Origin of the sequence: Bradyrhizobium sp. CCBAU 53415 (assembly GCF_028128735.1) — a bacterium.
Classification (GTDB): Bacteria; Pseudomonadota; Alphaproteobacteria; order Rhizobiales; family Xanthobacteraceae; genus Bradyrhizobium.
In genome coordinates, this window is sequence record NZ_LBJF01000026.1 from 1 (window position 1) to 57,671 (window position 57,671).

33 protein-coding genes and 1 pseudogene (1 of these 34 running past the window's edge) are annotated in these 57,671 nt (G+C 59.0%); 14 read left to right on the top strand and 20 right to left on the bottom strand.

All coding sequences use genetic code 11. The annotated features are described in order from the left end of the window. Window positions 1–242 precede the first annotated feature (242 nt). Window positions 243–1,016 (bottom strand): hypothetical protein, encoded by a 774-nt coding sequence (locus XH87_RS24050; RefSeq protein ID WP_271589169.1) that lies wholly within the window; start codon window positions 1,014–1,016, stop codon window positions 243–245. 262 nt (window positions 1,017–1,278) lie between these two features. Then, a complete protein-coding gene (plsY, locus tag XH87_RS24055; RefSeq protein WP_271589170.1) occupies window positions 1,279–1,959 on the bottom strand; it encodes a glycerol-3-phosphate 1-O-acyltransferase PlsY in 681 nt (226 codons plus the stop codon). A gap of 172 nt (window positions 1,960–2,131) precedes the next feature. Between plsY and XH87_RS24060 the strand changes: the two genes are divergently transcribed. Further along, window positions 2,132–3,217, top strand: a complete 1,086-nt coding sequence (locus tag XH87_RS24060; protein ID WP_271589171.1) for a methyltransferase — start codon at window positions 2,132–2,134, stop codon at window positions 3,215–3,217. Window positions 3,218–3,416: 199 nt separating this feature from the next. Here XH87_RS24060 and XH87_RS24065 read toward each other — a convergent pair whose 3' ends face one another. Further along, window positions 3,417–3,800 (bottom strand): cupin domain-containing protein, encoded by a 384-nt coding sequence (locus tag XH87_RS24065; protein ID WP_271589172.1) that lies wholly within the window; start codon window positions 3,798–3,800, stop codon window positions 3,417–3,419. A 380-nt stretch (window positions 3,801–4,180) separates the two neighbouring features. Beyond that, window positions 4,181–5,785 carry a winged helix-turn-helix domain-containing tetratricopeptide repeat protein gene (locus XH87_RS24070; RefSeq protein ID WP_271589173.1) on the bottom strand — a complete coding sequence of 535 codons (1,605 nt, stop codon included), beginning with the start codon at window positions 5,783–5,785 and terminating at the stop codon, window positions 4,181–4,183. A 270-nt stretch (window positions 5,786–6,055) separates the two neighbouring features. Between XH87_RS24070 and XH87_RS24075 the strand changes: the two genes are divergently transcribed. Both XH87_RS24075 and XH87_RS24080 read left to right on the top strand, forming a co-directional pair. Then, window positions 6,056–7,069, top strand: a complete 1,014-nt coding sequence (locus tag XH87_RS24075) for a methyltransferase (RefSeq protein WP_271589174.1) — start codon at window positions 6,056–6,058, stop codon at window positions 7,067–7,069. An 83-nt stretch (window positions 7,070–7,152) separates the two neighbouring features. Further along, window positions 7,153–8,532: an MFS transporter gene (locus XH87_RS24080; RefSeq protein ID WP_271589175.1), complete on the top strand. Its 1,380-nt coding sequence runs from the start codon at window positions 7,153–7,155 to the stop codon at window positions 8,530–8,532. A 472-nt stretch (window positions 8,533–9,004) separates the two neighbouring features. On the opposite strand, the gene XH87_RS24085 is transcribed toward XH87_RS24080, so the two are convergent. The 10 genes and pseudogenes from XH87_RS24085 to XH87_RS24125 all read right to left on the bottom strand — a co-directional run bounded on the left by XH87_RS24085 (window position 9,005) and on the right by XH87_RS24125 (window position 35,647). Continuing rightward, window positions 9,005–9,736 carry a hypothetical protein gene (locus XH87_RS24085; protein ID WP_271589176.1) on the bottom strand — a complete coding sequence of 244 codons (732 nt, stop codon included), beginning with the start codon at window positions 9,734–9,736 and terminating at the stop codon, window positions 9,005–9,007. Window positions 9,737–9,834: 98 nt separating this feature from the next. Continuing rightward, complete coding sequence (locus XH87_RS24090; protein WP_271589177.1) at window positions 9,835–10,149, bottom strand: hypothetical protein; 315 nt, start codon at window positions 10,147–10,149, stop codon at window positions 9,835–9,837. A gap of 401 nt (window positions 10,150–10,550) precedes the next feature. Beyond that, a complete protein-coding gene (locus tag XH87_RS24095; protein ID WP_271589178.1) occupies window positions 10,551–11,225 on the bottom strand; it encodes a class I SAM-dependent methyltransferase in 675 nt (224 codons plus the stop codon). Between the two features lie 516 nt (window positions 11,226–11,741). Then, window positions 11,742–11,905, bottom strand: a pseudogene (locus XH87_RS24100) (helix-turn-helix domain-containing protein); the annotation flags it as partial. A gap of 262 nt (window positions 11,906–12,167) precedes the next feature. After that, window positions 12,168–12,434: a hypothetical protein gene (locus tag XH87_RS24105; RefSeq protein WP_271589179.1), complete on the bottom strand. Its 267-nt coding sequence runs from the start codon at window positions 12,432–12,434 to the stop codon at window positions 12,168–12,170. 29 nt (window positions 12,435–12,463) lie between these two features. Next, window positions 12,464–22,699, bottom strand: a complete 10,236-nt coding sequence (locus tag XH87_RS24110; protein ID WP_271589180.1) for a neuraminidase-like domain-containing protein — start codon at window positions 22,697–22,699, stop codon at window positions 12,464–12,466. Window positions 22,700–22,744: 45 nt separating this feature from the next. Continuing rightward, entirely contained in the window at window positions 22,745–30,757 is an 8,013-nt protein-coding gene (locus XH87_RS24115) for a SpvB/TcaC N-terminal domain-containing protein (protein ID WP_271589181.1), read from the bottom strand. A 593-nt stretch (window positions 30,758–31,350) separates the two neighbouring features. Next, complete coding sequence (locus XH87_RS24120; RefSeq protein WP_271589182.1) at window positions 31,351–32,760, bottom strand: DUF2130 domain-containing protein; 1,410 nt, start codon at window positions 32,758–32,760, stop codon at window positions 31,351–31,353. Window positions 32,761–33,968: 1,208 nt separating this feature from the next. Next, the gene (locus XH87_RS36845) at window positions 33,969–34,430 is read right to left on the bottom strand and encodes a very short patch repair endonuclease (RefSeq protein WP_442868300.1); all 462 of its coding nucleotides are present in this window, start codon (window positions 34,428–34,430) and stop codon (window positions 33,969–33,971) included. Further along, window positions 34,427–35,647 carry a DNA cytosine methyltransferase gene (locus XH87_RS24125; protein ID WP_271589183.1) on the bottom strand — a complete coding sequence of 407 codons (1,221 nt, stop codon included), beginning with the start codon at window positions 35,645–35,647 and terminating at the stop codon, window positions 34,427–34,429. Before XH87_RS24125 ends, XH87_RS36845 begins: the two co-directional genes overlap by 4 nt. Window positions 35,648–37,158: 1,511 nt before the next feature. On the opposite strand from XH87_RS24125, the gene XH87_RS24130 reads away from it, so the two are divergent. From XH87_RS24130 to XH87_RS24150, 5 genes are all read left to right on the top strand, one after another. After that, a complete protein-coding gene (locus XH87_RS24130; protein WP_271589184.1) occupies window positions 37,159–38,508 on the top strand; it encodes a hypothetical protein in 1,350 nt (449 codons plus the stop codon). Window positions 38,509–38,513: 5 nt separating this feature from the next. Continuing rightward, entirely contained in the window at window positions 38,514–40,541 is a 2,028-nt protein-coding gene (locus tag XH87_RS24135; protein WP_271589185.1) for a hypothetical protein, read from the top strand. Between the two features lie 16 nt (window positions 40,542–40,557). Continuing rightward, window positions 40,558–46,446 carry a DEAD/DEAH box helicase gene (locus XH87_RS24140; RefSeq protein WP_271589186.1) on the top strand — a complete coding sequence of 1,963 codons (5,889 nt, stop codon included), beginning with the start codon at window positions 40,558–40,560 and terminating at the stop codon, window positions 46,444–46,446. 126 nt (window positions 46,447–46,572) lie between these two features. Then, a complete protein-coding gene (locus XH87_RS24145) occupies window positions 46,573–47,022 on the top strand; it encodes a DUF262 domain-containing protein (RefSeq protein ID WP_271589187.1) in 450 nt (149 codons plus the stop codon). Continuing rightward, window positions 46,950–47,411: a DUF262 domain-containing protein gene (locus XH87_RS24150; RefSeq protein WP_271589188.1), complete on the top strand. Its 462-nt coding sequence runs from the start codon at window positions 46,950–46,952 to the stop codon at window positions 47,409–47,411. Before XH87_RS24145 ends, XH87_RS24150 begins: the two co-directional genes overlap by 73 nt. A 471-nt stretch (window positions 47,412–47,882) precedes the next feature. Here XH87_RS24150 and XH87_RS24155 read toward each other — a convergent pair whose 3' ends face one another. From XH87_RS24155 to XH87_RS24165, 3 genes are all read right to left on the bottom strand, one after another. After that, window positions 47,883–48,245: a hypothetical protein gene (locus tag XH87_RS24155; protein ID WP_271589189.1), complete on the bottom strand. Its 363-nt coding sequence runs from the start codon at window positions 48,243–48,245 to the stop codon at window positions 47,883–47,885. 221 nt (window positions 48,246–48,466) lie between these two features. After that, window positions 48,467–48,937: a hypothetical protein gene (locus XH87_RS24160; protein WP_271589190.1), complete on the bottom strand. Its 471-nt coding sequence runs from the start codon at window positions 48,935–48,937 to the stop codon at window positions 48,467–48,469. A 119-nt stretch (window positions 48,938–49,056) separates the two neighbouring features. After that, on the bottom strand, window positions 49,057–51,033 hold the full coding sequence (locus XH87_RS24165; protein WP_271589191.1) for an ATP-dependent helicase: 1,977 nt from the start codon (window positions 51,031–51,033) through the stop codon (window positions 49,057–49,059). Between the two features lie 358 nt (window positions 51,034–51,391). Between XH87_RS24165 and XH87_RS24170 the strand changes: the two genes are divergently transcribed. The 6 genes from XH87_RS24170 to XH87_RS24195 all read left to right on the top strand — a co-directional run bounded on the left by XH87_RS24170 (window position 51,392) and on the right by XH87_RS24195 (window position 55,449). Further along, on the top strand, window positions 51,392–51,967 hold the full coding sequence (locus XH87_RS24170) for a tyrosine-type recombinase/integrase (protein WP_271589740.1): 576 nt from the start codon (window positions 51,392–51,394) through the stop codon (window positions 51,965–51,967). 131 nt (window positions 51,968–52,098) lie between these two features. Next, window positions 52,099–53,037 carry a hypothetical protein gene (locus tag XH87_RS24175; RefSeq protein WP_271589192.1) on the top strand — a complete coding sequence of 313 codons (939 nt, stop codon included), beginning with the start codon at window positions 52,099–52,101 and terminating at the stop codon, window positions 53,035–53,037. Window positions 53,038–53,523: 486 nt separating this feature from the next. Further along, window positions 53,524–53,850, top strand: coding sequence for a hypothetical protein (locus XH87_RS24180; RefSeq protein WP_271589193.1), 327 nt, complete (start codon window positions 53,524–53,526; stop codon window positions 53,848–53,850). A gap of 120 nt (window positions 53,851–53,970) precedes the next feature. Then, on the top strand, window positions 53,971–54,306 hold the full coding sequence (locus XH87_RS24185) for a DUF3768 domain-containing protein (RefSeq protein WP_271589194.1): 336 nt from the start codon (window positions 53,971–53,973) through the stop codon (window positions 54,304–54,306). Window positions 54,307–54,343: 37 nt separating this feature from the next. After that, the gene (locus XH87_RS24190) at window positions 54,344–54,976 is read left to right on the top strand and encodes a DUF4339 domain-containing protein (RefSeq protein ID WP_271589195.1); all 633 of its coding nucleotides are present in this window, start codon (window positions 54,344–54,346) and stop codon (window positions 54,974–54,976) included. Window positions 54,977–55,107: 131 nt separating this feature from the next. After that, complete coding sequence (locus XH87_RS24195) at window positions 55,108–55,449, top strand: hypothetical protein (RefSeq protein WP_271589196.1); 342 nt, start codon at window positions 55,108–55,110, stop codon at window positions 55,447–55,449. Window positions 55,450–55,816: 367 nt separating this feature from the next. Here the strand turns inward: XH87_RS24195 and XH87_RS24200 are convergent, their stop codons facing one another. From XH87_RS24200 to XH87_RS24210, 3 genes are all read right to left on the bottom strand, one after another. Continuing rightward, the gene (locus tag XH87_RS24200) at window positions 55,817–56,632 is read right to left on the bottom strand and encodes a DUF5131 family protein (RefSeq protein ID WP_271589197.1); all 816 of its coding nucleotides are present in this window, start codon (window positions 56,630–56,632) and stop codon (window positions 55,817–55,819) included. 261 nt (window positions 56,633–56,893) lie between these two features. Next, window positions 56,894–57,349, bottom strand: coding sequence for a hypothetical protein (locus tag XH87_RS24205; RefSeq protein WP_271589198.1), 456 nt, complete (start codon window positions 57,347–57,349; stop codon window positions 56,894–56,896). A gap of 296 nt (window positions 57,350–57,645) precedes the next feature. After that, a protein-coding gene (locus tag XH87_RS24210; protein WP_271589199.1) for a hypothetical protein crosses the window boundary here: on the bottom strand, window positions 57,646–57,671 show its 3' end. 571 nt of this gene lie beyond the right edge of the window; only the last 26 of its 597 coding nucleotides appear in the window; its start codon lies off the right edge, out of view; its stop codon occupies window positions 57,646–57,648.

Genomic DNA, 57,671 nt, shown 5'->3' on the forward strand with positions numbered 1-57,671 from the left:
GCTCATTTGCTTGCAAATTAATGAGCAAATCATCTCATGCCCGACCGCAATCCGGGAAGGCGGCCTCGGCCGGAGGCTTACCTTCGGACCGGATTGGGATTGCAACCCAATGCCCAAAGGTGACCCGATCTGCACCAAGAAGATGAGCCGTTAAAACTCCTCGGAACATTGCCGAATACATTAGCCGCTCCAACGCGCAGCTTCCGCTTCGGGCCATCAGCGGACTTCACACGTTCGTCGCCTTATGGGCGGCCCTTCGGCATTCTGAACGCGTCATAAGTAAGCTTTCGCGCCGGGTTATTGCCTGTCGGCGGCTGATGAGAAGGGTTAGGGAAAAGGGGTTCAGTATGCGGGCTCGATTTCAACCAAGCTAACCTCGCGTCGATCCCGGTCGTAATCGGATCGTCGGTGATCTCGACGGTAACTTTCTTTAGAGTCACGCCTGGACCGAAGCTTGCAGCTAAGTCATGCGGGTCAACCAATGCGACGCTAGTCGGCACGTTGGGGTCGCCAAATCGAGCCAGGACCGGCAGATCCTTGAGGGGTAGCTCTGCCTTCGGCTTAAGTCGATTAACGTCGTCGAGATAGGCGGCATATTCCGCATTTGACGAAGCGTTTGGCGCAACCTTCCCACGGAATTGTTCTCGTGGGAATACCATTAGATTAGCGTTATAGCCGCCGCTGCCAACCCACCCCGGACTGTCGAGCCAGCTTGGCTTTACCAGCGTAGCAAAGAGAAGACCTCGTTGCCCTAAATCTACAAAGGCCGCTTCTCCGACGAAGTTGGTCCAAAGGGCCCAACCTTGAGCCCTCGTCAGACCACCGGGGAAGCTGATCGTTTCTTGCGTGACACTAGAGCCCGAGCGCTCACCGTCTGGAGTATCGACTACGATTGTGAGCCGTGAACGAACGACGCGCGGCCGCGTCGTACTGCCATCTAGGATGAACCAGCCGAGCGCCAAAATCGGCAATGAGAGGAGCACAAAGGCCGAATACGCTTTTGCTCGCGACGTCATCGATCCGCTCGCTTCCAATGCGCAAGCCTAAAAGCGAGAGCTAGGTTGTAATGGATACTACTGTCAACCGAGAATGCACCATGTACTCAATTTTGAATAAACAAGCGAGACGTCGGCTTCGGGTCAAAGGCTGCCCTCGGCGGTTTCGGCAATGGTTTCTGCTCAGCCCTTTGAAGCGGACCCTGCCAGCCTAAGAGGCGAAGTCAATCATGGGCCAACAGGCGGTCCATAGTTGATATCGAAGCAGCGGAAAGCACATGCGCTAAAGTTGCGCTTGTGCATCCGAGGCACTTCGACCCAGGCGCGGCTCCGTCCTCGCGAACAGCCGTTGAATGTTGGCGCGATGGCGAACGATCACGTAGACAGCGCCTGCGATCACCAGCAATCGATAGGGCGACGGGTGCTCTAGCACGCAGACGAGGACGATTGCGGTCAAGGCCGCGAGGATCGAGCCAAGAGAAACAATCCGAACCATAGCCACCACAATGCCAAAGACCGCTGCGGCCCCCAATCCGACCGGCCATGACATCGCCAACAAGACGCCAAGCCCGGTCGCAGCAGATTTGCCGCCCGTAAAGTTCAGCCAGATCGAACGGCCATGCCCCAACATTACGGCAATTCCGGCCGCGCAAACTGCCCATGGCAGCCAAGTTTGCAACTCAAGCGCGGTCGGCGGTGTGGAGGATAACTCTGTCGAGAGCCAGGGACAGAACGAGCGGGCAACGATGATGGCCGCCGCGCCCTTCAGCATATCGACGATGAGCACCACCAGAGCAGGCCATTTTCCAAGGGTCCGCAAGACATTCGTGGCGCCGGTAGATCTGGAGCCATGCTTTCGAATATCGATGCCCCTGAGGAGCTTCCCCGCCAGATAGCCCGTGGGCATCGAGCCGAGAAGATAGGCGACCACCAATCCAACCGAGCCGGCAATCCAGAACGCCATGGGTTTTATTTCCAATTTCGGGCAATCAATGTTTTGTCGCCGGCTTCGTTTGACCGCTATGGGTCAACCTGAGACCTAGAACCGGCGGCTCGCTACGTCTGGTTCACCGCCAGCTGCGGACCTCCAACCGGCAACCCAGAATGGCAGCAACGGGCCTGAAGCGGACATACTTGTGGGTATCAGCTTCATCGGGCAATATTCCGTTCGTCTTATTTTGGGATTTGAACCAATGGCCTCGTCGTCTTCCGCGCAGGCGCTGCCCCCTCACATCCAACTCATACAGATGGGCAGCGCCTATTGGATTTCACGCGTGGTATTCGATGCTGCCAAGCTGGGGCTTGCCGATCAACTCTCCAATGGACCAAAGAACGCAATTGAATTAGCTCACGTCACGCGCACCCATGCCCCCTCATTGCATCGGCTCATGCGTACGCTGGCGAGTCTAGGGGTATTGACAGAAACCGATAACCAGCGCTTTGCGCTGACGCCCCTCGGTGAAGCGCTCAAGACCGATGCGCCCGGTTCTGCTCAGGCAGCAATTCTTCTGCATGGCAGCGAATGGCACAGTGCGGCATTCCAGCAGATGCTGCATTCCATCGAGACTGGCGAGACAGCAATGGAGAAAGTCTCGGGCCTGCCGCTGTTTGACTATCTGAGCAAAAATCCAAGCGACGCGTCTTTGTTCAACAAAATGATCACTGGCGTACATGCCGGCGAGCCGGCGGCGGTCGCAGCGGGCTACGATTTTTCGACCTGCAAAACCGTCGTCGACGTCGGCGGAGGCACCGGCAGCGTCCTCGCTGCCATCCTCGCCCAACACCCCGGACCTCGCGGGGTGCTGTTCGACAGTCCGCACGTTGTTGCGGAAGCACCTCCGCTGCTCAAGGCCAAAGCGGTGACGGAACGTGTCGCCATTGAGTCCGGCAACTTTTTCCACGCCGTTCCGTCGGGAGGCGATTGCTACATTCTCTCGCACATTCTACACGACTGGAACGACGAACAGTGCGTCACGATTCTTGACAACTGCCGTAGAGCGATGAAGCCGGGCGGACGGCTGTTGATTATCGAGATGGTCCTTCCTCCGGGTGACACGCCGCATCCGGGCAAAATCCTCGATATGGTAATGCTCGTTGTGGTTGGTGGAGTAGAACGCACCGAAGCCGAATATGCGGCGCTCTTGAGCAAGTCTGGATTTCGATTGAACAGTACCGTACCTACCAACTCAGCGGTCAGTATAGTTGAAGCTGTACTGAGTTGAAATTGGCCCATGACTGGTTCGGGTCACAACGTGAAGAACTCAGATTGAGCAAATCTAGTGCGCTCTGCCTCAATGAACGGATTTCCGATCGCCGAGGTGCAGCTTCGCCGAGGGGCCACAAGCTGGCTTGAGGAGCGCGGCAATGCAGCTCAGTCGAAGTGGACTGGGGGGCTGTCTCCACAAAGAAGCCGAGGTCCAGCTACTTAACGAACTCAGTCATCGGCTTGCCCTTATCGACGACGAAAACGTTCAGCATCTTAAGCGCCTTGTCGCCACCGATCTTGAACCCCGCGTGCGGGACGTCCCGTGCGTTAATCACCGCAGCACCTGTTGGCAATTCTCGGTGTGTTCCGTCTGGCAAATCAAGTGTAGCCCCTTGAAGTATGTAGACGATCTCCTCGCCCGGATGAATATGCTTCGCCAATGCCTCACCTGGCGGGACCTCAACCACCACGACAATGACGTCCATGTCCTTGTTCGTTAGATCACCGCGCTTCAATTCAGTTCGGGTAATCGATGTTTGAGCATTGGCTGCGCTTGCCATGCAAGCTAGAACGGTCGAAATCAACGCGAAGCGTCGCATTCCATCCTCCCTGAAATAGCTTTTCCCAATGCCGGTATTCTGCATCAACCTTAAGCTGCCATGCAAGGCTCACTGAGGCCCGCTTTGGGTCAAAAGCTGCCCTCGATGGGTCACGATCGCTTTCCGCTCGGCCCTCGGAGCCGGACCCTGCGAGGCCAAAAGGGGAAGTCAGCCCCGGGCCAGAAGCGGAACTCCGCGCCATGCGCAATGTTTGTTTAGGAATATCCGCCGTGACGACCGGCTGACAAGACGTAATTGAACATCTCAAAGCTTTGCTCAAGTCTGCTCCAAATTATATCTGTCACGATGCCCAGCCGGGATGGACTTTGACTGATACCAGCGTCGGGCAATTTACTACCGAGGCCTTCGCCATCCGAGCGTTACCCCTGCGGTATGCCTGCCAGGCGCATGCCCTCATAGAGACGCTCGCGCCTGGCAAGCCATCGCGGATTTTCGGACAGGAAGGAGGTGCTGATGGCATATCGGCGAATAGTGAAGTCAGGATCAAGCGACAGTCCAGCCTTGGCACTGGATCGCGCTTCCTCGAGTTCCCCCATCATGGCCGACGCGCCAGCCAAGTGAAATTGAGACAGGGCGAAATTGGGGTTGGCCTCAATACTCCGGCGAAGCCAGCCGAGTGCTTCAACGTCTACGTTGGTCATCAACTTGGCCATCCCGACAATCATGAACCAAAGAAAGGCACGCGCATCGCGCGGGGATAAGCGTAGTGCCTCCTGAATATGTCCCTCGGCCTCCTCGCCACGCCCAAGCGCATATTTGCCAAGCCCGATGAATCCATGCGCATCTGCCAAATTCCGATCGAGCGCCAGCGCCTGCATACATTTGGCGATACCCTTGGCAGCGCGATTGGTCCGAATTTGAACCGCGCCAACCAACATGTGAGCCCTAGGATGGTTCGGTGCCCGCAGCAACACATCGTTCAGCCTCTCCTCTGAGGCCCTGAAAAGCGCCGATGCGTCCTCGGCCATGGAGGAAGAACCGATCGCAAAATCGACTTGAGCCGCGGCAACTGCCGCCTCAACATGGTCGGGATCAAGCGCCAGCGCTCGCTCGAAGAAATCCTTTGCCCGCGCCATCACTGCAGGCGTAATTCCCGTGCTTAGGAAAGCCTTGCCCTGAAAATATAGATCAGTGGCGTCCGGCTGGAGCAACCGTTCTGCGCGTCGCGCTGCAGCCTTGATGAGTTCGGCGTTCAATGTATTGGCAAGCCGGGACACGATCTCATCCTGCATGTCCAGCAAATCGGCGGCGGGCTTGTCGAAGCGCTCGGCCCAAACTTGCGCTCCGGTTTCCGCGTCGGTCAATTGGACGTTAAGGCGAAAGCGGTTGCCCCCGCGCTGCACTGATCCCTCCAGCACGTAACGTACATTCAGTTCGCGCCCAATCGTCCTCACGTCGAGCGCTCTTCCCTTGAAGGTGAAAGCGGTGCTGCGGCCGATGACAAGCGCACCGGCGATGCGCGATAAGTCTGTGGTCAGGCTGTCAGTCACGCCATCGACGAAATACTCTTGCTCGAGATCGCCACCGATGTTGGCGAATGGCAGAACGACGATGGATAGGGATGGGATAGATGAATCCGACGGTTCTTCGATTTTGTTCGGTGTCGAGGTGGCCGCAGCGTTCGAAGAATCTGAACGCTCGATTGAATCTCCATCCGCAACCAGCATGTAACCCCGGCGAGGCAACGTTCTTAGGGCGGATCGGCCCGGCGCGCCCAAGGCGTGCCTGATGTCACCGATGGCTTGGACAAGGGAGTCTTCGGTGACCTCGCAGTTCGGCCAGACTTCATCCAGTATCTCGTCCTTCTGAACCAGGTGCCCAACACGTTGCGCGAGCAGCCGGAGCACCGCCCAGGCCTGAGGGCGCAATGGAACTATGCGGCCGCGTCCATCGAGCAACAATTCGCGAGCCATATCCACGGTCCGGTCGCCCACCACAATCGAAGGTTGCGAGATCTTGAGCAAGAAAGCCTCGTGGCATCGTTCGGAAATTATCGGCCGACCATCGGCAGACTTTCAGGACGCGATGGCGATTGTACAGCATCATCCTGCGATCGGGCATAGCGAACCGTCCTGACGGGCGCTCGGCAGGACAGTCAATGCAAGGTAGGACACCATTGTTCGCCCGACTCGTTTTGTTGCGCTAAGTATTTCAGTTTCCAGCACTTCTTCCGTTATGAAGGCTGAGAAGCGAGGTTGGACCGGGGCCAATGACAACATGAGAGGGAAGAATCAATGTCCTCTACTCAAGCCCCTGCAGAACTGATGGACCTTATTCGTTCGCAGCGCGTGACCGCGGTGATCTATGTCGCTGCAAAGCTCGGGATCGCTGAACTCTTGCGCAATGAACCGCGGACGCTTGGCGAGCTCGTCGAGGCGACGGGCGCAGCCAAGCAAGCGCTCGGCCGCCTGCTGGCGGCACTTTCGACCATAGGCGTTTGCAAGGTCGCTGAAGAGCGATACGCACTGACCGAACTGGGCGCCTTCCTTGATGGGGCGGCACCGCAATCCCTCAAGAACTGGTCAATCTTTGAAGGCCAGTTCCTTGCCAAATCGTGGACCGGGTTGCTGGACTCGATCATGACCGGCAAGAACGCGGCGCAAATGCTCGGCATTGAGAACAGCTTTGATCTCATGGTGCGCGATCCAGAAATGGTCGGCGTATTCAATGCGGCAATGAGTGAGGGAACCCGTCTGGCAATTCCGGATATCTTGCGGGCCTACAACTTCGGTGCGTTCGCGCATGTCATGGATGTCGGTGGCGGCTCTGGCGAACTGCTCGGCGCCATCCTCGGGCAATTTCCGCATATCCATGGGACCATTTTCGACCTTCCGCGCTGCGCCGAGTCAGCGACTGGCCACCTGAAGCGGATTGGGCTCGGCGATCGCATCAAATTCATGGTCGGCGATTTCTTCCAGACGATTCCATCCATCGCAGATGTCATTGTCATGAAGCACATCATCCACGATTGGAGTGATGAGCGCAGCTTGGCTATCCTTGCAAACTGTCGAGGGGCGCTTCCGAATGGTGGCGTGCTGCTGCTTGTCGAACGGCTCATGCCTGAAGTCCCGGGCGTAAGCGATGAGCACAGGGAGCATACGCTGACCGACCTGCTCATGCTTCGCGGACCCGGCGGCCTCGAGAGAACGGAAAAGCAATACGCGCGGCTGTTTCGCGAATCTGGCTTTACTCACACCGCAACCTACCCGGCCGGACGTCTCAGCGTCATCGAGGCAAAGATCGCCTAAGCTTTCGAAGTCAGACCATCACTCCCGCGCAATGGAGCAGCGGCTTGTTCGCAGAAACGCAGCAACACTTGGAAGGAACAAGAATGCACCAGCCTGCAGCAAGCAACACACCGTCAGCCGTCTTAGAGAACCCGGTCAGCAAGACGGTCTTCGCGAAAGTATACTGGCGCATTATACCGCTACTGCTGATCGCCAGCATGATCGCCTTTCTCGACCGCATCAATATTGGTTTTGCACAGCTTCAGATGAAGCAGACACTCCCGTTCGATGATGCCGTCTACGGCGTCGGCGCAGGCATTTTCTTCATCGGTTATTTTCTGTTTGAGGTGCCCAGCAATCTTCTTCTGGAGAGGATTGGCGCACGCAAGACCTTGTTGCGGATCATGGTGCTCTGGGGATTGGCGGTCACCGCCACGATGTTCGTAACAACGCCGCTCCAGTTCTATGCTGCGCGGTTCTTTCTTGGTGCCTTCGAGGCCGGCTTCGCCCCGGGCGTGCTTCTGTACCTGACTTACTGGTATCCGTCGGCGAGGCGCGGGCAGGTAATCGCGATTCTCTTGTCGGCGCCCCCTCTCGTGATGTTCATCGCAGGTCCTCTGTCTGGCGCGATCCTGAAATATCTCGACGGCGTCAGCGGCCTTTGTGGTTGGCAGTGGCTCTTTGTGATCCAGGGGCTGCCTGCGCCGATCCTCGGCATTCTTGTGTACTACCTGCTTAAGGACAAGCCGTCCCAGGCCTCGTGGCTGTCGAGGGAGGAGAAGGCGCTGCTGCAGGACGCTTTGCAACGTGACAAAGGGAACATCGTGAAGGCAACCTCGGGGACATTCGGACAGATGCTGCAAGACCCGAAGATCTACATGTTGTCGCTGGTCTGTTTCCTTCTGCTGGGCGCCAATTATACCATGGTATTCTGGATGCCGACGCTGATCCATAGCTGGGGCGTGACGGACCCGTTCATGATCGGCATCTATCACGCAATATCTAACGCTGCGGGCATTGTCTGCATGATCTTGATCGGTCGTCATTCGGACGCGGGTCATGAGCGCCGATGGCACTATGTGAGCTGCGTCATGATTGCGGCCGGCGGTCTCATCGCCATTATGTTGCTCCAGGGCACCTTCGTTGGTTCGATCCTGGCTCTCTCTTTTGCCGTCATCGGCTTTGTATCGGCGCCGCCGCTCTTCTATGCGCTGGCCAGTGAGTATCTCTCTGCCGGCGCGGTGGCCGGTGGACTTGCCCTCATTACCAGTCTCGGAAATCTTGGCCCGGCCGTGGGCCCATCGATCAACGGGCTGATCGTGCGGAACACCGGCGACAACATCTATGGAATATATTTCGTGATGGCGCTGTACTTGCTTTCGGGCGCGGTCCTGGTGCTTACAATGCGACCCCTGGCCACCGCTCCACATGGCTCTGACTCACAACCAACCAATGAGACGGCAAAGGCCACGCCCTGTACCTGATCGTGTACGACCAAATCACAATGATGATGATTCAAGCAGGAAGGGGGGCTTGAGACTTAAGTTCAGGTCGTGAACACGGCTGCTTTAAACTCTTGCTTCTTGCGGCCGGAAGCAAAGTCTGATCGGAAGGTGGCAATGGTGGAGATTTGCTGGCGATTTCGCTAGGCTGTGTACTCATTGTCACGGAAGGGCTTGGCAGCCTCGGGGAGCCGATTGTTGGGCGCGCTCCGCCAGTTCGTACCTTCTCGTCCATGCTCGCGGCCCGCTGCTGTCCTCATCCAACTGCGTCAAGGGAGCTCCCTCCTGTCGACGCTCCGATGTCCCCTCAGGGTCATTCTCGTCGGTTTGCCCATGAGGCGATGACTTCCGATCAACGCCGATAAGCGGAAGTCGTCAGCTCGGGCCGGCAGGTCTCGAACGGGCCATAAGCAGACTGCTGAGCATCGATCGGGTGTCGAGTGCTAGGCGCCCGTCAGTTGTTCCTTTTCAATTCGCTTGACTGAACAAAGTCCCACCAGCTTAGGCGATTGGCGACTGTTTGTTCGCCTGTCAGACTGGATCTGTCGAGACGCAGATTGTTTTGGAAGTACGTCGCTATCCACGGCAGGTCGCGCTCGAGGCCTCTCGTGATCGGCTCGCCGGTGCTTTCGATTGCGACCTCGTTCCATATTATGGTGGCTCCAAGCGACGCCTGGAGATCGTTGCGGTCGACTTCGATGACGCTGTTCGGATCCCCTATATCTGCAAATGTCACTAGATCCGGCAGATCATTGGGGCTGATTTTGCGCGGACCGCGTAAACGAGCGACACGCGGTACATCGTCCATAAATTCCCGAGAAAAGGGCTGCCCATATGCCTGTAATATAAGACGGGTTCCTGGTCCCGCTTCCCCGGTCCAACGAATCTCGTCGTCGTATTTTCGATGGAGCCTATTTGTGAGCAACGCAATCAGGGGACGCTTACCTGGGCCCAGATCCAGATAGAGAGCTTGGCCATCTAGCTTGTGTATCGTGCCCCGTGCCGGAAACGAAACGTCCCGAAATGTCACTCGGACCACAGTCGAAGCGCGCCTGACGCCATCAGGCGTGCTGACGGCCAGCGTTAGCTTGTATCGATAGCTCTCTGTTCTTCCGCAACCGGATATCAATAGGCTAATAGCGATGAGTATCCCGAGACGGCTAACGAGCGACATGATCATCGGCATCTTGTTATGCCTAGATTGTCGACTGGTTCGTCGCCAGGGTGTGCGGCAGAAGAATTGTAGACCTTTGCACGTCAGCGCCCGTCTCGCTCGCGTAGGCTCTAACCACCGTAAGTCGGCCATGCATACATCAGCCAAATGCCCGGCAGCGGGAAAGTAACGATGGCAGATCGATAAAAGGACTGCGATCGAGTTGGTTCGTCATTGCTAAGAAAACCATGAAAGAAGATGATCAAGAGCAAGATCGAATAGACGGTTAAATTAAGGAGCAAGTCTTGCTTTGGAGTGAGCGGGGCATTGAACAATTGCTGAGCACCAAGAGCGAGCGCTGCCAGTCCAATAAGCTGAAAAAACGCAGTGAAGACACCGAAGATCAGGCCGCTAATTAGTCCGCCAATAACCGGAAGTCCATGCACGGTTGGGCCCCATCACTCGTTCGCTTCTGTCTACAGGAAACTCGCTAAAGTTTAGTGTACGGTCACATTCAATCTTACTAAGTGATCTTCACAGTCGCAATTTCCGCTTCGGGTCACAAGCCGCCGATCACGCTCGGCAAGCCCGAGTTCCGCTTTGCACTCGTAAGCCGACGTTTATGAGGATACGCCTTAGACGAAGGGTCCTCACCCTGGATGCGGCAGCCCTGTACGCCGTTGGGCGCTTCCTGCTGTGGGATCTGGACGACCCCGATCAGCGCTAGGCAATATCTGAATCCCGCGCTCGAGCGCGGCGACCTCGACCCCACCTTCGATCTGATGGTGCTTGCGGTGTTGCACGCCTGGAGTTCGCCGAGACCACGACTGACGCCGCGCGACCCAACTTACAGAGAATCCGGCGAGATGGACCAAACTGCCGTATGCTTGATCTCGGCGTCTTCTAGGTCGCGGTTCACCGGTACGCGATAGTCAGCGAGACGGACAAGTTTTGCCTGCGGAAGGAAAGAGCGCCCGGGGTCGCCGATCAAGATGGTCGCGCCGGCGCGCGCGTGGTCGGCCAGAAATGCGAAGGCACGCGTCGCGGTGTCTCGCTCATAGAAGATGTCGCCCGCGAGGATGGTCTGCCATCGGTCGTTTGGTTGAGTGTTGAGCAAATCCTCGCCGCACGGCGTGAGATGGACCTGGTTAACCTCCGCATTGAGTTCGGCTGCCACGATCGCGAAGGCGTCAATGTCGGACACGGTCACCCCGACCGCGCCGGCCTTCATCGCCGCGATGCCGACGAGTCCGGAGCCGGAAGCGATGTCGAGCACGCGCCGGTCGCGCACGGTATCGGGATGATCGAGCACATAACGCGCCAGGGCTTGACCGCCCGCCCAGGCAAAGGCCCAAAAGGGCGGGGGGAGGCCGGTCTCGTTAAGCTCGTTCTCGGTCTGCTGCCAGAGCGGCAACGATTCATCGGCGAGGAAGACGACGATTTCCGGCACCAGTGGCACCGACCGCAGCCGGGTGTTGGCGCGGATGAAGGATTGCGGGTCGGCAATGGTCTGGGCTGTCAAGGCAGGCCGTCGTTGTCTCGTCCCCTAATGACTAGCACGAACCGCCTCTATCGTCGGAGCAGACCGGTCACAGCGGCTAACGAAATCTCGCCCGTGGCGACCTGTACGGAATGTGGTAATCTTGGCACAGTGCCCCTCAAGGGTGCCACCAAAAGTAGATCGCCGAGCCGAAAAGTTCAATAAAATCAATAAACAACGGGATTGTTGCAACAGTTCAGCCCTGTCCGGCAGCATCAGGAAAAAGTCCAAAAATTGATAATGAGTCCACGCAAGCCGCATCGGCGGCCCGCTGCAAGAAGGTGTGCGTCGGCAGAGGATCGGCAACCAGCATTTCAGCGCATGCACAAGCGCTCCACTGCTTCGATCCGGTGCCGCGCGGTTTTGTTGTGGAGAGCGCGTGCTGCGAAGGTGATAAGTCGTAATCCCGGTCCGAGCATCCGGAGGCATATCCAATGTGCGGACAGTTTTGCTGCGTAACAATAGCCGGTACCGGCGAGGCGTGACTTGCGGTGGCGCCATCTTGCCGTGCGCAACCGAGCCGGTCGCCCGCTGCCGCTGTGACCACTTCACAACCGACGAGACCGCAACGCCAAACCGCTCCGCCGCGGACCGGCAGCTCTCGCCCGCCAAAACCGACCCACCACACGCTCGCGAAGATCCAGGGAAAGAGGTCGGGTCATGCGATGCTGGGCACCAAAAAACCGCCCAAATCCGATCCCCTCCGATTCAATCAAGCTATGAAGCGCTCTAGCCGTTTCGCCATCTTACGAATTGGACCGACCAGCTCGCACCACAGGGATGGCGAACGGCGTCCGGTTGCCCGAAGCGTCGTGTACTGCTTCGCGGATGAGCTGATGACCGCATGAAATCGGAGCAGCTCCGAGGTACCCTGCAGCATCAGCACGACGGCAGGGCCAAATGACACCGTAGCTATGGTTTCAGCTATGGCTTCTGCCGGAGCCGCACCTGTGGGCGCGGATTCTCACCGGTGACCGCCGTGAACTCCCCGCGAGTGAGATTGAGTTTGTCGCCATTCGACAGCTGCATCAGCGCGTAAGTCTCGCCCTCCTCCTGTGGCAAGATCCGCACGCTGACGATCTGGTCCGCGTTGAGGAAGAAGCCAAGCCTCAGTTCGACGAGATTCACCGCGCGCGTCCTCCGCTCCGTGGCAGGCGGCTTGTCTTCATCGTGCGTGCGCTTCTTAGCCATGGCCTATCTCCTGTCACACGGCTCAGTTGTCAGCACAGAACCGCGCAGTCGCGGTCGCAAACGGGCTGCCGCGGCAAGCAACGCTCCGGCGGACCGGCCTCGTACGAGCACACCAAGTAGGCGCGGTGCACGACGCCGACACTCTCGGGGAACAAGAAGTCACCGATGGTGATCGGACGGTCGTCTCGCAGGAACGGGAACGGGTATTCGATCACCCCGTGGAACAAGCAAGGCCAATCTTCGCTCGCGACGCAGGTGAGGAAGTAACGCTCGCAGCACTCCTCGTTCTCCTCGTCGCATTCGCACTCGCGACCCGGCACAAACTCGATCTCATGATTGCGCACGTCGTGACATGCCTGCGCCTCGAACCAGAGCTCGACACGTCTCATCCGAACGGGCCGCTGACCCGGCAAGTATGGGAACATGCTCCGACTCATGCGTAATGTGAGCGCGCAATCCGGCTCTTCGACGACCGGCACGAGCGCCTTGAACCGCTGCCACGAGTCCGAAAAGTCCTGTCGCCAATCGAAGAAGCGTAGTCCCGCGCCCGGCAGCATGCAGGACGCCGCCGCCCAACTAGCCCTTCGTAGCGGCGATCCACCTTCGCGAGCGGTGTAGCTCAACTGGAAGATCAGATCGCTCACCGTGTCGATGTCGAAAGCGTTCGTCTCGATCGGCAGCTCGATCCGCCAGCGACTCACCGCGCCCGCGTACTCGAACGGCAGATAGCGCTCGTCTCGGAAATTGAGCTCAAATAGTCCGGAGTCGTTCTGACCCGTGGAGGTCGCAATCGCTTCTGTCGCGCCATACCGCTTTACCATGCGCGGATCGTCCTTGATGACTTCGTAGCGCTGCCTCTCGCAACAACCACAAGTACATTCGCCAGGGCAGCACTCTTCGACGTCGAGCAACGTGGGCTCGACGCGCGTCGCGCTGCTCAACAGCGTGAGCTTGCAATGAACCCCCGTGTACGGACCCGCGACGCAGGGGATCGTCAGACTCACGGCCTTCACCCGGCGCAGATAGTGCCCTGGATACTCGCGGTCGAGACGCCATTCTGGAATCTCAATCTCGCAGGCGCCCGTCACCTTTAGCTGCAGGAACGCGAGTGGGAAATCGAGGCGCACCGACAGACGCGTGACGAGCTCTTGCTCGCGCCGATTCTGATCGAAGTACGCCTTCTCCATGGCGCGCAGCGCGGCCGACAGACGTTCACCGGCCAGCAGGCCTTCGTGCAACCCGTCCCAAACGTTCAGCGGCAGGTAGGTTTGCGTCGTCAGCTCGCGTTCCAGCTGGAACGCCCGCTGCGCTTGCCGCGCCCAGCACCAGGCGACATCGAACATTTGGCGGTGTAGGGCTGCGACCTCCTGCTGCAGGAAGAGATAGAGCGCGTGATTCGTGAATTTGTCGCGCAGGAAATCCTGAACCTCGGCCGCTTGCTGCTTCTGCTGTGCCAAGTTGTTCAACTGGCGCAGGGCTGCGTCACGCTTGCGCTCGGCACCCAGAATCTGCCGCTCGATCTGCTGGATTTCGATATCGAGCACCGTGACCTGGAACACCCAGTCGGCCTCGCGACGATCCCATCCGCCCTCGGTCAGCGCCAAGCCGCCTTGAGTCGTGGTGATGTCGGCGACCGTATAAAGAATGCGGGCCGCGGCGGCAAACGCATGCGCGAGCTTCGTGCCGATCGGCATCTGGAATACCGACACCGGCGACGACGCAATACCCGCGACGCCCGTCGTGTTGTCGGGAATCAGATTCATGACCTGGCCTACCGCTTCGACCACGTTGCCGGCCGCACGCGTGGTCATCGAGACGCCTGTCAGGTTCTGGTAGTTCTGCTCCTTCGGGATGAGCCCGTTCGCGATCAGGTCCGCGTAGTACTGTCGCTTCGCCTGCGCGGACTGTTTCGACTTCTGCAGTGCCTGGACCTGCCAATCCGCTTCGCGGAACTCCATCCGACGGATTTCTTCCGTCAGGTTCTGTAGCTGCCGCTCATGCCTTGCACGCATCGCTGCGAGGAACTCGGCATCTCCTTTCTCGAATGCCGCAAGTAGTTCGGCGCCCAACGTACGCACGTCGCCCGCCGTCTCCAGCGCGCGCTGGAGGAGGAACTGGAAGCGATAAGGGCTGGGTGGACAGCAGCAACCGTCATCGTCCAAACAATTCCAGGCCGCCGTCTTCCAACCGCGTCGCACGGAATCGTCACCCCAATACGAAGTATCCTGGTGCAGGACGCCGCCCTTCAACCTCGCCTTCGTGAGGCATTGGTGGAGCGCATCGAGTTGATCGACGACGTTATCGTAGATCTCCATGAGACGCGGATTGAGCGGCGGGAAGCGCGGCACGAACGCGGCCACTGTCTGCGGATTCTTGTCGTCATCCTGGCCGAAGATCGTGCGCGGCCGCTCGCCGAGGAATCGCGAGAGCGTGTCGAGGCGCAGCTTCGTCATAGCATAGGCTTCGGGCGAGTTCTTGCACATCGCCGATTGCGCGTACTGAAGTAACGTCTCGAGATAGGACAGCACGACGCTGCGTTGCCGGGCCGCGAGATCCGTCCTGACGAGAGTATCGCAACACGGATCCTGATCCGTTCGCGCGACACTGCGCACCGCGGCCAGCACGATGGGTGCGCCATTGGGATTGGCGTTCGGGTTCGCGTCGGGGTTCGGCCGATGCGGCGCCGCACCGGGCACTGCCGGGTTGGGAAAATTGTTCCCGCCGTCGGCGGGTACGCCCGGCACGTTTCCACCGTCGCGCGGCGGCTTGCGGCACGTCGCCCAGCGCAAATCCTTGTCACCCGGCGTGAAGTAGAGCTCGTACCACTTCAGCGCCGCCTCGTAGCGGCAGTGAGTGCGCAGCGTTGCTGCGACCGTCATCGCTGTCGAGTAAACCGAGGGTTCGAGGGGCGCTCCGGGCAGGAAATAGACGAAGAACGGATACGCCGACAGCGATAGCGGGAATGGCCCTGCCGGTGCCGGCGTCGCGATCACTTCGGGCAGCACGACTGCGGTGTCCGGTGCGATGTCATACCGGAAACCCCAAGGCGAGGGATCCGTGTAGCCGAGCGGAAGCGCATCGGCGTTGGTGACACGGAATCGCAGCGAGTCACCCTCGCGACCGTCGAACTCAAGCTGAGGCTCACCCGCCGCAGGATTCACGTGCGCACCGTCGTCCGAGTAGCGCGGCGTCTGGAACTCGCCGTTGTGCACGCGAACCCAGGCAAGTTTCACCATCGGCTTCGTCGGCCAGGCGACCAGTTTCGGCAACTGCGCGGGGCGATGCCAATCTGACGTCATGTCGCCGGGTGCGGCGCCCCAGTCCGCATCTTGATATAGCGTCTTATCCGCGACGTTGAGAACGGTCGGATCGTAGTACTCCGACTGCACGAGCCAGAAGTAGTACTCGTCCATCACCGACGGATGCACGCGGCCGCAGTCACAACAGCACGGCGACGTCGAGGTTGCCGGCGGCATGAACGAAGAACTGGCCGGCGGCTCTCCGGCCGCGGCGATACGCAGGAAGCGGGTGCCGAGTCGGACCGCGGCCTGCAGCCAAAGAGGCAGCTGCGGCGACGAAGCCCCATTCGGATTGCCATCCCTATCGCCATCCCCGCTGCCATTCGCTGCGCCTGGTGCCACCGCGAGAATCACTGGCCCATTGTTGCCGTTGCCATCGGGGTTCGGCGGCCCGTCGCCACCGCCCCCCGCGATCTGCAGTTGCGACGGCGCAAGCCAGCTCGGCCGCGCGTGCCGCTCGGGTCGGCCCATCAACCCGAGATTCTCAAGTTGCGCCACCTGCTTAAGATGAGACGGCTCCCGATGCTGCAGTGATATGAGCGACGGATGCGCGGGCCAATACGGCGGCGACCAGTACTCCATGCCGCCTGGCTCGGGCGCTGTCAGCGTGGCGCGCCTCAGCTCGGATTCGAGGAATCGGAACGCTTCCGTCTGGATCGCGCGCTCGTGCTCGCTCCACTCGACATAGTTTTCCTTGTACAGCACGCGTCGACAACACGCCTGCCACATGCGCAACGTCGCGAATATCTTGTCCCACGCCGCCGCAAATTCCGGCGTGATCGTGAACGTCGGTTCCTGCGAAAGCCGCGCCCGCTGGACGAACGACTGCACGGCCGTGATCGCCTCTTCGATGCGACTAGCCTTCTCGCAGATTCCCGCCTCGACGTCGAGCAGCAGCAGCGCGCCGATGTCCTTCGCCGACGTCGCAAATGTGCCCGGTGCGAAGGGCAAGGGCACGCGATTCATTCCAGCGAGCCACGCCAGCAAGGCCGCCCGCCCCCGCTCGCGCAACAGGTTGTTAAGATGCTCGAGATCGGCATAGCGCCTCGGCACGCGCTCGATCATACCGTCGCGATAGAACTTCGTCAGGTTCGCGTTACCGATGGCCATCGCGGCCGCCGTGCTCCCCGCCCAGACGTCGGGCTGCGCGGACGACAGATCGAGTGGCACGAACGCCTGCAACAGCTTCCGCACCCAAAGCGACGCGTGCCAGCAGCGAATGGCCCAGCGATCGTCGCAGAGCATCGTCCAATCGACGGTCACGCCATCATAGAAGTCCAGGACGAGTGGCGCGTCGTCCATATTGATGCCGAGATCCATGAGCAATGGCACCGGGTCGATCGGTTGCTGGTTCGATGCCTCGACGAAGCAAAGCCAGGTGAGCCGTTCGGTGTGCCTGCGAACCGCTTGTCGCATATGCGTGTAGTCGTATAGTCGCTCGAACCAATCGAACAACGCCTGCCTGCGCCGCACGGACGGTGTCGCACGCGCATCGAGTGGAGCGGGCGGATTGCGCTCCGGATCGCCGTCGTAGACGTCGCCGATCGGAAGGAAATTGAAGTCCAGTGATGCACGGTGCGACGTGAACGGCGCGCCGGCCACGTAGCTGCAGCCGGCAAACGGCGCCGCCGACGACAGCATATACTCGATCTCCGAAACATTAGCGCGCACAACCAGACCCGCGGACAACCGCAATCGATGGCAGAACAGCAGCGCCTTGAACGCGCGCTGATAGGTGCGACGAATGTCGCGCAGGCTGCTTGTGTACTGTTGCGCTAGATATTCCAACGCCGACGGCACGACGGCCTGTGCACTCGTCAACGGACCGGTCGAGACATCGCGATATAGGCGCTCGATAGGCAGCGCGATGATGCAGTCCTCCGTATCAGGACCTTGATACTTCACGGTGAAGCCGGTGTGAGCACGCACCAATTCGTTCTTCTCGTCAAACTCAGGCGGCGTCTCCGCGAAATCGATGTTGATGAAATAGGCGCCGCGCTTCAGATGCAATGGGCCGGAAATGCGGTCCGGTGCCTGCTCGTCCGCCCACCGATAGTTCAGCAACCGGAACGTCTTCTGCCCGCGTCGGAGATTGACCCGCCACTTGTTGCGATTGCACTTCTCGAAATCGGGTCGCTCGCAGTCCGGCGTCGGCGCGCCAGCAAAGAACGTGTACGTACCCGACCTCTCGACGATGAGAACGCCCGACCAGCGCGCCGCGAATCCTTCGGCGCCAGCGAGCGGCAGTCCGTCCGTTTCGCGAAGGGCAAGTCCGTTCCGAATCAGTGCGAACTCATGCTCGGCCGCCGGCAGCGTGAAATCGAGTTTCGGAATGATGCTGGGGACCGGCGCATTCCACTCGTCGCCGGCTCGCGTAAATACGCTCATCGCACCGGTCAGCTCTGGCCACGCGCTGCCGCTCGCGCCCCTTACTTCACCCAGGAGGCCGGTGCCTGTGAGACCCGTCAGCGCCGCGAATGCACCGCCGGTCGGCCGCGCCCAGGTGAAGCCCGCCGGCAGTTGGCCGTCGTCACGCTCCCACGCACTCGTCGCGAGATTTTCGTCACCCTGCAAGCGACGAAGAATCAACAATGCGAGATCGATCTCGACCTCGCTCTTGTCCGAGGCGTAGGCGACGTGACCCGTCAGGTGTTCGGCAATGACACGCGCACGGCGCGAGAACGTCACGAACGATCGTCGGAAGTATTCCCAGCGCTTCCATTCGTCCGCCTCCTCTATCAGCGCCTTCTCCGCCTCTACAAGGCTCGTGAAAAGAAATGAGAACCGTGCCAGTTCCGCTCGCGGCGCGAAGTATAGCTGTTGAACCGCGGCGCGCTCGTTGGCCGTCAACTGCTCGATCGCGTTGAGCTTGAAAAGCACGTCCGCATCGCGCAGGGGCAAGGAAGTGACGAGCTCTTGCGCGACCACGTCGTACTGGAAGGGGCCGGGATGCGGGAAATTCCACATGCCTGCGACCGTACCCGTGAGCGCGGTGCGGTATTGGCGCGCCTGCGGTCCGGCGGCAATGCCCGATCGCGCCAGCGTCTCGGGAAAAAAGTGCTCTCCTAGCGTCTGGAGCGGATCCGTCCCGACCGGCGGGTCGTAGCCGAACTCCGTGCGCATCGCGGTCGAAAGGGCCGTCCAGGTCAGCGCGGCCAAGTCTTCGTCCTTGGCGTGGACGTGCAGGAGCTTCTCGCGCAAGTTCCACAGATCGAAGGGATGCCCCTCTTCTGGAAGATCGAAGGGTTGGTCAAGCGCTTCGTTGCCATCCTGCTGGAAGAATGGATCGTCGCCGTCGAGATGCTGATCAACCGAGAAGAGATACAGCAGCTCACCCGTCGTGAATGACGAGCCATAGATCTTCGCCAAAACCTCCGTGAAGCGGAGCGTGTTGGTCGGCTGCCCATTCCATCGGGCCGTGGCCGGATCGAAGCCGCTCAGCAAGGCGAGCGGGTCCAGGTTCTCGCGGAGGATCTTCATGAACTCCGGCGGCCGATGGCGACGATTGCTGCCCGGACGTCGTCCCGGCGCATGCTCGCGCTCGGCGCGATCTTCGACGCAACCGAGAAGATGCTCGATCGCCCAATCGAACGACGACGCCGGCCCAGCGCTCCACAATCCGAGTAACCGAGTGCGCGTCGCGCCCGTGGCATTCGGTGCGGCCGGGTCGGTACCGAGATGGAGTCGCCAATCGTCACGCAGGATCTGAAACGATACGAGCTGTCGGATGAACTCGGGATCCACGTTGGCGCCCTGGAACAGCCCGAGCACCAGGCAGATGTCGCGAAGGTCGGCAAAACTGTAGCCGGCACCGCGCAGGCACTTGAGCGATCGCCAGAGACGGATGAACACCATCAGCCGGCGGAGCGCGTCTTCCACTGATTCGGGATTGGTGAACCGAATGATGAGACCTTCGGGACAGCATGGCTCGCAATTCGGGAAGTCCGTGTCTTGCGGCGCTGGACCGATCGGCTGACCGTCCGCGTTCACCTGATCAGGAACTTGGCGTTCGAACTCGACGAACTTCGACTTCCACAATTCGAGGAACTCGCAGTACTCGAGTCGGGTGCGTCTCAGGAAATCCGGCACCTGCACGACGATCGACTTCCAGTCGACACCATCGATCACGTCGGCCGGGAACCCGTACATGCCGCGCAACGCGTTTGCGCTGATCGGGCTCACGTAGAGCGTCTGGTACTCCGTCGGCGAGAGACCGAGGTACTCGATCGCCAGTTCGATGCGCACGGGATAGCGCCAGAGGTGCTTCTGGAAATCGACCGCTTCTTCATTCGCATTGATGGCGAACTCTGTGATCTGCTCGCGAAATGCTCGCATGGTCGCGAAGCGCGATGTGCCCATCGCGCAGAGATACGAGCGCGAAACGTCGAGGGGCTGCGAGTACGGCAGCAACGGCGATGAGAAGTCGGCTTCGAGCGTAGCGTAGGCACCCGGTCGCTTCAGGGGCGTCGCCGGCGTCGAGTACTCCGGGAGCGCGGCGAAGAGCACATTCGGTGCGTGGCCCTCGCCCTCTTTGCTATCCGGCGCCTTGAGCGTGTGTCCGCCGAGCGTGGTGCCATTCGTGTCATACACGACGCCCGCCGCGCTGCCGTCAACGAGCGCTTCGAGATTCTCGTTGACGATGTCGATCAGTGGCAGCGTCGTGCAGAGATCGGCGGCCGTGGCGTGCAGATCGCCGAGTGGCCCGCGTCGAGACGCAATCAACGTGCCGAGCGTATCGCCCGTCGCAACCGGGTGATCGCACGTCGTACCGATGCCGGTAGCCAGCAGGTCGTGCAGATATTTCACCGGACCCAGCGGGGACAAGTGCCATGGCGGGATGCAGTTGACGAGCGATCCGTCTGGATTGATCGGCGTGAACGGGCCAGGCGCCACAGGGGGCACGCCCGCGACCGAACCGCCGGCCGCGGCCTGAATTGCGGCGGCGAACGGATAGGCGACGGTTCCCGTCAGCGCGTACTCGAACTCGGTCGGCGACAACGCTTGAATCTGCGGGCGCGACGTGAAGCCGCGCGCATAGAGCGCTTCGAGCAGTGAGAACTGCAGCGATGCGGGCCCCACGCCAGTTGTCGCGCGCAGCAAGTCGTCGATTGTCTGAAGCGCGTTGAGCAACCAGGCCTGCGCGTTTGCGTCGCCGGGGAACACCGTCTGAATTGCGTTCACGATGAGCGGCGCGCCCCAATTCGCTACGGGAAAGGCAAAACCCGGCGCCGCCGCAAGAAACGCTTCAAACGGGTCATTTTCGGCGATCGGTATAGATAGCGCTCCGCCCCCTGCGCCCAACACCGGCGCCGGCGCGATGGAAAGCACTTCGAAATATTTGCGGACCTGCCGAACGAACGCCTGCACGCGCTCTTCGGGCGTTCCCGGATTCGTAAAATCGGGCAGCAACCCTACGTTCGCGGGCAGGAAGAAAGCCATCCACTGCTGAACCGTGAGCGCTTTCAGTTGCCCCGTGTTTGCGACCGGGATGGTCTTGATTGCCGCAATCAGCGCGGCCGAGTTCGCTGTGACGACGGTCTGCTGAGTGACGATAGCCAGCACGAGATCGAGATGGCCCGGCACGAGGGCTGCTGGAAACGGGCTCTGCTGCCAGAACGGATCGATCGACGGGTTCATGTCCGCGAGCCACGCGGTCACCAGCGCATTCACCGCCGTATTGAGCGGACACAGCGGCGGCCGCTGCACTCGCCCGCGCCCGATCGCAACGAGACGTCGAGCGGCGTTCTCCGGCGAGATCGCCGCGACCGCGATGATGTTCGCGTCGATCGCCGCTTTGATCCCCGAAATGATGCGCGACTCGTCATCGTCGGTCGCCATGCGATAGCGCTGATCGGCGGTGACGTTCGCCGCGAGCACTGCGGAGAGCGCGTAGAAGTAATCCGCAGGCACCTGGAAGTTGAGCGTCAGGACGGCGTTGTCCTCGATGACCACATCGGCTTGCCTGAACGTGGAGCCCGGCGTCGGCGGCGTGCCGGTTTCGACCGGGAAATGCAGACTCGCACGCACCGGTGCCGCACTCTGCTGTTCGGCCCACACCGCAGCAGATATCGCGAAGACGTATTGCGCGAGCCGATCCGAGTTCGCGTTTTGAAGCGCGTAGTAGCCCAGCAGACTCGCCTCGTACTGCTTGCGATCCATGTCCGCCTTATCGCGATCGTCGTTGCTCCACGACGTGTCGGTCTGCGGACGTGTGTACATGTCCTCGAGCCGCCGATTGTTCGGGCGGTCGGGCGGCGGTGTTATCTGGCGATTCCAGATGATCTCGCGCGCGATCTGCCGCGCCTGCGCGGCCGTGAGCGGGCTACGGTTGGCGAGCGTGGTGCCGCCACTCGGATCCTGCGCCAACACCTTGTCCACGGCGGTACGCAGCGAGGCGAACTTCGGCGGCGTGCCGTCCGTCGGCAAGTCGACGAATGCTGCATTTGGATCGAGCGCAACCGCGGGATCGGGCAACGACACCACCAACGCGGGCGGATCGACGCTGATGTAGGTCGTCGGATTGTTCGAGATCGGCGCATTCGCCTCGGTCTTCACATTGAAGTCGAGCCGTTCGTACGCGACGAGTTGCGTGCCTTGCTTGATCTCAAGGCGCAGGTCGCTCGTGTTGAACTCCGCTGCCGGCGGATTGAGCTCAATGACCGCGGTCGCCACCGCCTCGAGACGAACATCCGGATCGGGCGGCGCCGGCAGCGGATTCACCTGCACCGGATAAACGGAGAAGTGCTGCAGAATCCGTTGCGTCGCCGGCGTGAACGCTGGCCCCGTTGCGTTGATACCAGTGTTCGGAACCCACGCACCTTGTGCCTGCCCGACGAGCGTCCCATCTGCCGTATTGCCGAACGACAAATCGAACGCGCGGATCGAGAGGTTTGTCAGATATGAACTGAAATTGGCGCCGCTGGTCGGCTTCATTGGCACAAGGCGGACGAGGATGACTTGTGGCATGGTTTGATCTTTCTCAATACCTCTTATTTAGTTATCGATGCCTCACTATTGTGGGGGCGTGTACCTGCGTTGCCCGAACAACGACTTTATCCATCCATCCAAACCCATGCCGGTCGGTGGTGTCACATGCTCTGGAGGAACTATGAAACCTTGTCCTGATGAACGCGGAGCTGGATCGTTTGCCCATTTCGCGCCGAACCATTTAGGCTCCCACTTGAATGACTTGGCATAAGTAGACCAGGCGGACGGTTCGCCGGGCACAATCCAGTCTCCTGGTTGCAGGCCCGGTCGCCCCCAACGAGACACTGGCACCATGGACTCCGGAGCTATCCCGGATTGGGTTGCGCTGACGGGACCACGGAAAATGTTCTTGGATGACATCGAGGAAAGAGCAGTATCAATCTCTGCATCGGTTAAACCTGAGAACGGATTGGGCGGTCTTTGTCCACCACCGCCACCTGGCCCGGGCAAACCCGCCACCATGGCGCCAACAAATATGCCCATCACAATTTGAACGTCAGCGCTTTGGCTTTCATTTACTATAGATCCAGTCATGTCGGTAAGTATGTTGCCCTTAATTTGCCAGTCAGCGTGGTCGATCTTCATTTTCCAATAGTTTTGGGCCGAACTTGATAGCTTATTCCATTGTACCTCAGCGAAATTTGCCTCGGTCCTTAGATCGCCGATGATGTGAAGCATGATTGAGGCATCCTCATTGAGCCCAGCTTTTCGCATCGCATCGGAGACAACGAGCAGACTGTCCGCTCGGGTGCGCAGCTTGCCGATCTCGTTGGGAGTAAGACGGGGATCGCTGTTGGATAACCCCCGGTCGAGAATCGGTCGCATCAGTCCTTGAGTATATTTTTCTTTTAATTCCAGCGATCGAGCCGACACCCTATTCAAAAAGTCTTCGTCGGATTCGACTGATACAGGAGGTGGCTCTTCAGGAGCTTGGCAAACCATATCTTCGGGCGCGAGGCAGACAGGCGGCTCATCATCGATTTGGGATTCAGTCGCATCGATGCATGTCGCATTGGTCGGATCGCACTGCGTGCCGGTCGAGTCAGTGAAGTTCAGTGGGTTGCTGCGGCCATAGACATAGGGATTGGGCCCGTCCACGAGTCCCGCCGGATCGGCCGCCGTCCAACGACCCAGCCAGACGGCGTAGTATCTCGCTCCGTGGTAATACAAACCACTTTCTTCGTCGCGCTCCTTGCCCGTGTAGCGATAACGCTTCGCCGTCTCGGTCTGGTTGCGCACGGCCTGATAAGTCGAGCTACCGTACGGCGCGTACTCCTCGTAAGAAATGATTTGTCCTTCGTCATCCAACTCGAGGCTGGCCGAGCCCAGGTGATTGCCGAACTGGTAGCGGATGAGCTGTTGCGGCGATCGATCGCAGCCTTTGGTGTCGAGGGTGCGCGTCTCGACGAGGGCGAGGCACCCCACGTCGTCCATCACGTGCAGCGTCTCGCGTTCCAGCACGACAGTGCCAGCGCCGATCGCGCCCCTGTGTTTACGGAAGATCTCGAAGCCGCCGATGTAGAGGCGCTCTTCGGTGAGGCCTGGGGCCTTCTCCCACACTTTGCGGATGCGCTGGCCTGCAGCGTCGTACGCATACAGGGCTGTGCCACCGCCACCCAAATCGGTCCGGCGCAGTTGGTCTTTGTAGTCCCAGTGGAGATTCGGCCCGGGAAGGCCGCAGCCCAGATGTGGCATGCGCAGCATGTTGCCGTGGGCGTCGTGCAAATAGGACTCCGGGTGGGGGGCGTTGCCGGCGGGGTTCAGCGTGGTGCGGGTCAGTCGGTTGCTGTTCTTGAGCAGCGCGCTGCCGCTGCCGTCTTCGATCAAGCTAGGTTCGAGGTAGTTGTAGGCGCGCGTCCAGCCAGAATGAGCAAGGTCACTGCCGCGGTGCTGCATCTGTAGCAAGTTCCCGACGGCGTCGTACACATAGCGCTCGATGTACGTGCCCATAACGTTGCCATCGCCGGGATGCAGCAGCCGGATACGATCCACGTCGTCGTGAGAATGGACGATGGGCGCGCCGCCCTGGCCCAGGTGTTCGCGGCCGGTTGCTTGGATCAGCCGGTAGAGGGCGTCGTAAACGTAGTCGTTGTTCGGCTCGACGCGCTTGTTCCGGAAGAAGACGGTCTGCTGCGCGTCGTCCCGGATATGAGTTATGTTCCCGGCGGGATCGTAGGTGTAGTGCAGGTTCTGCACATGTTTGCCGGGCGAGCCGGGAACGGGAGGCTGCGGGTCGTCGCCGGTGAAGTCCGCAGCCTTGCGCCTGGTCAACAATTGGATGAGCCGGAAGGTAAGCGGGTCGTAGCGGTAGAAGGTGCTGGCACCGTTCTTGTAGTCGATCCGCAGGCGCTGGCCCTTGGCATTGTAGTCGATGTTGGCGACGCCGACCGGCGATGCCGCCTCGCTAGCCGGGTCGAGCAGCGCGGTGGTTTCTGCCGCGCGCCCCAGCCACACGTCCACCCGCTCCAGCAGATTGGCTTCGTTGAACACGGGCTGGATGACGTTGAACTTGCCGGGGCTCAGATTGCTGCGGGGTGCAACAGATTGGACGGGGCGGTTGAGGGCGTCGTAGCGGGTGCTGCCCTCGAACAATTCATCGTCCAACTTCGGGTTCAGCAGCCAGTTGGGGATGGCGGTGTAATCGCTCACCAGCCGTCGCGTACTACGCAGCAGGTTGCCCTTGAAGTCGAAGGCCTCGATCGGGCTGCCGTTGGCATCGAGCCGGGCGTTGGTGGCAACGCCAGCCGAGTCGAAGTGCCGGCAGATGCGAGTGCGAAGGTTGAGCGTTTCGGCGTTGGCGAGTGATTCACCGTACTCGATCCTGTCTACCAGGATGTCGCAGTTCAGCGTGCGCGGATCAGACTCAGCAGTCGTGCCGCGTACGGTTTGCTCGACCGGACGGCGCAGCGCGTCATAGGTGGTGGCGAAGTTGTGGCCGCGGCTGTCCCAGGCGCGTATGGGCTTGCCGGCCACGTCGTTAAGCGTCCACCGGGCGCCGGCCTCCATACTGAAACGGTGGATGCGATTGCCGAGCATGTCGTAGGCGTAGCGAATCACGATGCGGCCGAACGGGTCGCCGGCCTGCTGGATGGCGTCGCGTATGGCGCGCTGGTTGCCTTGGATGTCCAGCTCGACGCGGGTGGCGAAGCTGCCTTCGGTGTTGTTCAGGGCGTGGCCGGCACAGACAACGCGATTGCGCGCAATCGTCAGGAAAGGGCGGCCCAGGGCGTCGAGACGCGCCGTCGTGGGCGTGTCTGCGTGGGCTGCGGCGCGCTCGGCGGCCCTTTGTTCGTCCGCTCCTAGGGCGCCACCGATACGTTGTTTGTGCCAGGTCTGCCAGGTTGCGGGCTGTGTCTTGAAGTATTTCGCGACGTAGCCGGCGATGTCGGGGTCGGTACGCGGGTCGCCGGTCTGCGGTGGTCTTGGATCGCCCGGTTGGGCGGGGCCCGGCGCGCAGGTGTCGTTGACGTCATAGGTGGTCTGCTGCCAAGGGTCGAACACCACTTTCTCGAAAGAGCCGTTCGGGTGTAGTTTGGCGATGACGCGCTCAGCCGGGTCGTAGAACAACACCGGGCTAACGCCGATGCGGACATCAAACTCGAAACGATGGGTGCCGGTGAAGAAGGGCTCGAACTGGCGGACCGGCTTGCCTTTGTTGTTGAACACCGTCCAGCCACTGCCGAACCAGCGCGGGGCCACGCTATTCGGTGTCGTTACCGGCTGACCGTCCGCGCCCACGATTATCTTGCCGTTGGCATTCCGCTGTGGTCCAGGGCCCGGCTCAGCCTGGAACTTCTTCTGGATCTCGCGTCCGAAACCGTCGGAATAGGAAAAGCTGAGTTGGATCTTCAGGCCCTGCGGCGGCAATGGCGCGCTGACATGCGTTTCGCGGGCGAGCGTGGCGGCGCAGGCCGGCTGCCACTTTGTCGGGTCGTTGGGGCTGGCCTGTCGGGTGCGGCGAAAGCGGTCGAGGTCGTAGAGGACACGCGTGGTCGCGTGCTGCAGCAGCGCCGCAGTGCTGCTGTGCGGATCGGGCGCATCGAAAAAGCCATCGAGATCAGCTTGCGTGAGGTCGGTGACGAAGCCATGGAGCGAGTCACCTTCGAGCGGAGCGGGGAGAGGCTTGCCCATGACGGCAGTGCCCACGACCATGCCCAGCGTGTCGAAGACGACTTGCGTCCGATTGCGGTTGGCGTCGCTGACTGAGGACGGCTGCATTACGCGGTAATCAATGGTGTCGACCGTAATGCGATTGCCGAGTGCATCGCGCGTCCCGGCGATCAGCAAATCGTAGGCATCGAAGTCGACAGACGAGTTCTGCTCGAAGGGCCCGCGGTAGCGGCGCACCGTGAAAAAATGGGCGCCGGCTTCAGCCAACTCGTCGGCGGCCGCGACCTCACCCGCGTGAAAGAACACGCGGCCCGAGGGTATCCACCAGTGGCCGTTCCCATCGAGGTCGACGTAGCCGCCGGCCGAAGCATCTTGCCCGCCCAGCACGCGCGCAGGATCGGGCAGCAACGCTTCGGCACTCCGCCCGGAACGCGGACGCTGAAAAGTCTGGTTAAGAAGACCCGGTGTGAATGCGAGCTTGTAACCCTCGCCGGGGAGACAAAGCGATTGAATTTCGCCCAGCGGCAGGAGCGCACCCAGGTCGTTGCGACGATAGAACGTTCGCACCCGTTCAACCGGACGTCGCCGCTGACTGCCTGTGGCCGTCGCTTCGTAGGCGACATCAGGGCCTGAATGCTTGTGGCGCAGACGACCTCCGCGTGCCGGATCGGGCTCGACGAAGTCCGATGCTTGGAACCGGCCACTCTTCCCCGTCGCTGCGTAGCCGGTCAACTCGAATGTGATGGATTCGCAAGGAAGCGGATTGCGATGCGCGTCCGGCAACGTGACCGCATTGGTAAAGCGTGTCTCTGTATAAGTCAGCAGGGACGAGCTTTGGCGGTCACGATCCCATTGCGTCGACAACGGCGAAGTGCGCCGACCATAGGCAATGGCCGCCTGCTTGAGCACGTTGCCGTAGTCATCCACTTCCAGAGTGAGTGTATGCTGGATGCGGGGATCCTTCGGATTGCGCTCGTAGTGGTAGGTAATCGATTCGCGCCCGTGCGTGAAAAACACCGCGTATCGATTGAGGCCTCGGTGCTGCAGCACCCGGATGCTGAGGTTCTGCTCCGTGATCGTGTAAGGCGTGCGCGATCGTCGAACCTGCGCAGGTGTCGCAAGCGGTCCCTCAGCGTCGTCAGCGTAAATTTCCTGGCGCAGCAACGTGCCTTTTAGCGACCGACACGCTTCGCGATCTTCTTCCGGCGTCAAGCCGGGCGGCACCATGGTGTCGTCGAGGAGCTGCGCGCGCGCAGTCGCGAGCGTCAGTCCGGGCTCGCGAAAATATTCGCGCTCGTAGTGACGAGAGACCCGCTCGGCACCGAGGCAGATGCCGGTATGGAACCAGCTCTTGGTGTGCACGGGCGGTACGTGCGATTCGGCTGCGATGTTGTCTGCCGGGAAATTGCTGCCGTCGAGCGCCGCAAACTGTTCCGTGTCCCACTGCTCGACCATGCCGAAGCCGCGGAACTCGCGCTCTACACCGTCGTAGTGGCCATGGTGATATCTAAAGCGACTAACGAATCGATTCCGACTGACGTGATCGAAAGACTCGATGCGTTCGAGCACGTGTACCGGAAATGGCAGACGCGTAACCCATGGCCGTCCGGCTTCTCGGTCGGCGAGATAGAACTCGGTGGAGGACGCGTACGTCAGCCGCGTCTCGGCGCCGAGCTGATTGTCCCAGCGGACCAATAAATGCGGCTTCGTGCCGCACATAAGGTCTATGAACTGCACCGGACGCCATGCGATGCCTGGAAGCGCGGTCGACCACACGAGGCAGGCTGTGCCGCGCCCGAGCAGATCGAGAACGTCGAGCGCCACGCCTTCGGTCAGCACCATCTCCGAAATCGTGCGCGGCTCGCTCAGTCCGTTGCCGCTTTCATTGAGGAACACCTTGACGCCCTGGCGTCCGGCGTAGAAGACGTCGGTCGGTCCGGAGCCATCGGCGTCGGCGAAGCGCAGCAGACGCGCATCGAAGATGCCTTCCTCATCGAAGCGGGGCGAGCGGTCCATCGTGACTTTCGGCCCGAATCGGCCGTGGCCAAGATTCGGCCAGTAACAGACTTCGCCGTTGCGAACGCGGACGAGATCAGTGAGACCGTCGCCTGACATATCGGCGAGGAACACGGTCTGGTCCGCTTGCCCGAGTAGCACGCGTGGACCGCCTTCCTCGTTCCATGGCACGCGCACGCGGACCGCTTCTCCGAAGCCGCCGTCGCCGAGCGACGGATGCCACGTGATCGCCTGATCGTCCGTGATCAGAATGTCGGCAAGCCCGTCACCCGAAAGATCGGTCAGACGAACGTTAGCACTGGTGAAATCGACGAGCGGGAACGAGCGGAACGGACGAAACGGCGTCCACCCCCCATCATCGGTGCGATCGAAGTATCCGCCGGTGCCCTGCGTGAGGGTCGCGAGCTCGAGCCGGCCATCCGAGTCGAGATCGATCAGCTGCCATCGGCCGCCCTCGCTCGCGGGTCTGGTGCGAACCACCTGCACCGGCCCGAACCGGCCCTGCCCACGATTCGGTTTGTAGTACCACGCGCCCGACTCTTCGGCGAGCACGCCGGCGATTCCTTCGCCATCGAGATCCGTCCACTGGTAGCCCTGACCTGTGACGCCGACGGGAAGATTCTCGAGACTCTCGCGCGGCAGCTGCTCGACCTTCCATTCTCGACGCGCCGGATCGTCAAGCGCGCTCGGCGCATACTGCAGCAACAACTCCGGCATCGATCGTCGCCGATACGATCCATCTTCGAGCAACCGATAGCTGGACTGTGTGACGTGCGACAGGCGCGTGCCGAGCGGTCTCTCGTCGTAGTCCAACTGGATGTCGCGTACGAGCGTTCGCTCGCTGCCGAGCATCTCCGGCATGCGATGCACTACGAGAAAGCGTCGACACAATCGATGCGTGCGGATCTCGAACCCAGAGCGCGATTTCGAAAACGGGTCTCGGCGCGCATGTCTCGGATGCGGTGGAGCGTTCGTCCAGCGCACGCGCTCGAATCCGTCCGCCTCCGGTTCGTGCGAGAACGATTCATCGCCGTAGTCGAGCACCACTTCGAACAGCCATTCGGTTTCCGGATCGACGTGCGGCCGTGGCAGATGACAGCGACGCGCCGAGTCGATTGAAACATCGAGCAGTACCGGTTTGCGGGGTCCCCACCGGGCGCGTTTCAGGTATCGGTTCGCGCTTCGGGATCGAAGGCGCTCGCTCGCACGCGTGATGTCGACACCATCGTCGCCCTCGGCCGCGTACTCGTACTCGATGGCGTTGCCGCGATCATCATAGCTGCGACAGATGAGCCACTCGAAAATACGCTCCGCATCCTCGGGATCTGCAATGCGCGATTCGGGCGTTTCGCCGTAGACGGTGAGAACGTTATCTCGAGAAATGGTACGCCAGTGCGTGTCGCCGTCCGCGATGCGCGTCCAGCTCTCGATCCGTGCGAAATCCCCTTCGATGCGCGGTCGAAAAGCCCGCACGAAGTAGCCGTTCGTCTCTCGATGTGCGATCCACGGCCCGTCCTCTGCGCTGATCGGCACGAGATCTTCCGATCCGGACAGCAGGAAAATATCTGCCGCGGCATCGGCCGCCGCGACGTTTTCGGCGCGCCGCGCGAAGGGCACGTAGCGCGGAGCGCCCTTGTCCGTCCGCCTGGAAATAGAAGGAAGGCCGAGTGTCCAGCCGAGTCCGTAAGGGCCGTTGCCTGATCCGGAGCTGTAAGACAAGGTGAGTGCGGGTTGAAACTCACCGCGACTCTTGCTCAGCGGAATCGGGACGGTGAGGGTTGCGGTGCCGTTCACCGGATTGGTCTGAAACTTCTCGCCCAATCCTCGGATGGCCCCACCGCCTTTCGGGAGGCTGACCTGCGGCGCTGCGAATGGCGATGGCGTTTCGGGTTGTTGTTCTGTTTGCGGCATGCGACCGATGTACCCCTCGGATCTCTCTCGTGTACTTTCGCCGGCGCTATTTCATTGGCTTGCTCGCAAGACGCCGCCGCGGCCAATGTCGAAAGTTCAACCGACGCTTCATGGAACTCCGTTTGGCTCGAAATACAGCGTTGCGTCCGCCAGACTTTGCGGCCGACGGCTGCAGACAGATGTGATCTGCCTCACCAATCAGAATTTTGTTTTTCAACTGCGTGCCAATCACAGGGTCGTGGACCGCAGATTCCTGCCCCATCGTGATCATTGCAAGCCGCTGGGTGCAGTCCATCGACGGATCAGCCGAGTGAGGTCGTTGGCCCTGGGGGTTGTATCGCAGGAAAGGACGCCGCCACGATTCGGCGGCCACATCAGGAAGGGAAGTCCGCCCCCGTGCAGAGAGATTTAGCGCTTGCGTTACGTCGACCCGTTGAGCCGGCGCCCTCGGAACACCATGACAGAGCTTAGGCCATGGTCACCGCAAGCGACGAAAAGTTGCGGCATCGGGCCTCCCGGCGCTCAACCTTAAATCGTAAATGTGATCACACCATATTAGGTCACAGCATGTTCTGCCTGACCCGGCTTAGGATTTACTCCGCAGCTTCAGCGGTATGGCTTTTGAGCTCCGCAAACTTCGCTGCCATCGTCGGATTGCCCCGGGTCAGCTTTTTGATCGTCACGTCCTGCGCCTTGTCGTTCGCAAGGCGGAGATTCCGGTCGGCGCCGATCAACGCGTCCTTGGTCTTCTGCAGGTGATCGATGGACTTGTCGATCTCCGCAATCGCGGTCTGGAAGTGTCTAGAGGCGAGATCGTAGTTCTTCGAGAATGCGGTCTTGAACGTTTCAAGCTGGCTTTCGAATTGGGTGATGTCGATGTTCTGCGCTTTCACGAGCGCCAGCTCATTCTTGTACTTGAGCGAGTTGTTCGCCGCATTCCGCAGAAGCGTAATCATTGGCAGGAAGAACTGCGGCCGGATGACATACATTTTCGGATAGCCGTGGAAGACGTCGACGATGCCCGCATTGTAGAGTTCGTTGTCCGGCTCAAGCAATGAGACCAGGATGGCATACTCGCAGCCCTTCTCGTTCCGGTCCCGATCGAGCTCCTTGAGGAAGTCCTCGTTCTTGCTCTTCGTTGCGGTTCTGTCGCTTTCGTTCTTCATCTCGAACATGATCGAGATGATGTCGGTGCCGGAATCGTCCGAGTCCCGGAAGATGTAATCGCCCTTGCTGCCGGTCCGCGCATCGTTGTCTTTCTCAAAATACGCCCGCGGAAAAGCCATCGACCGCACCCGATTGAACTCGGTCTCGCAGTGCTGTTCGAGGGTCTCGCCGACCATCTTGGTCGACAGGCGGGCTTTCATGTCCTTCAGGCGCTCGATTGCGTCGTCGCGATCCTTGATCTGCGTTTCGTACTTGTCCTTCAGCGACTGCTCGGAGAGCTGCTTTTCAAGCTGCACCTGCTTGATGCCGTTCTTCAGCTCGTCGCGCTCTTTCTCGATGATGCCGACCGCCTCGGTCACGGCGAGCTTCTTCTGAAGCTCAGCAGCCTCAAGCTTGGCCTTCAGCTCCTGAATTTCCTTTTCCTTGGCGGCGGTGATCTTGTGCTGCTCGGTGGCAAGGAGCGCTTCAGCAAGCTCCGAGGCCGCTTTCTTCTCGCGCTCAGCCTCGGCCAGCGCGTTTGCAAGCCTGTCACGCTCCTTCTCCACGGCGTTGAGCGCTTCGGTGACGGCAAGCTTCTGAGCAACCTGACTCCCCTCAAGCTTGGACTTCAACTCCAGGATCTCGGCGTCCTTGGCGGCCGCAGCCTTTTGCAGATCGTTGCTCACCTGGGCCTTGGCCAACTCCACAGCGCTCTGCTTATCACGCTCGGCTAAGTCCAGCCGTTCGTGGAGCTGCTCTGCAAAATCGGCGTCACGAACCTGCTTCAAAATATCCGCGTAACCGGACTCGTCGACCTTAAAGGCCTTGTCACAGTGGGGACAGATGATCTCGTGCATGGTTCCTGTCCGGATCGGGGCGGCTGCTGTTGTCATTCAAAACATGGGCTAACAGCTGGCAGAATCGCCATGCCGCCATGAGAACAAAATTAGAACAAGGAACTTTGGAGGGTCAAGGCGGAAGCAGCGGATTTTCTCATTGTGACCTGAGAATCCCCGGTTTTCCGATGAAATCCCGTGGCTTCAGTCAAATTGGCCGATGAAGGCTCCGAGGCCCTTGGAATGTGCGTGTGGTCTGTTGCGGCATGAATTCCAGCCCCCTCACCTGACCCCGCCCGGCCAGGATAGGCTGACACCAAGGAAAGGATGCCGAGATTGGACCGCAAAACTCAGTCACACATTGCCGGACGCCGAACCCGACGTCTGGAAAGCGCTTTCCATGACTTCTTGGCGACTTGCCCCCGCCTCCGCTAGAAAAGCTTGGTCTTGCGCGGCACACAGAGGTGTTCGAGCTTTTTGGTCGCCGGGACGACCACCAGGTAGCCCAGGGTCATCGACTGGGCCTTGTCGGCCTAGTTCTCACCAAACGAATTTGTGGTCATGCTTGGCCGTGTAGACGATGGCGCCCTCGGCCTTCAGGGTTTTGTATATCATCGAGCTCGAGCTCGCCTTTGTCGCGCACATAGTCGGCGACGTGGCGGCGATTTCCTTGGTCTCGCGGTTGAGGTCAGGGCTTATATCGAACAAGGCCGCGTCGTTGTCCTGAGCGAACGGGGTGGCACTGCCTGGATTCGGGACATCGCCATGCTCACAGATTCGCTATCGTGCGGACTTCGCTAGCGTAAAGGTGCGGGGTAGCTCTAAGTGCGTCTGATTGTTGTTCTTTTTTCTGAGACCCACCCTCCCCCCGGATCGCCGACGCGTACACCGCCTATATCGGCCAGACGAAAATCCCGCTGCAAGATGCATCGAGGTCCACCACAACGACGTGCAGAGTGAAGGTATGGCGGAAGGCCACAAGCCCACGCTTGACGATTTGCAGTGCCTTTGTGCGAATTGCCACCGTGTGACACATCGACTGCTGAAACTAGAGTTAGATCAGCAGGGTTCAGCAGCAAAGAAACGGACTAGAACAGTTCATGGGACTCTTCGCTGAATGCAGCTACTGCACAGACGAATGAAGTCCAGAGATGTTACCGAGTGGATTGTAGCCATGACCATCAAACGTAGGAGGTTAACTAGCTACTCCCGTCTCTTGCTAGCTGCCCCTAGGCACGACCAATGGATGGACGCGAATTGCAGCGCGAAGCCCGTGTTCGTACAGTACGTTCTATCTGATCGGCCGCTTTGTCGATTTTGTCGTGTTCCCAGACGCGAACAATGGTCCAGCCAAGCTCGACAAGTCGGCGATCGGTGTCTCGGTCCCGAGCGATATTCGTTTCGATCTTCTCGGACCACCATTTAGCATTGTTCTTTGGCCAAGTACGGTGGATTGGACATCCGTGCCAGAAGCACCCATCAATAAAGACTGCTACGCGCGCCGCGGGAAAGATGATATCGACGGAACGCCGCGTCATCTTCAGCAGACGCTGGTGCAACCGGAACCGCAATCCGCGCCTGTGGAGCTCCGACCGGATCGCTATTTCACGTGCGTTGTCGCGGCCCCGCGTTGAGGTCATTCGCTTGGTGGTAACCGGCAAGACCGGATCAATGGCTTGTGGGTTCGTCATTGCTTGGAGATATGATGTCGCAGATCGCGACGAAAGGCTTCCTCATAACGCAATTTGCTGCGCTCAAGCCGGGAGAGAAAGCCTGAGGTGGCTTTCCTAGAAAGCGGGACGATATCGCTGCCTAGAAATCGGGCCAAGTGCTCCACCGGTCGGGAAACGGGCCACTCGGACACCGCTGAACGTCCCCGCCGACCTTCAAAACCCCAGGCAGCCGGAGGCCAGCCTCGGTTCAACCGGACAGGCTCGTCATTACCGTCATCATAACTCTCCGCGACATTCAATCGTCGAGCGATCCATTGGGCGAACGGTACGCTTACGGCGTTACCAACCAAACGCCAGCGCCCGCGGGCAGATTTTGCTTCGTCACTATCTAGCTCCGTCCATCCGGCTTCAAAGCCTTGCAGGCGCTCAGCCGCTTCGATCGTTGGGACGGCGACTAAGCGGCGTCGCGGGAACCAAACCGCTGGCGGCGAAGGAATGTGAACGCCAGACCCACTCTTCAGAGGCGGTATTGAGTTTACCGCCCAGCCGAGACCAGTATTCCCTTCCGTCCAGTAAAATCCACAGGCGTGTGTTCCACGAGCGTTCGGCACAGGATTGCCAGCATCTTCACCGAGGAGAGCGGCGCGGGGATCGATGTGGCGGGATGCCAGAATCACAACTCTGCGCCTCCGCTGCGGCAGACCGAAGGCTCGTGCATCGACCGTGCGGTAAGCCCAAGCAAAACCCATGTCTTCAAGCTTAGAAACGATCCTTTCAATCGCGCGTCCTCGCTCCAGACTCAGCATGAAGGGGACGTTCTCAAGTACGAGCCATTGCGGACGCGAGTTTTTGAGAAGCCTAAGCAGTTCATCGATCAAACCAGAGTTCGGCCCTTGAATACCGCGCCGGCGCCCGGCCTGGCTCAGATCTTGGCAAGGGAAGCCGGCAGTGACTATCCCGCATTCCGGGAGCGACTTAAGTTCTCTTACGTCCTCGGACAGCGGCACGGTAGCGAAGCGACGTCCAAGGACTGCGCGCGCACGAGCATCAGCCTCGCAAAGCAGAACGCTTTCATGCCCTTCGTTTCGGAAGCCCTGCTCTATTCCACCGATTCCAGCGAAGATGCCCACTACAGAATGCTTGGTATGCTCTTTAGCGAACTGAGCTTCGTTCGGCTCACGTCGTGTTAACCTTGCCCCCTTCACGTTGGCGTCGAAGGGTGTTCGTTTAAGCAATCTGATATTCCTTGACGTGGTTGAGTCGCGTTGGCGCTCGAAAGAATAGCACACGCAATGAATCTGCTTGAGAGAAATCGGAAACGACCGGCTGCATCGGCCTCCAGCCCTTGGCCTGTCCCTGCCAACGGCAAGCTCCACCGGCATCGAACTCGACTTTTGTACCATTCGAAATCCGGTTGCCCATCGCGTATGCGGTTGCTAGCGTCCGTATCCACAGCCATAAGCAGAATGATTCCAGCGCTAAGAGCGCGTTCTCGTGGGGAGGAGATTTGTCGGCTACGCAGGTTTCGAGCGGGGCACTGTCCGCCGCCGAGTGGGAGCGCCGTCTCGTAATTCACTATTTGAGGTCGGACGGACCATCCGGCGGAGCGCCCCTTTCCTTTCTTGATGCCACTCCCGCCGAAATTGCAACGGCTTCAAAAATCGATGGAATCGGGGACCTTGAGGCACAAGAAGCCTTCGTCACGCATTTCGGCCGTTCAAGCATTGAGGGCTGGTTATCTGGGGATTATAGGCCGCCCGCACATGACGCAGATGATCCGACCTATTTTCGGTTTCTGGTTCTGAGCTGTCTAGTATCGGCCACCGATACTGGCGCTGGCAGCACTCAGAATTTCCGCATTCGACTTGGCGAGCTGTTGGGCGCTGACGGCCCATTCAACTCCGTTGATGGAGTGAATAAGCTGTGGAGGTCGCTGGCTCGGTGGTGCGACCGAAAAAGAGCTGCCGGGGAACCGTTCCGTCGTATCGTTTTGCCTCACCCTGGCCACGCAACGCTGATCGGACATGCGGTGCGAATCGCGTTCCCGTCTTGGCGCGATCGCAGCGCCCTCACCCAGGTTCTGCGCAGGATTTCACCTGCTACGCGCCGCGCGCCCGAACGGCTTGTTCAGGAGCTCGCACGGTCTAACCACTCTCACCTACTTCCGAATGCGGTAGCAACCGCCCTCGCTGATTTCACCGCGAGTGTTCGCGCTCGCCGGCGTATGCTCTTGGGTCACAGATTTTGGCGCCTAGTCCAGAGCATTGAGGCCCGTCTCGCCGAGCAAGAAGACGAGCCCCGAAATCAGCGCTGGCGCTTGGACGTGCGATTCGGTGGCTATGAACAGGACGAAATCACCCTTGCACTTTTTCGGGGACGGGCAGCGCTCGACGAAGAGGCTGTTTGGGAGGGTTCCGTCCAGCAGTTGGCAGCCTCCCGTGCGTTAACTCTACCTGCTGAACTAGCCGATGCGCTCCGGCAGGGAGTGTTAATGCTCAGTGAAGGACCCGGCGCTACCTGGTCGATGGAAGGCAGCGATCTACCCGTGGATCGTGCCATAGTGGTACTTGCGCGAGCCGGAAGCTTGGCGGTCAGTTGGCCCTTGGAGACAAAGTGGCGCTCCCTTGAGGGGGGATGGCTTGTATCAGGGAAGCTCGATCCGCACTCTGTGACGGGGCTTCGACGACGCCTTGGGCTCGCTCCGGCCACTGGATCCCCGCTTGTTGATCTCTCCTTTGCTGATGGAGTGAAGACCGGCCACTCGACCTGGCTTGGGCGCTCCGCCTTTCTGCCGGCTTTGACTGCATCTCAGGGCAGCACCTTGTCGCTGGAAAAGGTTGGTGCGACCGTTGGGTCGTTGACACTCTCCGGCCGGGCGCCGACTTGGAGCCTGTTCGCGGAAAGGGCGATTGCTGGCCGTTGGCGTGTGCGAGCAGTCGAGGCGTCGTCCGAGACGGAAAAGGTCCTCTGCTTTGAAGACGAGGTCCCAGAACGCTGGGAATTTCCGGCGGAGGGTTCTGGCTTCGAACCCGAGCGGGAGTTGGTCGGTATCGGCGAAACGCATGAGCAGTTTCGTTGTCGGGAGGTTCTCAACGACGAGCCGGTCAACGCACTATTATGGGACGTCTTGGAAGCCATTTATGCAGGCCCCCCGCGGGGCTGGACCGAAAATGCACTCATCGAAACACTGAAGCGCGTGTTGCCCAAACCTCATTTCGAGTGGGATTTTCTCCGCAGTCTCGCCGAAGGCGGCTGGTTGGAGCCAGTAATTTCGACATCTTGGCGCGCGCGCATTTGGCGATTGCGCAGTCCCTATTTCGAAATTGTAGCCCCCCACATCGCTGTAGTTCGAGGAGCAGTTGGAACAGCCGCGCGCCGCCGACTTGGCGATGCTGCGGCCGCAACGAGCGGCAAAATCATCGTCCGTTCCGGTGTATCCGAGTGGGCTCCCCCGACGCTAATCGTGCAAGGCGACATTCAGGCGCTTTCCAATGATCTTGCCTGGTCCATCAAGGAACACAGTCAGCCGCGTGTGGAGGCCGCTCCTGCCTGTTGGCCTGCCGAATCCCGAACGGGCCTCGGTCGGCTACTCGCCGGCATTTGGCGGTTCGACCTTGGTCTCTTTTTGGCGCCCGACAAGGTCGGCTCAGAGGGGGGCATTCGGCTTGAACGGTTGGTTCGAGAACGTGGAGACGATCGGGACCTCTATCGCATTATAGATCATGGTAAGACGTTCCTGACTACTTCGCGAACGCTTGCTGTTCTCGAGGCCCATCGCAGACGCAAAGAACCCCTCTTTGATTGGACATCGGAGACGTTCGTTCGGAGGTCGCGGGGTGGCTATTTGCCGATGCCCATAGCACGGACAATAGGAATCAGAAGCTTACGAGCATCCGGTCCGGTCCTACGCACGGATGGTAGCTGGACGTACGTTTATCCTTCCGACACCGAAGCGGCGCGTTGGATCGGCCGAACGTTTGGAGCTGCGATCTCCATCAATGCTGAAACTAAGCGCAAGCCTTTTTATCAATACGTGGCCGAGCAGCGCCGACTTGGTCGGCGGCCGTCCTGGCTCGCACCACAGACCATGAGCTAGAGCTGATGTCCACGCCCTTGTATCTTGGCCGCCCGGCCTACGATCCTAGACCCTACACCCGGATCGATCCCGTAGCTCAGGCAGACGACGGGTGCTGGCGGGTCTATAACAACTGGGCTAAGGCGCTTCCAACCGAAGGCAGAGTGTTCGCCCCCCGACTGAACGGCTTCCGAGAGGGAGACCCTCTGATTTTCGGCGTTGAACCAAATCAGCGCGGCGACTCCGGGGCCGATCGATACGTAGTGGTCGATCCCCGCCCTGTGACTGAGGTATTGGATTTTCGATCCGTCGCACCAGAGGAAGCTCGTCGCTCCCTGGTCGAGCGGGGTGTGGATTCCTCGATTCCAGCTACCGACAACATCATCGCGGCTCTCGGGGATGGCACATGCGTGCGGATGAAGATGGAGAGGCATCCTACGCTAGGTCGTTTGGTTGCCCATATTGACGGATTGGAGACGCTTAACTCTTACGTATTCGACGCACGACTTTTCGAGGGCGATCGGATTGGAGGCCGATGGATCGCCGTGCCAGGCATTACTGTTGGCGCGCCCGTTGGTGTTCTCAACTGGTGTCGGGACTCGGATTTTCTGGAAGCCGTACTTAAGCGGCTTCGTAAGGCTGCTCCCCAGGCTGAGAGTTCATTGACGCGCTCGCAACTCTCCCAGGTTGTGACCTATCTCTCTCGAGCAGGGCTCCTTCCGACTGAAGGCGCCGAATTGAACTCGTTCCATGAGCGCCTTCAATCGTTCGCGCCAAATCTCGCTCACAACGTAGAACTCATCGACAAACTCGTTGACGCGATTTGCGTACTGCGTCCGATCGAAATCCAGCTCGCCTCCCGACGCGAGGAAATAGAAGCGAACCTCAGACGTGGCCTAGAAGACCGGCTACTCCAAGAGCTCGAAAAAGAGATGGAGCCGCTATCCGCCGAGCGTGATCACCTAGCCGCCGAAGTCACCGAGCTATCCGCGAGATTGGATCGTGAGCGCAAAGAGGTTCAGCAAGCTGTTGATGACGCTGAAGGAGCGCGTCAGGCCATTAAAGACGAGTTATCGATAGTGCTTTCGCAGCTAGCGGATGTTCCAACCGGCGCAGAAGAAACCATTAGCACGCTTGCAGCGAGGATCAGGACGCGGCTGAAAGAACCAGCGCAAGACTTCGGACTCCTGGCTGCGCCCGGCGCACCTTGGACCAAGCCAGATTTCACTCAAAGACCCTTTAACGAGTGGACGGAGTTCGGCCAAATTCTTCGCAATAGCTCCTTTCGCCGTGGTTACGATCCGACAGATCTGATGCTGATCGACGTCGCTGCTCGTTCGGGCGAGCTTGTAATATTTCCCGAGGATCGAGGGTCGGGGTTGGTCAGCTGCTACGCGGATGCAATTAGTGGGGGCGAGGTGGTACGCCACATTCTGGATCCCGCAATTCTGTGCGTTGACGACCTATGGCGGCAACCCTCTAACTCCCTACCGGCCGCATTCGGACGCGCTTGGGCTGCTGCACGTTACGATCCTCGACGTTTCCGCGTGGTTTCTCTGGAAGGTCTTCATCGGACGCCCATTGACCTATGGTTGCCTACACTAGTCGATTTGTTGAAGGACTCTCGACGCCCTTCCAATCTACTTGTCTTTGCCTCGATTGGCGCCTCGCTACTGGACAAGGATCGCATATGGCAGGACATGGACCGGGCGGTCATCGCACTCGCACCAGCGCCCAGTGCGGGATTGACCCCTTACCTTCTCGCTCAAGCGTCGGGACGCGAACCCTCGCCCGCGTGCTTCGACGCAGCCTCAATGCCTTTGCCGATAAGCGATGACGTTCTAGGCGTTTTGACGGAATTCGACGACACGAACGGCATTCGCCTTCGACGACTGGCGTCGATTTATCGCTCCGCTCGCGCTGTCGCGACCGAAATAGACACCAAATCTTGGCTGTCCGCCTTCGCGGAGACTAGCGGAGCGGACGCTGAAATCTCATCGCGCCTGAGCAACGGCGCTAAATGGCTGCGCGAACTGCTCAGCCGCCAAGATTAAACTTTGGGATAGGAAGATGTTAGATCCTTTAGGCGGCTTCGAGCGAATTCGAGAGCTTTACATCTCGTATCTGGATACCGCGTTTCGGATCCGTCGATCAGCCCTCACACATCGACGACAGGAGCTTCTGAGATCGCCCGGAACGTTGGCCACCCAACCGTTCTTGGAACCGATCTCGCGTTACAAACCTGCGAAGAATGCCTTAGCCGATTTCATCGATATGACGAAAGACAATCCGCTAGATTGCCTTTCTCGAGAGGGACGCCGCGCCTTTGCCGAGCTTTCAGTCTCAGGTCTTTTCCCCGGAGAACCGGGAGACGGTGAGATTCTCAGACGGCACAAATTCAAGCCCTACCAACATCAAGTTGATATGCTCGCCCGTGGTGTCCGCCAAGGCACTCCTGGGATTGTAACATCTGGTACGGGATCCGGAAAAACGGAATCCTTCATGCTGCCTATCCTGGCGGCCTTGGCGAATGAAGCTGTTCGATGGCCTGCTCCCCTACCCGGCTATCTTGCAGGCTCATGGTGGAAGGATACCCCGACGAATTTCCAACTTCACCGGCAGCATGAGCATCAGGCTAGGCCCAAGGCGCTCCGTGCCCTCGTCCTCTATCCGATGAACGCCCTCGTCGAGGATCAACTGACGCGTCTGCGAAAGACCTTCGATTCTCCTGAAGCACAGGAGGTAATGGATCGTAGATTCGCGGGAAACCGGATCTTCTTCGGACGATATACTAGCGCAACGCCGGTAGCGGGCCATCTTCAGCATCCTCGCCGTCCCCACGCGCAGAAGGAAAAGGACGCCGCCGCACGGCGGGTAAAGCGTGTCGCTGACGCCATGAGCGCCTATGCCGAAGATCAAGGAAAAGCCCGTCGTCACGACTCGGCACACCCCGATGACGAGCCAACGCGCTACCTGTTTCCTTCGGTTGACGGAGCGGAGCTCGTCGCACGCTGGGACGTACAGCAAACACCGCCGGATCTTCTCGTTACGAACGTTTCGATGCTTGGTGCCATGCTGTCGCGAGATGTCGAACAGCGGATGTTTGATGAAACTCGGTCATGGTTGGAACGAGACGAGCATGCCTATTTTTTCTTGGTTCTCGATGAGCTCCATCTGATTCGTGGCTCCGCGGGCACAGAGGTGGCAGGACTCATTAGAGTCTTGCTGCATAGGCTTGGCTTGGATCGCCCGGAAACGCGCCACAAGCTGCGAATATTGGCATCGAGCGCCTCGCTACCCTTGGAAGGAGAAGGCCGAGAGCGAAGCCTCAAATATCTCTACGATTTCTTTGGCCCGCTTGGCACTTACACCGGCCGGGATTCTAAAGGCGCGACGTCGAAAGACGATTGGTTCGAATGCATCGTGCCGGGCGAGCCTGAGAGCGATTCCATACAGGTAACTCTTCCGCTGGACGGCGCAGCGTTCCGCCAGCTGGTGCAGGTGCTAGTCCCAACTGGCGGCTATGTGGGTCATGTGACCCACAGCGATGCGCTTGATGCGGCTATTATTCAATGTGCCAAAGTTCTCTCGCGGGAGGGTGCAGTCGGTACTCCGGCTCAAATCGCGAAAAGCGCCATCGAGACTGCAGCTGCGGTGCTGGCAGCGGGGTGTCGCCAAAACGATCGCAAGGAGTTGCGAGCGACAGCAATAGACGTCCTCGCGCAACGAATTTTTGGCTCATCGGCCGAGGCGTCGTTGCTAGCGTTGCGTGGATTGACTCTGCTGCGCGGCCTCGGTGAACGGATCGAATCCCTCTATTCGGTAAAACTTAGGGACGGCGTGTCCAGCTTTCGCGAACACGTCTTCATTCGCTCGATAGAAGGCCTATTCGCTACTCCGGCCAGCAAGGCGGGCGGGCGCGTCGAGTTCGAAGGCGTGACCGTCGAACGCGGAACGACCTATACCCGAGAAGGGGATGATCTGCATAGGGTCTTCGAGCTCGTATATTGCGAAGCATGCGGGGAGGAATTCGTCGGAGGCAGACGTGGCGAGCATCCAGCGAACCTCGGAATTCTCGTTGAGCTTCTTCCGGCGTCACCGGATTTGGAGTCTTTGCCGGAAACCGGCGCGGACGGTAACTTCGAAGATCTCAGCTACGAAGATTTTGCACTGTTCTGGCCTTCACGGCGCTCCGTCAAACAAGGAGACAACACAGACGAAAGTTGGCCACAAGCCATTTTGGACACGCGCAACGGCTTGGTAAGTGATGCCGGCGCTATGGGTGCCGGTCGGATAGAAGGACGAATCTTCAAGCTGCCGCGGAAGAACGGAGGACGCGAACTTCGACGTCCTGGTTCTGCAGGTCCCAATTGTTGTCCGGCCTGTGGCGCAGACTATGCGGGTCGCAGCTCCAAGTTCCGGCAATCACCTATTCGAAACTTCAGAGCCGGTTTTGCAAAGAGCTCCCAACTGGTTGCGACCGAAGTGTTCGAGTTGCTGCACGCCAGTGGAGACGAGGCTAAGGCCGTGGTTTTTTCGGATAGCAGACAAGACGCGTCCAGGGCCTCGCTCGATATCGAACGCCGTCACCACCAAGACAGTCGGCGGCAGATGCTGCTTGAGGCGCTGAAGGAGATCGCGTCAAGTCCAGTCGAGTCAGAGGAAGAACTCAAGAAGAAGATGGCCGAAGCGGTCGCGAGAGAGGATGATGCGGAATTCTCTCGCCTCACCCAAAGGCTAAGAGAGGTGAGGCGTCGAGGCGATCCCGATCGCATTCCGCTAGCCTCCATTGTTGAGCGGATACCTGCTGCGGGTGAACCACTCCGACGAGAGGCAAGCCCGCTGTTGTCGAAGATGGTGAAGATTGGAATGCACCCAACCGACGAAGTCGGTATCGGCAAGATTCCTAACCAGGGGCAGCTCTCCTCTCTATTCGAATGGCAGGCTCTGTTCATTGAGAATGGAGACCGCGTCGATTGGACCACTCAGGGCGACCCCCTTGCACTTGGTGAAGCGAGGCTGTCAGTGGCTCGGGAACAGAGACCATTGGTCGATGATGTACTCTTCTCGAAAACGTACTTCGCACTTGAGGAGACGGGATTGGGCTACCCAAGCCTCTTTTACAAACATGAGGAGCGGACCGACCGTTTCGACGCTTACCTGCGAGTATTTGCGGACGCTTATCGCGTTCTTGGCAACAAATGGGTCGAGCGAAACGACAAGAAGAAGGAGTGGCCGACCGCACAATCGGTTGGAAGCACCCGCGTGTTGGAGTTTGCTGAGGCGTCGGGTCGTTCCGAGCTCGATGAAGTGCTATCGAAATTGACCGCTTTGGGACATAGAAACGGCTTTATCGAGCCAGAGAAGCTTTTTATTCGCCTCGTCGCGCCAAACCATCCCTACTTTGAATGCGCGAATTGTTCTCGTGCTCACTTGCACCGTGGCACGGGCTTTTGCACGCGGTGCCAGGATCCACTCTCAACTACGGCCACCGGCCCGGTAAGTGAACTCCGCAATCGAAATGTGCTTGCAAAGCGGGTGGAACGGAGCACGGCCGAAGGTTTTGGCGCCTTCCGTCTTAGATGCGAGGAGCTGACGGGGCAAACGCAGTCGCCCGCTGAACGCCTCCGCCGCTTTCGCGGAATCTTCGTTGATGGGGCGGGCAACTACGATGCTGCCTTGGACCGTAGAGCCAAGGAAATCGACATGTTGTCGGTAACCACGACTATGGAAGTCGGTATCGACATTGGCGCGCTGCAAGCGGTCTATCAGGCCAACATGCCGCCACAGCGTTTCAATTATCAGCAACGCGTCGGCCGCGCTGGCCGACGCGGGCAAGCATTTTCTCTGGCGGCAACGCTATGCCGCGGTCGGAGCCATGATTTGCACTACTTCGCGCACCCCGAAGCGATCACGGGAGATCCGCCCCCACCGCCATTCTTGACGACGGATCATCTAGCAATCCCGCTTCGTCTCTTACGAAAGGTATGGCTCACTGCAGCCTTCGCGGAATTGCGCGAAGCCGCAGGTCCCAACTGGCCTGGTGACGATGTTAAGCCGGACATACATGGCGAATTCCTGCCCGCGGCAATATTCTACGCGGCTGGATCGGAATGGGACCTTTCGTTGGCTAAGGCTCTCCAAGCAACGGAACTGATACGAACAAGTTGTGCGCGCGTGCTTGGACTTGGCCTTCCCGGACGGGAATCTGCACTTGTACGGGAAGCGACGGTTGAGAAGTTGATGAACGAGATCAGGAGCCGGACCGAAGCTGGGCAAAGGGATCAAGGGGGCTTGGCGAGTTTTCTTGCCGAACAGGGTCTCCTTCCGATGTACGGTATGCCTACGCGCGTGCGTGACCTTTACGTCGGAGTAGAACCCAACGAGCTGGGAGAACCCGACTGGGACACGATAGATCGAGAAATGGATCTGGCGATCTACGAATTCGCACCAGGAGGATCCCTCATTCGTGACAAGCGTAAACACACGTCAATTGGATTCACGCCTAAACTGGGTCGCATCCAAGTTGACAAACAAAACCGTGCGCGTGTGCTGTCTGGCCGAGGTGCACCCTGGTGGGAAGACACCACCTATATCGGTATCTGTTCGAAATGTGGAGCGACCAATACGTCCCCTATCCGAGTCTTTGAAGCGAAATCTTGTGGAGACTGCAAGGAAGCGATCTCTCCGTCCGACTTCGAACTCTACCATATCCCGGCTGCATTCAGAACCTCGTTCGAACCTGTTTCAGTGGACCAGGACGAGACGCCAAGTCGCGCGGCTAGACGCGAGACTTCCAGCGAAATCGAAGAGCTTGAGTCTACGCCCGTCGCAGAATCGAACATGGCCTATAGCACCGGCGCGGAGGCGGCCATCATTCGTCGTAATCGCGGTCCCATCGGCGACAGTGGTGAACCAGAGGGGTTCCCGATCGTTGGAGCCTCGCAGAAGGCATTCAAGATCCAGGAACACCCTGCGGTTTGGTTCAGCAAATTAACTGACCAAGCAATACTGGTGGATGTGGCGAACGATCTGAGGCTCTGGGAACGGGCGACGGACGCCAATAACGTCCCTCTCGAACCGGAAGCGGTTCGCCTGATGTCACGGAAGAAGACGGACTCCCTATACCTCGTCATGCGGTTGGTGCCACCAAGGCTTTCGTTTGATCGTGTAGGAAGTCGTGAGCCGCACGCCATTAGCGTGCGGGCTGCGGCGATCTCAGCGACGCAGCTAATCATCCAGCGCGCGGCTCTCGAAATGGACATCGGGCCAGAGGAGTTCGAGGCGCTTGAGCCACGGCTCAGGAATGGGCTTCCGATGCTACAGATTGCCGATTTTTTGGTAAACGGAGCTGGGTTCTCGAGGCGCCTTGCGGCCTCCGACGGAGGAAGCCGTCGCCCCTTGGTTAGTCGGCTAATCGATTCTTTGGTGAATGATCGCAACGATAGGCTTGTTAAACCATTCTTCGAAGGGGATCATCCGGGGGCTTGCGCCAGAGCGTGCTACCGCTGCCTGCAGCGGTACAACAACCGTGGTTACCATGGGCTCCTTGACTGGCGCCTGGGCATCGGCTTCCTCCGCGGAATGGTGGACCCCACCCACAAGGCAGGACTAGACGGTCGTTTTGAGGCATATCCCGAGCTCGCCGATTGGCCGCGGTTGGCCGCGGAAGCTGCCGAAGAGGTTCGTCGCCTGAGCCCGAACAATCGCCGTGTGATACATTGCGGGCCTTTGAAGCTGCCGGTCCTAACTCAACCCTTTGCGGGGGGCACAGAAGGCTTCGTCCTCGTGCATCCCTTCTGGAGACTTGACAGCACTTCTATTGCAAAGAGCCCCTTAAGTGAAACGATCAACGCAGTACCTGCAGATAACGTGTATTTCGTCGATACTTTCGATGTTGCGCGCCGGCCAGTTAAGGCGATCGAGCACGCGCGCAACCGAACTCCAGACCTCCCGTGACTGATCACCAAAGGAGATTGAGGGTGGAACAGTACGAACTGCGCACAACGGACTAAACTCACAGGTAGCGCTCGTTACGGCTGGAACACAATTATTGAGGCGGACCGTGGAAACTGGTGGCGGCTAATGGCGAAAACTCTAGAGACGCACGATAAGCTAATTCGAGAAATTTTTGAGGGTAGCTATCAATTCGAGATTCCCGACTATCAGCGACCTTACGCATGGACCACGGAGCAAACTGAAGAGCTTTTCCAGGATCTTCTATCGGCCATACAGGAGGCGAAGCTCTCCCCTTCAAACAGCCAGTATTTCCTCGGCAGCATAGTTCTCATCAAGAACGATCGTGAGCCGAAATCCTCGGTGGTGGACGGGCAGCAGCGTCTTAGCACACTAACAATGCTGTTCGCCGCCTTGCGGTCGGCGATGCCCGAAGCAGCCGATGATATAACGGATTTCCTCTACAAGAAGGGCAAGGCGAGCATGGCGAGAAGAACGAGTACCGATTGCTGGCGCGCGAAGAAGACGCTGCGTTTTTTCGCACATTCATCCAGGAGCCCGGCGGGATCGAACGACTGATAGAGAGTACGGAAAAGCTCGAAGACAGCCGACTTCGTTATCGCGAGAACGCCAAGCTGCTCATGAGCAAAGCGCAAGCACTCTCTCATGTGGATCGAGACGCGCTCTGGAAATTTCTGGCCAACGATTGCTCGCTAGTCGTGATCTCAACGCCGGATCTTGAGGCTGCCTATCGTATCTTTTCGGTCCTAAACAACCGCGGGCTCGACCTGGCGCCCATCGATATTCTCAAAGCAAGCATTCTCGGATCGATCCGAAGGATTGCGGGCGAGGTCATCGTCTCGACATGCCGGTCGGGATCGATAGTTTCGACATCCATCGCGCTCAGCACCGTCAGCTCTTTGGCAACATCGGCTTCGAGGGCCGTCACAAGCCCCTCTAAGACGTAGGCGCGCTGGGCGCGCAATTGGACTTCGCTCTTTCCGACACTGTCGGCGGCGACGGCGTTTTCCAGCCAAAAGTCTTGATCGTCGTCGTCAGATGTCATCTCGTCTCCTTTGGTCAGGTCTCGCTATAATCCTTCGATCCGCCAGTCTCGCATTTCTCGACATTAATCTCTCTCCCGATACATTGCGGTGATGCGCGAATTGCCATCACGGCATCATTTACAAGTTTGACTTTTGGAGCCGCTAAATGCGTCCGGGTCCCGAATGACTGACAAGCACCCAAAAGGGTCGGTCGACACTGATAAAGAAATTCTGATTACCTTATCAGTCACCGTTTTCCTTATCAGTCGCCGTCACGGCCTCGACTGCGGCCCTCGTTGCTGCGGCGAGCGCATACGGACCATGCGCGAGGCCATCTCCCGCACGGTCCGTGGTCGACCTCTCCTGTCGTTGCCCCTCAACTCAGTGCCTCTCCTAGTGGGGCCAGGAAGGAATCGGATTGCTTGGATCCTGAGCCAGCCACCGGTTGTTAAAATACTTGGTGCGCTTGCCTCTGATTTCGACAACGTCGCGTTCCGAGCGATCTATCCTGAACTCGTCGCCGGAGAACACCCAGCTCCAATTCTGGACCAACCTTTCGGTCGAGAGGAATGTGTCCAACTTTCGACCTTCATCATATTTGTGGTCGGCCGCGCCGGAAGCCACCATTCCCTCCAAGACAGACATTAGAGCGCGTCCCCGCATACGCGCTCTCTCGTTGGCAAACTCCGGTCCCATAATTTCGGCGAGTACACGAAAGGCATACACCTTAACGGCAGCATCCATTTCGATTTTCATAGGCAGTCCTCATCATGATCACACAGCTCGGTACGGCTGCTCGACCATTTACAAGACCAACTACGCGACCGATGGCGAGCGCCGACAGCGAGACCACGTTGCTTGTCGAGCCTTCCGTCCGCGCTTTCGTGATCGCCAGATTGAGATACAGTTCACTCGTACAAATCAAGAAAGGCCGCCACACTGACCTGCTGATCGGCGTAGCGGCCTTCAATGTTGGCTTACGACTTCGCCCTTTTCCGCAACTTGGGCCGCCTCGCCTCAATGCGGTCTTTGGCTTTGTTCATGTGGCCTGCGATGACTTCAAGATCCTCGGCCAAGCGATAGAAAGGACTGACGTCAATTTTTGCATCGAACTTCTTCCATGATCGATTGAAGCGCAGCAAGTCCCGAAGCGGCGCCGCCACCATTTTGCGCATCTTGGGGGTCAAGGTCTTTCGAAAATCGACATTCTCTCGCTCGTCATTCATGTAGTTTCTGAACTCTTGGACTTCATGCATTGCAGCTTCCATACCCTCAAGGCACTCGCGTAGATGAATTATCCAGTGAGGTTTGAATCCAAAATCCGCTGCCCATAACATTCTCAGAAGCTCTTGCTTCGATGTCTCGGGGCGAAAATTTTCGGGATGCTCGTTCGGATTCACTTCGGGGTTTCTGAGGTTTCGATAGAAATCGAACTCATCGTCCTTCATGGTCTTACTCTCTCGCGTCGAAGAGCGACGCTCCCGCCGCGGCATCGGCCCCGGCGGAATGCTTTACAAGTTTAGCTTCTCCGCGCCCGCGCGCGTGTCGCATCAGCCCTGTTCAGATCTCACGACGCTCGTCTCGTCTGTGGTTTGCGAGACGCCGCACGGACCACGAACAGCTTCTCAGCCGACCGCGGGATGAATTGACTACGCCGTGTAAACAGATCGACGACGCTAGAGTTCTGCCGCCACGAAAAGACGCGCTGCGGTACCATCAACGATAGGCGGTTCTTTGCCCTCGTCATCGCGACATATAGGAGACGACGCTCTTCTTCGATCTCTGCTGGCGTCTTAGCTTTCGACGAAGGGATGCAACCATCCACAGCGTTCAAGAGGTAAACGTGGTCCCATTCCTGGCCTTTGGCAGAGTGAATCGTCGAGAGGACTAGGCAATCATCATCCGACCGGCCCGGCTTGTTCGGGCCGACGGTACCTTCTGGCGGCTCCAGGGTAACCTCCACAAGAAATTGCTCGCGCGAGCTATAAGTGTTGGCGACAATGCAGAGCTGGCCAAGGTCTGCCGCACGAAGCTCGGGATTGTCGTGCTTCATCAGCGGCAAATACCATTCCACCACCTCCGGCAGGCTCGCCTTCCAGGGCCGTTTCTGCAGACGCCCTATCAACCGAACAAATTGCCCCCAATGATCACCGCAGCCACGGGGCCGGTCGGCATCTCTGAGCACCAGCCGCCCCACCCGGCCTTCTAGCCGCTCTATCACCTTCATGGCCGCGCTCGGGCCGATGCCCGGCAACAACTTCAAGGCTCTCATAGCGGCTACCTCATCACGCGGATTTTCCAGCCAACGTAACAAGCTGAGCACGTCCTTGATGTGGGCGGCTTCGAGAAACTTGACGCCCCCCCATTTCTCGAACGGTATGTTGCGCTTCGTCAGCTCGATTTCCAGCTGCTGGCTGTGGTGAGACGACCGCATCAAGACGGCTTGGGCGCGAAAAGGAATGCCCTCCTCCTTTGCGCGGAGAACTTGGTTGGCGATATAAGTGGCTTGTGCCGAGTCGTTCTCGACAACGGCGAGCCTTGGCTTGCCCAAATTCGGCCGGTCGGACCAGAGATTTTTGGCATATGCACGCGTCGAAAGGTTGATGACCGCATTGCATGCCTTGAGGATCTGATTTGTCGAACGGTAGTTCTGTTCGAGGTTGATAACCCGGACCTTCGGCAGCACCTGAGGAAAATCTAGAATGTTCTCGACTGTGGCCGCCCTGAACGAATAGATCGCTTGGGCATCGTCGCCGACAACGGTTACGCCTCGGCCATCAGGTTTGAGACCGAAGAGGATCTTGGCCTGAAGACGGTTGGTGTCTTGGTATTCGTCCACCAGCACGTGGCTGAAACGAGTTCGTAGCGGCGCGGCGATGTCGGGCTTTTTCAGCATCTTCACCCAATAATCCAGCAGGTCGTCGTAGTCGAAGACGTTCTGCTTGCGCTTTGCTGCCCGGTACTCAGCGAAAAGTTGCCGAAGCTGGCTGGTCCACTTCTTGCTCGTCGGATACTTCGTTTTCAAGACCTCCTTCAGGGGCACGCAGGCGTTGATTTTGTATGAGTAGATTTCGAGACATTGGTTCTTGTCTGGAAAATTCACGTCCAGGGTCGAGAAGCCAAGCTTGTGTCTAACCATATCGAGCAGGTCGGCGCTGTCGCCTCGGTCCTTGATCGTGAAATTGGGGGACAAGCCCAATTGCTCCGCAAATTCTCGGACGAGCCGCGCGCCGACAGCATGGAATGTGCCTGAGTATGGGATCTCACCGACATTCGTGCCTAGGACGCGGCCAGCGGTGGCAATCGCGCGACGGGTCATTTCCTGGGCCGCCTTCCGCGTGAACGTGAGCAACAGGATGTTGTCGGGCCTCACTCCGCTTGCCAGAAAATGAACAACCCGGTTCGACAATGTCTCCGTTTTTCCAGTGCCTGCTCCAGCTATGATCAGTAGCGGCCGACCGGGCTTTGCGGGGTCCGACTTGTATCCATGCACAACAGCAGCGCGCTGCGTTTTGTTCATATGTTTCAGATGGTCGAGAGTCATGATTTTTCCTTCGTGAGATATTCGACTGCCGACCCTTTACAGGTTCGTTTTCTCGCGAAGCTTGATAGGCCGGTGGAGAAGACCAGCCCAACGTGCGACACCTTTCAACCACGGTTCAGTGACGCCGCCCAACTAGCTATGGATGCGGGTGCGAGACCTGGACAAGTCTGGTTTCGACGCACGCAAGGCAACGCAACAAGGAGGCTGCTGAGCAGCCTCAGAGCAAGCAGGCATCAGCGCTCGTCGAGGTCCACGACCCGGCGGGTTGCACGCAGCGTGAGGCGCGTATCGATGCAAAGTTTCTGTTGCGTGCTCAGCCAAATGTTCTATATTTGTTCTCAGAAACTGGTTGAGTGAAATGCCTGGCAAACAAGCCAAGACTCTTTCGACTGACCATATCGACGATCTGTTGTTTTTCGCCGAGCGCTCTCGACATCCACTCCGCAACCGTTTGATCGTTTTGCTCTCAGTCAAGGCTGGCCTTCGCGCGGCCGAGATCGCCAAATTGACATGGCCCATGTTGTTGGACCCAAGCGGCGAGGTCGGCAGCACGCTTGAAGTTCGCGACGAGATCGCAAAGAAGCGCAGCGGCCGCTCAATTCCAATTCATCCTGAGCTGCGAGAAGCCCTCGTCGAGGCGCGTCGGTTGTGCAAGGGACATGGGCCGCTCATTCGCTCCGAGCGAGGCGGCGCTATGACACCGATGAGCATCGTGGTCTGGTTCAGCCGCGCTTACGATGAACTCGGCTTCGAGGGATGCTCGTCGCACTCGGGGCGTCGAACTTTCATTACGCGGGCGGCGCGCTCGGTTCACAAGGCAGGCGGCTCACTGCGAGACGTTCAACTGCTGGCTGGCCACCGATCCATCCAGACCACGCAGCGCTACATCGACGGGGATTCGGATGCCCAAAGGAGGCTAGTTTGCCTGATCTAGCAGCCAACCTCTCAAGTCGGCGCTCAAGGAGGGACCCCTCCGGCGCAAGATCAGTCGTTACCAAGCAAAATTCCGATCCGCTGGGCCGAGCTGAAAGCTTGATCCGGACCGTCTGCGCTGTAGCTGGATCCATGTCGTTCCTCGACGAGATCGACGACGAGGTTCGCAACGCGGGTCTAGATCGAGCCGTCGCCCTCGCCGACACGCCTCCGATTTTTGATTGGCTCGTTACGACCTTTAGCTTTCAGGGGATCTCGGACCGCGTCGCGCGCGACTATATCAACAAGCACGGCGCGGCATCCTGGTTTGCGATAGAAGCGGGCGAGAGGAATGCGCCTTCTTGTCCAAAACTACGCAGCTACTGGCATTTCGAGGGCTGCCGATACGACAAGACCAGCTTTACCTGCGCAGAGCCCGACCACATCGATGCGTGCCCGCTGCCACGTCCGCACCTTCGCAACGGGCGCCTCAACGCCATGGCCTACAGCCTATTCTACTTCGTCCGAGACCTCGCTGACGGTGACCTGGTTGGCTGGATCGACCGGCAATTGGAAAGCGCGAAGGGTGCTACCCGAGCCGAATTAGAGTCCGCGCGGCAGGAAGCCGTTATCGGTCCTCTTCGCAACGTCTACGGCGTCTCCGACAAGATACTCATGATGACGCTTTCAACGCTTCTGATCGGCGCGCGCGAACAGCGGCCGATTTGGTACGAAACTGGCAAAGCCATGCTAGCTGTCGATACCCTCGTTCATGCCTTCCTAGTTCGTTCGGGAATCCTACAGGACTGCGGCATTCCTCACACTTATGGCGCTTGTTATGGTCCGGGCGGCTGCGCTGAGATCATCAGGACCGTGGCCGACCGCATCGATGCCCGCACGTTGAATCCTGTCTTTCCAAAGCGGTTTCCGAGGTTCGTCCAAAATAGCATCTGGAGATTGTGTTCCCAGAGCGGCCTCAACCTCTGCAATGGTAATAGAATTGACGACCGTCGAGCCTGCCAAATCGGCTATTGCCATCTGTACCGCAGATGCAGCAGAACACCATTAAAATCGCAAGAAATCGTCATATAATCAGCTACTTAGATCGGCCTTGCGGCGCATATTTGCTTGAAGTCGCAGCTCGATTCATCTATACTCGCTGTACAAGGTCTAACAACGACTTTGCAATTTATAGTGGAGACACTTCCGTGATTGATTTGCTTCGGCGGGCGCTTAACCCGCCACTGTGGCCAAGCCACGACATCGCTAGAACCGCAGACCACGGGGCCCTATCGGGCCCCGTCTGCTTTTGAGGAGGTGAAATATGGGAAAACAGCCAGAGAAGAAAACGGCCAACGCGCCAGACAAGCTCTTTGTCTTCGGCCTTGATGAGGACGGCAAGCCGCGGGGCGCCCGGTTTGCGGAGTTCAACGAGAAAGTCGTTAGCGCCGCGGCACAAATGAAGTTGGCGTCTGTGCACCCGGCCTCGGCAGCGGTCACCGAGATCGGCATGAAGCTCCCCGTGGGGAGGCTAATGCAAGCGGCAAGGCATTCGTGCCACCGATCCGGCGTGACCTCTTGGAGAAACTCAAAACTGCGCTCGCTGCCGCCGGAGACAAAAGCCAAGTTCACCAACCCACGCCGGGGGCATCTAAAGCCGCAGAGAATGCGAAAGACAAACAGGGGATTCTGGCTGCGGGACTGCCACGAAGTTGGGACGGCATCGAGGTCGGTCACGTTGTGCTGGTGCCGGACGACAGCCCAGAAGAATACGGCTACTGGCCATGCGTGGTCTTGAAGCGCGAAGACCAGGTTCTAACCCTCCGCCTCCGCGATTATCCAGACAAAGGAACATACGTCCGGCACGTCGCACAGGTCGGACTCTTGAATCCCGGTCCAGAATAAGCCGCGCGAGCTACTCCCAAGCTCGGACCACGGCCCGGGCTCGAACAACACCTCACGCTGCTTGGCGGCAACTGAGCCGGTTCAAGCGCTGACACCCAAACAGATACTGGAGAAACAACCATGTCCCTTCAAACGGACCGGGAGCGCACGCGCGCGCTCAATGACGAACTACGGCAGCACCTACTCGGCGGTGGCGCGGTCATCACCGCTGGGATCGCCGAATTCGGGGCCGAGGCTGTCGAACGCCTGGTCATGACCGTGGCGCTATACGACGACTTCCATCACGCCAACGATCCCCACGAGGAGCACGACTTCGGCGTCTTTGAATTCGAGGGCACGCAGGTCGCGTTCAAAATCGATTACTTCGACAAGTCCCTCAAATTCCATTCGCCGAACCCAGCAGACCCAGCGGTCACAGAGCGCGTGATCACCATCATGCGTGCTGACGAATACTAGCAGCCCCAGAACCGACCGCCTTTTATGAGGAAACAAGATGAACGAAGACCTCGGTGCACCACCCCCGCTTCCTGACGCTGATAAAACGAGCAAGCTGGACGCGCCCCAATGGTACTATGTCGCAAACGGCAGCCGGCAGGGCCCAACCGACCCCGCAACCATCAAGGCGTTGCTGGATAAGAAGCAGATCGAGCCTGACTGCCAAGTCTGGCGCAAGGGCATGCCCGAATGGAAGAGCCTGCGCGAGAGCGACCTCGCCGAGCTCGTTGCCGCGGATCCACCGCCGATTTCGGCGCAGCAAATTGGCAACGGCTACGTCTGGACGCTCGCGCTCTTGCCGCTCATATTCGGTGTGATCGACGCAGCAATCAGCGCGAGCAATCAGGAAGCTGCCGCTCGCTCCCTGGTGCTGGGGTTTCCCTACCACCCAAGCAGAGGATTACCAGTTCAGATACCCGTCATCATCAATGGTTTCCTCGGTTGGCTAGATGATCGCAGGTTAAAGCAGGCAGGATATGGCTCACGGCTCACCCGCGTCACAGCCGTGCTGTTTACGCCGGTCTACCTGTTCCTGAGGGCGAAACGGTTGAAGCAACGTCCTTACTACGCACTCGCCTGGATCATCAGTTTGATTGTCGGATTCGTGGTGTACGCCTCAGTGGAAGGGTGATCCCTCGTCTCTTTCCTCCTTGCGCGCCCGGTGGGCCAAGCGTCTACCGGGCATGCCACCCCTGGGGCTTGATCTTGCGTTGTGCAATAGCGATTTCGATCGGCTTTCTCTCAGATCATCAAGAGCCATCAATGGGCCAGAAATCGGAACCGCCAGAATTCGACCAGCTTTATGTCCTCAGACTAGATGGCGACGGGACTCCCCGCGGCGCTCGGTTCGCAATCCTGAGGGACAGCATCGTCTCCGCGGCTATGGACGTGGGCTGCCGTATCATGATCCGACAGCCCCCCGAGGTGAGTGCGCTGGCCAGAAAACTGCCGCTGGGCTACGTGCTCGGCACTGGGAAGGTAGTCAAGTTATTGATCCCGAGAATTGGATACGATCTCTACAGACAGATCTTGGAAGCCACATGCACTGCTGGAATTGATAAGAAAACCAGAATCGCCGCTGCTGTTTCGACGACCGTGCATTGAGTTTTTTTCGACCGACAATTGGCAGAAAATCTGATTTCGAAGCGCCCCAACAGCTACAACCGATTGCTAATGCTGTGACAAGTATTAGCAATAGGCGTACGAGCGACCACAACGGGTCTGATCGTTGACAGCTCGCTGAAATGTAAGTCGTCCGCTCCTTGGCAATGCCCCCAGATTGCCCCAAGCTGCGAGCGTTACGGCTTGGACTAATAGCGCGGCGGCTAGACTGCCCGCTCCTAGTATCGGAACGGGCTGTCTTTTGTCGTCGTCCCCGATCTCAAAGCGCCATCGCCCGCACTGAAAACGCCACAGCGGAATCCGCTTTTTAGCCTAAGCCGCCGATCGAAGGCAGAGCTTCAAAGGACAGTTAGTTCCGGCGTGGGAATTCACGAACGAGTTTACCATCGACCAACCCGCCACCCTTCCCCTCTGTATCGACTGCGCGTGCTTCACGAACTGTCATACCCTTCTCCACCACAAGCGGGTTGCTTTCGTAACATCCCCATTGCTTATGAAATGGTGCAACACCAGTGCGGCGGCAATCGGCGATAATGTCGCGAACCCAATGCGGCCTCATTGAACGGGCCCCCGCACCGCTTTCTCCCCCAGATATCAGCCAATCCGGCAAGAGCCCGTTGGTAGGCAGCCGCACGGGCCCAAGAGCGGGTTCGTAAGATATGAAGCGCACGACCGCAGGCACTTTCTTTAAGCGCTTCCACCGGAAATCAAACCGTGTCTGATCTTCGGCCGTTGTTCCGAGCCACACGTTGGAATACCCATCACGCCAATTGGAAGGCAGCATTTTTTCTATATTTTCTGGCCTCTTCGTAAGCACCAGCCAATCTAATGCATCGCACTTGCGGATTAAAGCGAACAAGTCTTTGCGCCACGAAGCATCAACCTGATTGTCAAAGACGTCAGCGAGCGAAGCGCAAAATACCCGCGGTCTACGGCCATTTGCCTTTTTAAAGGTGCGGGCTTGCGCGTTCCACTGGATAGGCTTTTTCCAATTTTGTTCTGACGTTCGTTTGCGCTCGCCGTGCGCGCCCCATCGCACCTTCTTGTAGCGGTGATCCATCATTGCTTCGGCATAGCAATTGTCACAGCCCGGCGATACTTTTTGGCAGCCGATCCACGGATTGAATGTATGGTCGCACCATTCTATTTTAGAGTCTTCACCCATCACAAATCTCCAACGTTCAGAGCATCGCTCTGCCCGAGACGACGGTCTCGGTGGAATCCTTTACAAGTTCGCCACCTGCCGCGAGCACACGTCCAACCCGCAAAACGAACGACATCTCTTCGGAGGACATGCCCACTCCGAGCTGCCAATTAGTCCGCTAGTTCGGCAATGCGGTCGAGGCGCTCAGTGCTCTCGGCGCGCGGGCAAAAGAAAACGGGCCCCACTGAAATGTGGAGCCCGCGCCTTCCATTCTAAAAATCTTTAGCAACTCGGCTCAACCGACGCGCCCAGTTCAGCTGTATCCGCTTCCGCTGCCATATCCTCAACGTGGCCCGCCAGCTTTATGAGCCCCTTATCGAGCTCAGTGATGCGACGCACCGCAAGCGCCAAGTCCGACCGCAGCTCCGCCACCTTTCGGGCGAGGCCGGCGCATTCCCATAGCCTTGCCGTTAGCTCGGCTAATCCTTCTGCCGAACTCGTCCGCAAAATGAATGGCAAGTCGTCCTTTATCTTTCGGGCCTGGAACCTCAAACTCCCGCCCTCTACGATGACATCGAACAATTCTTCGACCTCATAGGGCAGCAACGGACTTCTTTCGCAGGCTGCGATAGCCTGGGTAAGCTCCTGGAACAGCTGTGGACTGCATTTGCCAGCATTTTCTCGTAGCTCGGTGTCGGTAAGCGTATTTAGTGCGGTGAGGATGCCGTCGTAACTCATGATCATTTCTCCGTTGGTTCTCTGCAGCATCGCGGCTGCACTCACAACGGGCATTTACAAGATCGCGAATGCCGTCCGGCATGATCTGGTGTCGCGGCCATGCATCGAAGAAAGCCCCACCATTTCGGACGGGGCTCTCATAATTGCGCGATCAGGAACGAAAGGCTCTCCCCGCGTCCGGCGATCTGTAGGATCCATTTACAAGCCCTGAGATGCACAGCCCCCTGCCGCGACACTCGCTACTTCGTCCGGCATTCAGAACGACCGGCTATCTGAGCCCCCGCGTGGAAGCTGAGCTACTTCAGAACGAGAATGGAGTCCT

Coding starts and splice junctions, on each gene's coding strand:
- XH87_RS24190 (WP_271589195.1), top strand. CDS start 54,344: ATGAACGAAGACCTCGGTGCACCACCCCCGCTTCCTGACGCTGATAAA.
- XH87_RS24200 (WP_271589197.1), bottom strand. CDS start 56,632: ATGGGTGAAGACTCTAAAATAGAATGGTGCGACCATACATTCAATCCG.
- XH87_RS24170 (WP_271589740.1), top strand. CDS start 51,392: ATGCCTGGCAAACAAGCCAAGACTCTTTCGACTGACCATATCGACGAT.
- XH87_RS24135 (WP_271589185.1), top strand. CDS start 38,514: ATGTCCACGCCCTTGTATCTTGGCCGCCCGGCCTACGATCCTAGACCC.
- XH87_RS24165 (WP_271589191.1), bottom strand. CDS start 51,033: ATGACTCTCGACCATCTGAAACATATGAACAAAACGCAGCGCGCTGCT.
- XH87_RS24145 (WP_271589187.1), top strand. CDS start 46,573: ATGGCGAAAACTCTAGAGACGCACGATAAGCTAATTCGAGAAATTTTT.
- XH87_RS24075 (WP_271589174.1), top strand. CDS start 6,056: ATGTCCTCTACTCAAGCCCCTGCAGAACTGATGGACCTTATTCGTTCG.
- XH87_RS36845 (WP_442868300.1), bottom strand. CDS start 34,430: ATGACGAACCCACAAGCCATTGATCCGGTCTTGCCGGTTACCACCAAG.
- XH87_RS24185 (WP_271589194.1), top strand. CDS start 53,971: ATGTCCCTTCAAACGGACCGGGAGCGCACGCGCGCGCTCAATGACGAA.
- XH87_RS24140 (WP_271589186.1), top strand. CDS start 40,558: ATGTTAGATCCTTTAGGCGGCTTCGAGCGAATTCGAGAGCTTTACATC.
- plsY (WP_271589170.1), bottom strand. CDS start 1,959: ATGGCGTTCTGGATTGCCGGCTCGGTTGGATTGGTGGTCGCCTATCTT.
- XH87_RS24175 (WP_271589192.1), top strand. CDS start 52,099: ATGTCGTTCCTCGACGAGATCGACGACGAGGTTCGCAACGCGGGTCTA.
- XH87_RS24050 (WP_271589169.1), bottom strand. CDS start 1,016: ATGACGTCGCGAGCAAAAGCGTATTCGGCCTTTGTGCTCCTCTCATTG.
- XH87_RS24195 (WP_271589196.1), top strand. CDS start 55,108: ATGGGCCAGAAATCGGAACCGCCAGAATTCGACCAGCTTTATGTCCTC.
- XH87_RS24105 (WP_271589179.1), bottom strand. CDS start 12,434: ATGGCTAAGAAGCGCACGCACGATGAAGACAAGCCGCCTGCCACGGAG.
- XH87_RS24160 (WP_271589190.1), bottom strand. CDS start 48,937: ATGAAGGACGATGAGTTCGATTTCTATCGAAACCTCAGAAACCCCGAA.
- XH87_RS24120 (WP_271589182.1), bottom strand. CDS start 32,760: ATGCACGAGATCATCTGTCCCCACTGTGACAAGGCCTTTAAGGTCGAC.
- XH87_RS24085 (WP_271589176.1), bottom strand. CDS start 9,736: ATGCCGATGATCATGTCGCTCGTTAGCCGTCTCGGGATACTCATCGCT.
- XH87_RS24080 (WP_271589175.1), top strand. CDS start 7,153: ATGCACCAGCCTGCAGCAAGCAACACACCGTCAGCCGTCTTAGAGAAC.
- XH87_RS24115 (WP_271589181.1), bottom strand. CDS start 30,757: ATGCCGCAAACAGAACAACAACCCGAAACGCCATCGCCATTCGCAGCG.
- XH87_RS24205 (WP_271589198.1), bottom strand. CDS start 57,349: ATGAGTTACGACGGCATCCTCACCGCACTAAATACGCTTACCGACACC.
- XH87_RS24065 (WP_271589172.1), bottom strand. CDS start 3,800: ATGCGACGCTTCGCGTTGATTTCGACCGTTCTAGCTTGCATGGCAAGC.
- XH87_RS24155 (WP_271589189.1), bottom strand. CDS start 48,245: ATGAAAATCGAAATGGATGCTGCCGTTAAGGTGTATGCCTTTCGTGTA.
- XH87_RS24110 (WP_271589180.1), bottom strand. CDS start 22,699: ATGCCACAAGTCATCCTCGTCCGCCTTGTGCCAATGAAGCCGACCAGC.